Consider the following 56,591-nt stretch of genomic DNA (forward strand, 5'->3'; position numbering starts at 1 on the left):
AATATTTGATCCGCTTTAGAGAACTCGACCTTTTCTATTAAGCACGATCTTTTAGAGAAGTCCCGTTTCGTTACGTAACTTTTACGGCGGTCATATGGCTCTTTTCTTTCGCGTTGCAACCCCCTGCGATGTGCCGGCATTGGTGGCACTGGAACAGCACTGTTTCACCACCGACAGGCTGTCGCCACGCAGTTTTCAATGGATGATCAGCCGCGCCCACGCCGAGTTGCTGGTGGCCGAACAGGACGGGCAATTGCTCGGGTATGCGCTGGCGTTGTTTCATCGCGGCACCTCCCTGGCGCGGCTGTACTCCATCGCCATCGCCGAGCCTGCGCGCGGCCTGGGCCTGGGCAAGCAGTTGCTGAGCCGCATCGAGGCCTGCGCGGTGGAGCACGACTGTGCGTACCTGCGCCTGGAAGTACGCACCGACAACCCCGGCGCCCTCGCCCTGTATGAGCGCAACGGCTACCGGCGCTTTGCGTTGATCAACGATTACTACGAAGACCACGCCCCCGCCCTGCGCCTGGAAAAACGCATCGTCCAGCACCATGACGCACGTGTGCAGAATGTGCCGTATTACCAGCAAACCACCGACTTCACCTGTGGCGCCGCCTGCCTGCTGATGGCCATGGGCGCGTTGCTGCCGGAACGCGTCGCCGCACGCCGCGAAGAACTGCAGATCTGGCGTGAAGCGACCACCGTGTTCATGACCGCCGGCCATGGCGGTTGCAGCCCCCAAGGGCTGGCACTGGCCGCCTGGCGTCGGGGCTTTCGCGTGCGGATGCAGGTGAATGTGCGCGGGCCGTTGTTTCTCGACGGCGTGCGCGATCAGCATAAAAAGGACGTCATGCGTTTAGTGCATGACGCCTTCGAGGAAGAGCTGGCCGGCAGCACGGTCGAACAAGTACTCGGCGGCGCGCTGGATCTGCCCAGGGTACTGAGCGACGGCGGGCAGCCGCTGGTGCTGATCAGTAGCTATCGCCTGACCCGCTCCAAGTCGCCGCATTGGGTGATGGTCACCGACTGCGACGACGACTTCGTCTACCTGCACGACCCGGATGTGGACCACAGCCAGCACCGCCAGCCCCTGGACTGCCAGCACCTGCCGGTCAGCCACGCGGAGTTCGAGCGCATGTGCCGGTTCGGCAACAACAAACTGCGCGCGGCGGTGGTGCTGTTCAAGCCTCGGGCTTGATCGAGGCGGTGGCTTGCCGCTCACGCAGCAGCGGCAATACGCGACCGCGACCGCGTACCTTAGAAAGCCAGCTTATAGCCGATGGTCATCAGCATGATCGCCAGGCACGGACGCAGCACACCGTCCGGGACTTTGCCGGCCATGTGGCTGCCGATGTAGATCCCCGGCAGCGACCCCATCAGCAAAAAGCCCAGCAGGTGCCAATCCATATTGCCCATGCCGGCGTGACCCAGGCCCGCCACCAGAGTCAGGGGCACGGCGTGGGCGATCTCGGTGCCGACCAGGCGCCGCGTGGCGAGGAATGGGTAAAGGATAAATAATGCGACGGTGCCGAGGGCTCCGGCGCCGATCGAGGTCAGTGCCACCATGGCGCCGAGGACCGCCCCCGTGACCACCGTCAGCGCGTTCAAGTTACGCGGGTGCATGTGGTAATCGTCGCCAGCATGGCGCTGGGCGAAGGCCAACAGGCGATGCTTGAACAGAATGGCCAAGGCGGTCAGCAGCAGCACAACACCTAAGGCCTGTTTGATCACGGCGTTCATTGCGCTGGGGTCGGTGTGCAGGCTGGCGAGGAACCACAGGGTCAGCAGCACGGCGGGCACACTGCCCAGGGTGAGCCAGCCGGTGATCGTCCAGTCGATGTTCTTGTTCTTGCTATGTACCAGCACCCCACCGGACTTGGTGATCGCGGCGTACAACAAGTCGGTGCCCACCGCAGTGGCCGGGTTAATGCCGAACCACAGCAGGATCGGGGTCATCAATGAGCCCCCGCCGACACCGGTCATGCCGACGATAAAACCAACGATCAGGCCTGCAACTACGAAACCAACGTTACCCACATCCATCACAGCTACCCGCGGCCTTCTAAAATTCTGGCCGCAGGATAGCGATTTTTCTTATAACCACTTATATCAATATGATCTGACTTTATGCCTTTTACGTCAGTCGGTGGCAAACGTAGGCCTGGGTCTGATAGGGAAAGGCCACTGTATCGTGGCCTTTCAGCGCCGGGTGAGTGGCGATCAGGTTGCGTAATTGCGCGGTGACCTCGGCATTTTCAGCGGCGGGCAATGCCGCGATAAAGCTGACGGAGAGGACGCGATCCATGATCACTTCCTGCGGACTGCCGACATGGTTGTAGGGAAAACAAGTCATTTCGGGGGCGGAAAAATACTCACCGGTGAACGCCTCGCGCCATTTACCGCTGTGAAAGCGCGGTGTATCGCCCTCGTAAGGCGTGATGATCGCGGTGATCGCCGCCACCCAGTCCACCGATTCATCGCGCACATTCCACACCAGCCCCAGACGCCCGTCGGGCTTGAGCACGCGGTGGATTTCCGCGAGCGCGGCCTGGGTGGAGAACCAGTGAAAGGACTGGGCGCAGACCAGCGCATCGGCGCAGGCGGACGCCAGGGGAATGGATTCGGCGGTGCCGTTGACCAGGCGTACATCCGGCAACAGCTTGGCCAACTGCGCAGCCATCGCCTGCACGGGCTCGATGGCAATCAGGCTCGGCGCCAGGGCGTTCAGCAGGCGCGTGAATTTGCCGGTGCCGGCGCCCAGATCGATCACCGTCGACTGCGCGTCGATGCGCAGTACGTCAGCCAGCCAGCCCGTGAGTTGCCGTGGATAGTTCGGTCGGCCCTGGGCGTAAGTGACGGCCTGGGTCGAAAAGCCCTGTTGCGCAGACGTGTGAACACCGGACATTGCCAATCTCTCCTCGGGTAAAGCGGGGGCACAGTGTGCGCCTTCCCACCCGGTTTTTCTAATCAGTCACACTGGGCAACCACACACGAAACCGCGCGCCGCCGAGCGGTGAAGCCTGCGCGGTCAAGGTGCCGCCCTGGGCTTCGAGGGCGCGCCGGCTAATCGCCAAGCCCAGGCCAAACCCGCCGGTGGCGCGGTCGCGACTGCGGTCCAGGCGATAGAACGGCTCGAAGATGCGTTCGCGCTGGTCCAGCGGAATGCCGATGCCATCATCGTCCACGCAGATTTCACAGCCCTTGGGGCACACTTTGACCCCCACCTGGATGCGTTTGTCGCAGTAGCGCGTGGCATTGCGCAGCAAGTTTTGCAGGGCGCGGGCGGTCAGGCGCGGGTCGAGGCTGAAGCGCTCGACGCTGCAGTCGAGCACCACGTCGATGACAATCTCGGGGTTCTCCAGCTCGTCATCGACGCTGCCCAGCACGCTGTCGATAAACTCATCGAGCACCACCTCGACCCGCTCCGGCAGTTGCAAAGGGTTTTGCAGGCGGCTGTAGGAGAGCAGTTCCAGCACCAGCTCATCCAGCTCACGGATATGCGCCACCAGGCTTTGCAGGCGTTCGCGGCTGGCCTGGGGCAGGTCTTCGGACAGCGCCAGGGCCAGGCCGAAATCCAGGCGCGTCAGCGGAGTGCGCAGTTCGTGGGAGACCGCGTTGAGCAAGTCACGCTGCTGGTTCAATAGGTGTTCGATGTCGTCGGCCATGGTGTCGAACACCGTCGCCAGGCTGCCAATATTGGAACTCGGCGGAATGCGCGTGCGTTCGCAAAAATTACCCTTGCCCAACTGCGTGGCGGTGCTTTTCAGGCGCTCCAGGTCGCGCCAGTGCGGGCGCAGCCATACCAGCAGGCAGGCCAGCAGCGCGGCACCGATCAGTACGTTCATCGACCAGTACAGCAGGTTCATGTCCAGAGGGTCCGGCGGGATCGTCAGCTTGACCGCGAACTGCGGGTTGATCGGTGCACTGACCTCGGCCATCCACCCCCAGTCGCCCAGGCGGATAACCGGTTTGCCCTGCGCCAGCAGTTGCTCTTCTTCGGGGGTGTAACGGGCGTCCTGGTGCAGCAGCAGTTCAACCTTGAGCGGCGCGAAGTCGCGACCCAGTTGCTCGGTGACCTGCGACCAGCGCTCCACCGGCGCCCGCTGGTATTGCTTGACGATGAGTGTCTGCAGGCCCCGGGACTGTTCGATGTTGTAGTCCACATAGCGGTGCTCGAACACCTGGATCACCAGCGTGGGAATCAGGTAGATCGCCGCACTGTAGGTGACGATCGTGATCAGATAGAGACGCAGCAGCACACGAAACATGGTTCAGCATTCCCACTCGGATCGGCTGAACAAATAGCCTTTGCCCCACACCGTCTTGATCTTGCGCGCCTCGCCGGCGTGGTCGTCGAACTTGCGGCGCAACTTGGAGATGGCCACGTCCACCGAGCGGTCGGTGCCGTTGAACTCGATCCCGCGCAGGCGTTGCAGGATCTGGTCGCGGCTGAGCACTTCACCGGCATGCCGCGCGAGCACCACCAGCAGGTTGTATTCGCCGCTGGACAACTCCACCGCCTGCTCGCGCCAGGTCACGGTGCGTTCCGACAGGTCGATGCACAGGTTGCCGATGACGACCTGGTCGTTGGCCACCTGGGGTTCGGACAAGCTGCTGCGGCGCAACAGCGTGCGTACCCGGGCCAGCAGCACGCGGGGCTCGCAGGGTTTGGTGACGTAATCGTCGGCGCCCATTTCCAGGCCCAGCACCTGGTCGTGGCTGTCGTCGCGGGCAGTCAGCATCAGGATCGGCAGGCCCGCCGAGTCGGCACGCAGCAAGCGGCACACTTGCAGACCGTCGAGGCCGGGCAGCATCAGGTCGAGGATCACCAGGTCCGGCGGGTTGAGGCGCGCGCGTTCGCGGACATGGTCGCCCCGGCTGAGCACGCTGACGTGATAGCCATTGCGCTCCAGGTAGCTGGCAATCAGCTCGGAGAGTGCGGCGTCGTCTTCGACCAGGAGGATGTTGGGCATGGTGTTTCCAAATAATGCGGTTATGGGTCTTACACAAATCCCCTGTGGGTGGGAGCAAGCCCCTACCACATTTGATCTTCAGCGTTTGCAAGGTCGTGCAAGGATATACGCCCGCAGCCGAACATGGGCCGCGCCTTACATTTCTTCACAGACGACCTACACAGCTTCACAGCACCACGGCGCAGGTGCCATTAGGATGCGCCAGTCAATATTGGGATAAGAGCATGTCGAAGAATCTGTTTGCGCCGTTTTGCCTGCTGGCCCTGACACTTGCCCTGAGTGCGTGTGACCAGTCGTCCGCCGAGGCGCCGGAAATGCCCCTGGCCAACGTGCGCATCGAAACCCTTGCGGCCAAACCTCTGTCCATCAGCAGCGAACTCAGCGGGCGCATCGCCGCGCCGCGCATTGCCGAAGTGCGGGCGCGGGTCGCTGGCGTGGTGATGCAGCGGGTGTTCAAGGAAGGCCGTGACGTGAAACAGGGCGACGTGCTGTTTCGCATTGACCCGGCGCCGTTCAAGGCCGACCTGGACAGCGCCCTGGCCAACCTGAGCAAGGCCGAGGCCAATGCGTTCCAGGCGCGTCTGCAAGAACAGCGCTACAGCCAACTGGTCGAAGGCAACGCCATCAGCGGTCAGGACTACGACAACGCCCGCGCCGCCCTGCGTCAGACCAACGCCGAGGTCGCCGCGAACAAGGCCGCCGTCGAACGGGCCAGGCTGAACCTGGGCTACGCCACCGTCACCGCGCCGATTTCCGGGCGCATCGGGCGTGCACTGGTGACCGAAGGTGCACTGGTCGGCCAGAACGAGGCCACGCCGCTGGCGATCATCCAGCAACTGGACCCGATCCACGCCGACCTGACCCAGTCCACCCGTGAACTGAACGACCTGCGCCGCGCCTTCCGCGCCGGCAGCTTGAAGCAGGTCGGCCAGGACCAGGCCAAGGCCACGCTGATCCAGGACGACGGCAGCCTGTATCCGCTGCCGGGCAAATTGCTCTTCGCCGAGATCAGCGTCGACCCCGGCACCGGGCAAATCATCCTGCGCAGCGAGTTCCCCAACCCGGACCTCGACCTGCTGCCTGGCAGTTTTGTGCGCGTGCGCCTGGAACAGGCGGTCGACAAACAAGGTATCAGCGTGCCGCAACGCGCGATCACCCGTGACAGCGCCGGCATCCCGATGGTGCTGTTGTTGGACGCCGAACAGGTGGTGAGCCTGCAGCCGGTAGAACTGGGCGCGGTGATCGATGATCGCTGGGTCGTCAGCAGCGGCCTCAAGGCCGGTGACCGTATCGTCGTCGAGGGCGTGCAACACGCACGTCCCGGTGAAAAAGTCCTGGTGGATGACAGCCCGACGCCGCCCGCCCAGGCTTCCGGCCAATAAGGATCATTGACAATGCCGCAGTTCTTTATTGACCGCCCGATCTTCGCCTGGGTGGTCGCCCTGTTTATCCTGCTGGCCGGCGCCCTCGCGATCCCGCAGTTGCCAGTGGCGCAGTACCCCAACGTCGCGCCGCCGAAAGTCGAAATCTACGCGGTGTACCCCGGCGCCTCGGCGCAGACCCTGGATGAAAGCGTGGTCAGCCTGATCGAGCAGGAGCTCAACGGCGCCGATCACCTGCTGTATTTCGAATCCCAGAGCAGCCTCGGCTCGGCCACCATCACCGCGACCTTCCAGCCGGGCACGAACCCGGAAATGGCCCAGGTCGACGTGCAGAACCGCCTCAAGGCCGTGGAACCGCGCTTGCCCCAGGCGGTGACCCAGCAGGGTTTGCAGGTGGAGAAAGTCTCCGCCGGTTTCCTGCTGCTGGTGACCCTGACCTCCAGCGACGGCAAGCTCGATGACGTAGCGCTCAGCGACTACCTGGCGCGCAACGTGATGAACGAGCTCAAGCGCCTCGACGGGGTGGGCAAGGCCCAGCTGTATGGCGCCGAGCGGGCCATGCGCGTCTGGATCGACCCGCAGAAGCTGATCGGTTTCAACCTGACCCCGGCCGACGTGAATGCCGCGATCAGCGCGCAGAACGCCCAGGTGTCGGCCGGTAGCATCGGCGATTTGCCGGGTACCAAGACCCAGGAAATCACCGCGGCGATCCTGGTTAAGGGCCAGTTGTCGACCCCGGCGGAATTTGCCGACATCGTGCTCAAGGCCAACCCCGACGGCTCCACCGTGCGCATCGGCGATGTGGCGCGGGTGGAAATCGGCAGCCAGGAATACCAGTTTTCCACGCGCCTGAACGGCAAGCCGTCCACCGCCGTCAGCGTCCAGCTGGCGCCGGGCGCCAACGCGTTGAACACCGCGAACCTGGTGCGGGCGAAGATGGATGAGCTGTCGCGCTACTTCCCGGCCAATGTCGAATACAAGATCCCGTATGACACCTCGCCGTTCGTCAAAGTCTCGATCACCAAGGTGGCCTACACCTTGCTCGAGGCCATGGCGCTGGTGTTCGCGGTGATGTTCCTGTTCCTGCAGAACGTGCGCTACACGCTGATCCCAACCCTGGTGGTGCCGATTGCGTTGATGGGCACCTTCGCCACCATGCTGTTGCTGGGGTTCTCGATCAACGTGCTGACCATGTTCGGCATGGTGCTGGCCATCGGTATCCTGGTGGACGATGCGATCGTGGTGGTGGAGAACGTCGAGCGGATCATGGTCACTGAGGGCCTGTCGCCCAAAGAAGCCACACGCAAGGCCATGGGCCAGATCACCGGGGCCATCGTCGGCATTACGTTGGTGCTGGTCGCGGTGTTTCTGCCGATGGCGTTCATGCCGGGCTCGGTGGGGGTGATCTACCAGCAGTTTTCACTGTCGATGGCCACCTCGATCCTGTTCTCGGCGTTCCTTGCCCTGACCTTGACCCCGGCACTGTGCGCGACCCTGCTCAAGCCGATCGCCAAGGATGAGCACCACGCCAAGGGCGGGTTCTTCGGCGGGTTCAATCGGCGTTTTGAACGGTTCACCGATCGCTACGAAGGCTGGGTGGCATATGCCCTCAAGCGCAGCGGCCGTTACCTGGTGATCTACCTGGTGCTGCTGATCGGCCTGGGGTTGATGTTCAGTCGCCTGCCCTCCTCGTTCCTGCCGGTGGAAGACCAGGGTTACACCATCACCGATATCCAACTGCCGCCGGGCGCGAGCAAGAACCGCACGGTGCAGGTGGCCGAGCAGATCGAAGCGCACAACGCCGAGGAGCCTGGGGTCGGCGACACCACGATGATCATGGGCTTCAGCTTCTCCGGCTCCGGGCAGAACGCGGCGCTGGCGTTCACCACGCTCAAGGACTGGTCGCAACGCAGCAGCGAGGATTCGGCCGCCGCGATTGCCGACCGTGCCAACATCGCGTTCACCGAACTGAAGGACGCGATTGCCTATGCGATCCTGCCTCCGCCGGTGGACGGCCTCGGCACCAGCAGCGGTTTCGAGTTCCGTTTGCAGGACCGTGGCGGCGTCGGCCATGCGGTGTTGATGGCGGCGCGCACCGAACTGCTGGCCGCTGCGGAGAAAAGCCCGATCCTGGCCAACGTGCGGGAAAGCGCCCTGGCCGAGGCGCCGCAAGTGCAACTGCAGGTCGACCGCAAGCAGGCCAACGCGCTGGGCGTGTCCTTCGCCGACGTGGGCAATGTGCTGTCGTCGGCCATCGGTTCGGCCTACATCAACGACTTCCCCAACCAGGGCCGCATGCAGCGCGTGGTGGTGCAAGCCGAGGGCGATCAACGCAGCCAGGTCGCAGACCTGATGAAGATCAACGTGCGCAACAACGCCGGCAAGATGGTGCCGTTGTCCGCATTCGTGGAGGCCAAGTGGACCCAGGGTCCTTCGCAGTTGACCCGTTACAACGGCTACCCGGCCATCGCCATTTCCGGTGAAGCGGCACCGGGGCACAGCACGGGCGAGGCGATGGAAGAAATCCAGCGCCTGGTCAGCCAACTGCCGGCGGGCCTGGGCCAGGAATGGACCGGCCTGTCGTTGCAGGAACGCCTGTCCGGTGCCCAGGCACCGTTGCTGCTGGGCCTGTCGCTGTTGATCGTGTTCCTGTGCCTGGCCGCCCTGTATGAAAGCTGGTCGATCCCGACGTCGGTGCTGCTGGTGGTGCCGTTGGGCGTGCTCGGCGCGGTGTTGGCCGTGACCTTGCGCGGCATGCCTAATGATGTGTTCTTCAAGGTCGGGCTGATCACCATCATCGGCCTGTCGGCGAAGAACGCGATCCTGATCATCGAGTTCGCCAAGGACCTGTACGACCAGGGCGAAGACTTGCTCGACGCCACCGTGAAGGCCGCCCGGCTGCGCTTGCGGCCGATCATCATGACCTCGCTGGCGTTCATCCTCGGCGTGGTGCCCTTGGCGATTGCCACCGGTGCCAGTTCGGCGAGCCAGCAAGCGATTGGTACGGGCGTGATCGGCGGGATGATCACCGCAACGCTGGCGGTGCTGTTTGTGCCGGTGTTCTTTGTGGTCGTTATGAAGCGGGTGCGCAAGCGTCCATAACCCGCGCAAAAATGCGCTATGGTGCTCACCACCGCCCTTGTTGTGAGCACCCATGCCCTTCCTCGCCCGCACCCACCCTCGCCTCTCTTGCGCCGCCGTCCTGGGCCTTGCCGTTGGCATCCTGGTACCCGCCGATACACTTGCGAGCAAAGTCCTGATCGGCTGGAACGCCGGGGTCTGGACCTACTTGGTCCTGATGCTGTGGCTGACCATCCGCGCCAAGGCTGAGGACGTCAAACGCATCGCCGAGATCGAGGATGAAAACGCCGGCCTGGTGCTGTTCACGGTGTGCATTGCGGCCATCGCAAGCCTGGCCACGATCACCCTCGAACTGGTCGGCAGCAAGGACCTGAGCTCATCCGAACGCCTATTGCACTATGGCTTTACCGGCCTGACGATCATCGGTTCATGGTTGTTGATCGGGGTGATCTTCAGCGTTCACTACGCCCGGCTTTATTACACCTGGGCAGGCAAAGAGCCGGCGCTGCGCTTTGCCGAGGGGCTGTTGACCCCCAACTATTGGGACTTTTTGTATTTTTCCTTCACCATCGGCGTTGCCGTGCAAACCGCAGACGTAGGCGTTGCCACCCGTACCATGCGCAAGGTAGTGCTGGGGCAATCGCTGATCGGGTTTCTGTTCAACACGGCGATCCTCGGTTTCTCGATCAATATTGCGGCGGGACTGTTCAGTTGACGCGGCACAAACCATCTGGACGCCCATTACTGCGTCGGTGCTACATCGCTGTCCAAGGGTAAACAACCGATCATCTGGCTTTGTCCTACAACTTCTTGACGACTTTCGTACTTTAGTGGTTTCCTGAAACCGGTTTCAGTCATTCCAATAAAAATAGAAGGTCGATGACCGTGAACAGTTTCTCTGCCGCCCAGCGCAGCCGCGTGACCATGCTTGACGTCGCCCAGCGCGCCGGCGTGTCCAAAGCCAGCGTGTCGCGCTTTATCGGCGACGACCGCGCCCTGCTCTCCGACGCCATCGCCCTGCGCATCGAGCAGGCCATCGATCAACTCGGCTACCGCCCCAACCAGATGGCCCGTGGTTTGAAACGCGGCCGCACGCGCCTGATCGGCATGCTGGTGGCCGATATCCGCAACCCCTATTCCATTGCCGTGATGCACGGCGTCGAAACCGCCTGCCGCCAGCACGGCTACAGCCTGGTGGTGTGCAACACCGACCGCGATGACGAGCAGGAGCGCCAGCATCTGGCGGCGCTGCGCTCGTACAACATCGAAGGGCTGATCGTGAACACCCTCGGCCATCACCTTGAGCAATTGCTGGAGCTGCAACGGGAAATGCCTCTGGTGCTGGTGGACCGCAAGGTCGCGCCGCTGCACAGCGACCTGGTGGGGTTGGATAACCCGGCCGCGGTGCGCATGGCGGTGGAACACCTTGAGCAACAGGGCTACCGCGATGTGTTGCTGGTCAGCGAGGCCACCGACGGCACCAGCTCGCGCCTGGAGCGCCTTGACAGTTTCATGGCCGAAATTGCCCGCCGCCCGGCGTTGAGCGGCGCGGTGCTGGAATTGGATGACGCGCTGGAAAACCGCCTGCGCACCTTTCTCGCCAAACCCGGACCTAAAGCGTTGTTCTGCGCCAACGGCATCGCCGCCCTGGCCTGCACCCGCGCGCTCAAGGCCTTGGGCTGCAACCTGTTCAAGGACGTTGGCCTGATCGCCCTGGATGACCTCGACTGGTACCCGCTGGTGGGCAACGGCATCACCGCCCTCGCCCAGCCGACTCAGGCGATTGGCGCCAGCGCCTTCGACTGTCTGCTCAAGCGGCTGCGCGGTGACAGGGCGCCGACGCGCACCCTGGACTTCCTGCCCGAACTGATCATCCGAGGCTCCACAACCCCTTGTAGGAGCGAGCTTGCTCGCGAAAAACACCAACGATAACGCAGCGATCCTGGTTTAACGCGGCGCTCTCAGGTTTTTCGCGAGCAAGCTCGCTCCTACAGGAAAGTGTTTTTTTCAGAAAAAAATGAAACCGGTTTCAGAGGGACACAACAATGCATGAATACCCCGTCTCCATCAGCCTTTCCAGCTACGGCGCCGACCTCGTGCGCCAGCAGGGCCAATTGAGTTTTGTCGCGCTGCTGGCGGCTGCCGGTGCCCGGCGCATCGAGTGGCGCGAGGAACTGCTGACCATTGAGCAACCCGCACAACTGGCCCAAGCGGCTGCCGAACAGGGCCTGGAGTGCGTGTTCTCATCCCCGTTGGAGCTGTGGGTCGCCGGCCGCGCCCAGCCGAATGCCGAGCTCGCCGCCACCCTTGACCGCGCCCAGGCTTTTGGTGCGCGCTGGCTGAAAGTCTCCCTCGGTTACTTCACCGACACCAATGACCTGCACAGCCTGCACGCCCTGCTCAACCGCCACCCGGTCAAGTTGCTGGTGGAAAACGACCAGACCCTGCACGGCGGCCACATCGAACCGCTGCAGCGCTTCTTCAGCGAAGTCGAGCGCCTTGGCCTGCCGGTCAAGATGACCTTCGACATCGGCAACTGGCACTGGCAGGACCAGTCCGCCCTCACCGCCGCCCGCCTGCTCGGCCGACATGTCGACTACCTGCATTGCAAGGCCGTGGCCCGTCGCCCAGATGGCAAGCTGGTGGCACTGCCGCCCGGCGCCACCGACCTGCATTTGTGGGAACAACTGCTGGGCCACATGACTCAAGGTATTACCCGGGCGGTGGAATTCCCGTTGCAAGGCGATGACCTGGTCGACGTCACCGCCCAGCAGGTCGCCGCCCTCGCCCTGCTTGGCCAGCCCCGTGCGGAGAGCGCCCATGTCTGAGATCGATATCCTGTCGTTTGGTGAAACCATGGCGATGTTTGTCGCCGAACAGACCGGCGACCTGGCCCAGGTTGGCCACTTCCACAAACGCATCGCCGGGGCCGACAGCAATGTCGCCATTGGCCTGTCGCGCCTGGGCTTCAACGTCGCCTGGCTGAGCCGGGTGGGCAACGATTCCCTGGGCCGCTTTGTGCTCGACACACTCAAACAACAAGGGCTGGATTGCCGGCACGTGGCGGTCGACCCGCTGCATCCCACTGGTTTTCAGCTCAAGTCCCGCGAAGAAACCGGCGCTGATCCCCAGGTCGAGTACTTCCGCAAGGGCTCGGCGGCCAGCCACTTATCCACCGCGGCCATAAGCCCGGCGCTGCTGGGCGCCCGTCACCTGCACGCCACCGGCATTCCGCCGGCCTTGTCCGAGGCCACGCGTGAGTTGTCCTGCGAGCTGATGACGCAAATGCGCAAGGCAGGGCGCAGCGTGTCGTTCGATCCAAACCTGCGCCCGGCGCTGTGGGCCAGCCAGCCGCAGATGATCCGCGAGATCAACGCCCTCGCAGGCCTAGCCGATTGGGTCTTGCCAGGCTTGAGCGAAGGTCGACTGCTCACCGGTTTCGACGACCCGGCGGATATCGCCGCGTTTTACCTGGACCAGGGCGCCGAAGCCGTGGCCATCAAGCTCGGCCCGGAAGGCGCTTATTACCGCACCCAAATGGACCAGGGTTTTGTCGCCGCCGTGCGCGTGGACAAGGTGGTCGACACCGTAGGCGCCGGTGATGGCTTTGCTGTCGGCATGATCAGCGCGCTGCTGGAGAACCTCAGCTTCCGTGAGGCGGTACAACGCGGCAACTGGATCGGCAGCCGTGCCGTGCAGAGCCGCGGCGATATGGAAGGCTTACCCACGCGTGCGGAGTTACCGACCCGATCCGTTGCTTGACCCACTCCCTGTTGCCACAACTACAACAAGCTCAGGAGCTACCCCATGGATACCTTGAAACTCGCCACCCGCCGTTGGTGGTACATCATGCCCATCGTCTTTATCACCTACAGCCTGGCGTACCTGGACCGCGCCAACTACGGTTTCGCCGCCGCCAGCGGGATGGCTGAAGACCTGATGATCACACCGGGCATGTCGTCCCTGCTCGGCGCCCTGTTTTTCCTCGGCTACTTCTTCTTCCAAGTGCCGGGGGCGATCTACGCACAAAAACGCAGCGTGAAGAAGTTGATTTTCGTCAGCCTGATCCTCTGGGGCGGCCTGGCCACCCTGACGGGCGTGGTGTCCAACGCTTACATGCTGATCGCCATTCGCTTCATGCTCGGCGTGGTCGAAGCCGCGGTGATGCCGGCGATGCTGGTGTACCTGTGCCACTGGTTCACCCGTGCCGAACGCTCGCGGGCCAACACGTTCCTGATCCTCGGCAACCCGGTGACCATGCTGTGGATGTCGGTGGTGTCTGGCTATCTGGTGCAGCATTTCAGCTGGCGCTGGATGTTCATCGTCGAAGGCTTGCCAGCGGTGCTGTGGGCGTTTATCTGGTGGCGTCTGGCCGATGAGCGGCCCAAGGATGCCAAGTGGCTGAGCGACAGCGAAAAGCGCGCTCTGGAAACCGCCCTCGCCGCCGAACAGGTCGGGATCAAAGCGGTGAAGAACTACGCCGAAGCGTTCCGTTCGCCCAAGGTCATCATCCTCGCGCTGCAGTTCTTCTGCTGGAGCATCGGCGTGTACGGTTTTGTGCTGTGGTTGCCGTCGATCCTCAAGGCCGGGCTGCAGATGGACATGGTCGAGGCCGGCTGGTTGTCGGCGCTGCCGTACCTGGCGGCGGTGATCGGCATGCTGGTGGTGTCGTGGGGTTCGGACAAACTGCAAAAACGCAAGCGGTTTGTGTGGCCGCCGTTGCTGATCGCCTCCATCGCTTTCTATGCGTCCTACGTGCTCGGCGCCGAACACTTCTGGTGGTCCTACACGCTGCTGGTGATTGCCGGGGCGTGTATGTATGCGCCCTATGGGCCGTTTTTCGCGATTGTCCCGGAAATCCTGCCGGCCAACGTCGCCGGCGGCGCCATGGCATTGATCAACAGCATGGGCGCGCTCGGCTCGTTCGGCGGCTCGTACCTGGTGGGTTACCTCAATAGCAGCACCGGTTCACCTGGCGCCTCTTACCTGCTGATGAGCGGCGCGTTGATGTTCTCGGTGGTGCTGACGATGTTCCTCAAACCCGGCGCCAGCGACCGTGAGCGCGCGCCGTTGCATACCCTCGAATTAAAGGTGAAGACCGGATGAAAAAGTCTGTCGTGTTGTACAAAAAACTCTCCGCGCCGCTGATGGCTCGCCTGCATGCACACGCCGAGGTCACGCTGATCGACGCGCTTGATGCGCCCGGCCTGGCCAAGCTGCGCGACGCCCTCCCCGGCGCCCACGGTTTGCTCGGCGCGAGCCTGCGTCTGGACGCCACCCTGCTGGACCTGGCACCGCAGTTGGAGGCGGTGGCCAGCGTGTCCGTCGGCGTCGACAACTACGACGTCGAGTACTTGACCCAGCGCGGCATCCTGCTCAGCAACACACCCGATGTGCTGACCGAAACCACCGCCGACACCGGCTTCGCGCTGATCCTCGCCACCGCGCGCCGGGTGGTCGAACTGGCCGATATGGTACGTGCCGGCCAGTGGAACAAGAACATCGGCCCGGCGCATTTCGGCAGCGATGTGCATGGCAAGACCCTGGGCATCATCGGCATGGGCCGCATTGGTGAAGCGCTGGCCCAGCGCGGGCATTTTGGTTTTGGCATGCCGGTGCTCTACCACAGCCACTCGCCCAAGCCGCAGGTGGAAAAGCGGTTCGGCGCGCAGTACCGCAGCCTGAAAGACTTGCTGCAACAAGCGGATTTCGTCTGCCTGACACTGCCGCTCACCGCCGAAACCGAGAAGTTGATCGGCGCTGAAGAATTCGCGCTGATGGGGCCGCAGACGATCTTTATCAATATCTCACGCGGCAAAGTGGTGGATGAAGCCGCGCTGGTCGAAGCCTTGCAGCAACACACGATTCGCGCGGCGGGGCTGGATGTGTTCGAGCGCGAACCGCTGCCCCACGATTCGCCGTTGCTGCGGTTGAACAATGTGGTGGCAACGCCGCATATCGGCTCGGCGACCCATGAAACGCGCGAAGCGATGGCCGAGTGCGCGGTGGATAATCTGTTGGCGGCGCTAGCGGGTCAGAAGCCGAAAAACCTGGTGAATCCAGGCGCCTGGGCGCAATAGCTTCTGACACAACATAGCGCAAATGTGGGAGGGGCGGTGCGACGATTCGACTTGCTCCCGATGGCGGTGGGTCAGTCAACTCATCTACTGACTGATCCAGCGCCATCGGGAGCAAGTCGAATCGTCGCACCGCCCCTCCCACATTTGGATTGCATTGCAAAGTTGGTCAGATAACGAACCTGGCCACCATCGCATTCAAATCCACCGCCAGGCGCGACAGCTCATGGCTGGCCGCGCTGGTCTGGTTGGCGCCGGCCGCCGACTGGGTCGCCAGGTCGCGGATGTTGACCAGATTGCGGTCCACTTCACGCGACACCTGGGCCTGCTCCTCCGACGCGCTGGCGATCACCAGGTTGCGCTCGTTGATCAGGCTGATCGACTGGGTGATCTGCTCCAATGCCACGCCAGCCGCACGGGCCAGTTCCAGGGTGTTATGGGTCCGCTGGTTGCTCTGTTGCATCGATTGCACGGCTTCACCGGTGCCGTTCTGGATACCGGCGACCATTTTCTCGATTTCCTGGGTCGACTGCGCGGTGCGATGGGCCAACGCCCGCACCTCGTCCGCCACCACCGCGAAGCCGCGCCCGGCTTCACCGGCTCGGGCGGCTTCGATCGCAGCGTTGAGCGCCAGCAAGTTGGTCTGCTCGGCAATCGCCCGGATCACGTCGAGCACCTTGCCGATGTCCCGACCCTGGGTGGCCAGGCCTTCGATCAGCAGCGAGGTGTTTTGCACATCTTGGGTCATGGTCTGGATCGCGCCGACGGTCTCGACCACGCGGTCACGGCCTTCCCGGGCCGCTTGGTTGGACTGTGTGGAGGCTTCGGAGGTGGACACCGCGTTACGCGCCACCTCTTCCACGGCGGCGGTCATCTCATTGACGGCAGTGGCTGCCTGGTCGATTTCATTATTTTGTTGCTGCAGGCCTTTGGAGGCTTCTTCGGTGACTGCGCTCAACTCTTCCGCCGCCGAGGCCAATTGCGTGGCCGAACCGGCGATGTGCTGGATGGTCTGGCGCAGGTTGGTTTGCATGGTCGACAACGCGCTGATCAGCCGCGCCGGTTCATCCTTGCCATCATCTTCAATGACTTTGCTCAGGTTGCCGCTGGCAATGGTTTCCGCCACTTCCACAGCTTTGCGCAGCGGCGTGACGATGCTGCGGGTCAGCAACCAGGCCAACAGCACCGTGAGCAAGGCGGCGGCCACCGCAACGACGAGGATGCCGGTGATCGCGCTGTCGTAGCTCTGGCCTGCCTGGACGTTGGCTTGCTTGGCGCCGGCGGAGTTGATGGCGATCAGCTTGTTCAACTGCTCGCCCATCTGATCGGTGCCGTCCTTGATCCGCGTGTTGATCAAGGTACGCATCTCATCGACCTTGTCTTGCTTGGACAGGGCCAGCATCTCGGCCTGGGCCGTCAGGTAATTGTCCAAGGTGCCGACAAACGTCTTGTACAAGGCCGCTTCCTCAGGCACGGAGGGTAACGCCGCGTAACCGGCCTGTGCGGCTCTGACCTTGTCGATCAGTGCAGCGATGCGCGTTTGCGCCTCTTGCAAAGCGGTCGGTTCGCGGTTAACCAATACGCGAAACGACAAGATACGCATACGCAGCACGTTTTCCGTGAGAGTGCCCAAGTAGGTCACGCTGGGCAGTTGGTTGGTGCTCATGTCCACCGACGCCTGACGGATCAGCGTCATGCGATTGACTGCAAACACGCCCAATACAACCACCAGCAACGCAATGAATGCGAAGCCGAGAGAAGCTCGAGGAGCAATATTCAGATGACGAAGAGACATAGAGGTATTCTCAAGAAGGAGTGTCTGCGCGCATCCGTGCAGCGGAATGATCAGCTGGCGTCAACACGCGGCTCTGACCTTGGTCACCACTTGTTGTCATTGTTGGGTGGGCCTATAGACGATATCGGCAGGGCCAGCGGTTTGAGCAGGGCTTCCATAAATATTTTTTTACACTTCTGACGATCACCGGTTTCTGGCATCCTGCGCCTCCATTTTCTGACCCGAGCCCGCACTTTGTCTGACGCTCAAGCCCCGCGCCCGCGCTATAAATCCGATCTGATCTATGGACTGGAAGACCGCCCGCATTTCACTGCGGCGATGTTTGCTGCCTTGCAGCATGTGTTGGCGAGTTTCGTCGGCATCATCACCCCTACCCTGATTGTCGGCGGCGTGCTGGGTCTGGAAAGCGAAGTGCCGTACCTGGTGAGCATGGCATTGTTCGTGTCCGGGCTCGGCACCTTCGTGCAGGCGCGCACGTTCGGCCCGATCGGCTCGGGCCTGTTGTGCCTGCAAGGCACCAGTTTTTCGTTTATCAGCGTGATTCTCAGTGCCGGGTTCATGGTCAAGGCCCGGGGTGGCGGCACCGATGAGATTCTCTCGACGATCTTCGGCATCTGCTTTTTTGCGGCGTTTATCGAAGTAGTCTTCAGCCAGTTCATCGGCAAATTGCGCAAGCTGATCACCCCAGTGGTGACCGGCACCATCATTACCCTGATGGGGTTGTCGCTGATCAAGGTGGCAGTCACCGACATGGCCGGCGGCTTTGGCTCCAACGACCTTGGCGCCGCCAGCAATATGGGCCTGGCCGCGCTGGTGCTGCTGACCATTGTGGTACTTAACCGCTTCAGCAACCCGTTCCTGCGCCTGGGTTCGATCGTGATCGGCCTGACCCTGGGTTTCGTCGTGGCCTGGTGGCTGGGCCGCGTGGATATGGCGGCATTGCCCCACGTGCCGTTGATCAGCGTGCCGGTGCCGTTCAAGTATGGGTTCTCATTCGACTGGGTGGCGTTTATCCCGGTGGCGGTGATCTTCCTGATTTCGCCCCTGGAAGCCGCCGGTGACCTGACGGCCAATTCGATGATTTCCCAACAACCGGTCAAGGGCCCGCTGTACATCAAGCGCATCAAGTCCGGCCTGCTGGCCGACGGCCTCAACTCGGTGATGGCCGCCACCTTCAACAGCCTGCCGATGGTGACGTTTGCCCAGAACAACGGTGTGATCCAACTGACCGGCGTGGCCAGCCGCTATGTGGCGTACTTCATTGCCGGCCTGCTGGTGCTGCTGGGGCTGTTCCCGATGATCGGCGCAGTGCTGCAACTGATGCCCAAGCCGGTATTGGGCGGCGCGACCCTGATCATGTTCGGCACCGTCGCCGTGGCCGGGATCAAGATCCTCGCCGAAGCCGGCCTGCACCGACGCAACATGCTGATCGTGGCAATCTCCCTGGGCATGGGCCTGGGAGTCGCCGCCGTGCCGGAAGTGTTGCGCGACCTGCCCAAAGCGCTGCACAACATCTTCGAGTCGCCGATCACCGTGGGCGCGTTCTGTGCAATCCTGCTGAACATTTTCCTGCCGGAAGAGTTCTTAGAGCTGGAAGAAGATGAATTTGATCCGGAGTCCTCTACCCTCAAAGTGATGCAGGACCCGGACGTCACGTAATAGGAGCACCTTTGTATGCGCAAGCTCATGGTTCTATCGATACTGCTGCTGACCTTGAGCGCTTGCGCCCTGTTCCCCAACCGCGACCCGGTCAATATCAACGTGGTGGGCATCGAACCGCCGCAAAGCCAGGACCTGGAAGTGCGCTTCGCGGTGAAACTGCGGGTGCAGAACCCCAATGAAACGGCGATCGACTACAACGGCGTGGCCCTGGACCTGGAGGTCAATGGTCGGCCGCTGGCGTCGGGGGTGAGTGATCAGCACGGAAGCATCCCACGCTTTTCCGAGGCCATTCTGACCGTGCCGGTCAGCGTTTCAGCATTTTCCGTGTTGCGGCAAACCCTCGGCCTGAGCCAGACCCAGAGTTTGAACAACCTGCCCTACGTCCTGCGCGGAAAATTGGCCGGTGGACTGTTCGGCACCCTGCGCTTTGTGGATCGTGGGACGCTGGATCTGCCGAACACCGCTACTTGGTAAACCTCAGGCCATATGATCAGTCGGTCATGAAACGCACGCCCGGTTTGGCCCGCTCATCCACGCTCAACTCGAAAATATCCGGCCGGGCGTAATGCCCCACCACGTCATAGTCATACCGTGCGCGCACCAGATCGTCGGTATTGATCTGCGCGCTCAAGAGCCCGGCTTCGCCCAGCAGCGGCCCGGCCAGGATGTCGCCCATGGGACCGACAATCACACTGCCACCCGCAATCAACGGGCGGTCTGAAGGCCAGTTGGCCACCTCAACGCCCAGCGCCGCGGGCGACGCCTGAACCTGGCACGCACTGATCACAAAACAGCGACCCTCGTGGGCAATGTGGCGCATGCTCACCTGCCACATCTCGCGTTCATCCACCGTGGGCGCACACCACACCTGCACACCCTTGGCGTACATCGCCGTGCGCAGCAGGGGCATCATGTTTTCCCAGCACACCGCGCCGCCGATGCGCCCGACCGCCGCGTCGACCACCGGCAATGTGGAGCCATCACCCTTGCCCCAGATCAGCCGTTCAGTGCCGGTGGGCATCAGCTTGCGGTGCTTGGCCACCAGGCCGTCCGCCGGCTCGAAATACAGCATGGTGCAATACAACGTGCTGCCACTGCGCTCGATCACACCCAGGACCAGGCTGGCACCGGTGCGCGCCGACAAACCCGCCAGCGCCTCGGTTTCGGCGCCAGGCACATCGATGGCGTTGGCAAAATACCGTGCAAAGGCTTCGCGGCCTTCGGGCAGGCGATAACCGAGCTGCGTGCCGAAGCCTTCGCCTTTGGGGTAACCACCCAGCAGCGCCTCGGGCATCACTACCAATTGCGCACCGCTGCGCCGGATCGGGTCTTCATAGGCCAGGATTTGCGCCAGGGTATCGGCCTTGCCGCCGGGCAAGGAACCGATTTGCAAAGCCGCCACAGTAGAAACAGGCATCAGGAGCACTCCGAACAATGAGGGGTTGCCCATTCTCCGGCCAGCTTGGATCATGAATAAAGCCCACCTCAGTGCTGAATGATATGAGCCATATAAATATCGCCCAGGTCGACCTGAACCTGCTGAAAACCTTTGAAGCCCTGCACGATGAATCCAGCGCCAGTCGCGCGGCGTTGCGCCTGGGCGTGACCCAATCAGCGATCAGCGCGGGCCTGCGGCGTTTGCGCGAAGTGTATGGCGACCAACTGTTCGTGCGTACCGGCCGCGGCCTGGCGCCGACCTTGCGGGCCAATCAGTTGAAGCCGGTGATCAGTGAGGCGCTGGACCGCTGCCGGCAGAGCCTGGCAATGACCCATCCGGACACCCAGCACTATCAGGGACGGTCCGTGGTGCTGGGCTTATCCGACGATTTCGAGATTGCCTACGGCCGCCGCCTGATGGAGGAAATTGCCCGGCGCATGCCGAAATTGCGCGTAATTTTCCGTCAGACCCACAGCCAGATCGTCGCCACCGCCCTGCTCGACCGCAGCCTCGACCTGGCGATTACCGCCGGCGGTTTTGCCGAACGTCGCTTGAGCCGGCAAGTGCTGGGGGAAGGTGATTACCGCTGCCTGGTCGACCCGCACAGCCTGGCGCCAGGCCAGCAAGGTATCGATCTGCAAGCGTTCGTTGCACGCGAGCACGTGCTGGTGTCATCCGGCGGGTTTATCGGGATTACCGATGAAGGGCTGGCGGCACAGGGGCTGAGCCGCCAGGTGTGCGCGTCCACCAGCCACTTCGCGGCGCTGCCGTTTCTGCTCAAGGGCAGCCAGGCGGTGGCGACCATTCCCGGGCACGCCGCCGAAGCCATCGCATGGATGACAGGCCTGCAGGTGCTGCCTTGCCCGTTGGCGCTGCCGCGCTACCCGGTGGAACTGGGCTGGCGTACCCAGGCTCAACTTGATCCGATAGTGCTGAAAGTACGCGAAGCGATTGTCGCCAGTTTTACTTCGCCGCTGCCATCAGCTTGTTGACTTCGCTGCGCACCATATTGGAGAACTCCGGCGGCGACATGCCGTCGAGTTCCGCGCGGACCCATTCGGCCCACTTGCCCTTGCGCTTAGCGCGCTCGCCGAACAGGCGCGCGGCTTCGCCCTTGGCCTTGCCCAGGTTGCTTTGCCACAGGTCATAGAGACGGGACTTTTCATCTTCCAGCTCGGCGCGTTCGGCGAGGGTCTTGTTGGCGAGATTGAAGCTCATGTTGAATTTCCTGCTGCACAAATTGGTGACATCTTACACTGTAGGTCTACGTTTCCTGATTCGGATTTCGCATGCCACAGCGGCTGGCAAAAAAACTGCAACTTTTGCTGCCACCCGGCACTCCATTGTTCACTGTCACATTTACCTGCAAGGAGTCACCCAATGGCCCGTAAATCTGCCGCCCAAGTCGTCGAAGATCAAATCAAGGATCAAGCGTTCAGCGAACTGACTGCACTGATCGAAGAGTCAGACAAACTGCTCAAAAGCAGCGCGTCCCTGGTGGGCGAAGAAGGTGAAACCTTGCGCGAGCAGGTCGCGATCAAGCTCAAGCAAGCCCTCGATTCGGTGTCCCATGTGCGCGAGCGCAGCAAGCCGGTGGTGGATGCCACCGAAACCTACATCGGTGGTCACCCGTGGCAGACCGTGGCGATTTCCGCAGGCTTTGGCCTGGTGGTCGGCCTGCTGCTCGGTCGTCGCAACTAATACTGTGCACCTTGCGTAGCCGCTGCCGCGCCCTGGCGAGGCAGCGGCTACGTGGTTTTTCAGACGGCCCACTCACGCAACTGATTCAATGCGTGCGCATCCACTTCAATGCCTGCCTCCAACGACTTCGCCCGCGTGCGATGACGTCGATCCCCCGGCAACCGCCGCAACCCTGCCGCGTGCATCTGCCGCACCAGTTCCTGGCTGCGCTCGGCGAAGTTTTGCCCGGCGGTTTTGCTCGGGTCGATCAGAATCAACAGTTGGCCGGTCCATGGCGTGCGCGCCCCCGGGTGATCGGCCCAGTTGAACTCAAACGAGAAGTTGCCGCCGGTCAAGGCTGCGGCCAGTAACTCGACCATCATCGACAGCGCCGAGCCTTTGTGCCCGCCGAACGGCAACAAAGCACCGCCTTCGAGGATGGCCTTGGGGTCCTGGGTCGGCTGGCCCAGGCTGTCCACGCCCATGCCCGGCGGCAGACGTTCGCCCTTGCGCGCGGCGATCTGCACATCGCCATGGGCGATGGCGCTGGTGGCCAGGTCGAAGACAATGGGCGCGCCGTCCGCGCGTGGTGCGGCAAACGCGATCGGGTTGGTGCCAAACAACGGGCGATCGGCGCCATGGGGCACCACGCAGGTCATGCTGTTGACCACACTCAGCGCCACCAAGCCTTGCTCGGCGAAGGGTTCGACATCCGGCCACAACGCGGCGAAGTGATGGGAATTGTGAATCGCCAACAGCGCAATACCGGCGCTGCGGGCCTTGTCCACCAGCAACGCACGGGCCGCCGCCAGCGCCGGTTGGGCAAAGCCGTTCGCGGCATCGACACGCACGAAGCCGGAAGCGACATCCGTGACCACCGGCGTAGCCTTGCCGTCGACCCAGCCGCTGTCCAGCGTGCTGACATAACCGGGAATCCGAAAGATGCCATGGCTATGAGCGCCGTCGCGCTCGGCGCTGGCGCAATTGTGCGCGAGGACCTGCGCCACTTCCGGCGACGTGCCGTGCTTCATAAACACCGCGTGCAGCAACCCCACCAGCTCGTTGAAACCGATGAACGCTGAAGAACTATCCACTATCGGGGACTGGGCAGACATCTGTAGCTCCGATTTTGTAATTGGAAGAGACAACAAGAATCCAGACCAACGATTAAACAACGCCTCCCGTGCCTGCTGTCAACGGGCGCTTGAGCTATCTGCTGCCTGACGCGCTTCGCCGCCCATTACCGTGGGCCGCGACTCCGTCACAGAGCTGTTTTAGGCGTGCCCAACGAGAATAACGCGCAATTGATATGCAATAGCCATGATCGCTGTTCTCGCCATCTGCCTCCGGAGGTTAGAATGTGGGAAATCAGGATGAATTAATGACCGAAAAGTCTGTTTCAGAAGCCGAATATGACGCCATCACCGATGCTGCTGCGCATTGGTGTATGCGCCTGCATGCGAGTGATTGCACGGCGGACGAACGACTGGCCTTTCAACGCTGGCACGATGCTCACCCGCTGCATGCTTTCGAGTACGCAGCGATGCTGGAAATCTGGGACGTTGCCGATCACTTGCCACGCCACGCCCCGGCCCCCGTTGTAGTGCCGCTCAAACCGCGTAGCCGGTTGCGTACTTATGCCGTGGCAGCCGCGGTGTGCCTGGCTGCCCTGCCCCTGGCGGCGTTCACCGGTTGGGAAGCGGGGTGGTTGCCAAGTGCCTATGAACGGTTCGAAGCCCGCAATGGTTTGCGCCAAGTCACGCTGGGCGACGGCAGCCAGCTAGAGCTCAACCTGGGCACCGAACTGGTCTACGCCAATTACAAGGACCAGCGCCAGGTCACGCTGAGCAAGGGCGAGGCGTTTTTCAAGGTCAGCCATGACAGCGCCCATCCATTTGTCGTCAGGGCCGGTGACGGACAGGTGCGCGTGACCGGCACCCAATTCAACGTATGGAAATACGAAGATCAGGTGCGTGTGATGTTGCTCGAAGGCTCGGTGCAGATTTCCAGCGACCCGGCACACAGCAGCGTGCCGCTGACCCAGGGCATGCAAGCCAGCTATCAACAGGGCGATACCACCCCGCGTGTGCGCTCGATCAACCCCGACGACAGCGCCCTCGCCTGGCGCCAGGGTAAATTGGTCCTGGATAACCTGGCCCTGGCCGATGCTTTACCACTGATCAACCGTTACCTGAACAAGCCCGTGATGCTGGCCGATACCGGCACCGGGACGATCCGTATCGGCGGCATCTACAACATCAGCGAGGTCAACAACCTCGTGCCCTCCTTGCCCAAGGTTTTGCCGGTCTACCTGACCCAGAACCAGGATGGCAATCCCGTCCTCAACTCCATTCCACGTAAAGCGCCCAAGGGCTGAGCCTGTTGCCGGCATCAGTGGGCTTGCTTGCGTCTGCTGTGTCCATTTTTGAAACACCTCCCTGTCCTGAACGTCCCGGCCTGCGCGGGTTCATCGTTTTGTCACACGCAGTGTTACATCACTGATACAACCTCCCGAACTCCACGCCTGCGGGCCAGGTATATCGCGAATTGCCGGCCGGCGTCGGCAGGCTGTATCAGCGCTGAAACAGCGTGGCCATCACTTAGCCTGCTAAGTTTCATAACTATTTGATTAAAAACAATAAATTTAAAGCGGCACGCCTCCTGCTCTATTCCTTACAGCCCTGTTTAGTGTCAGCGCTACGAATAAGGAATTTTGCCGTGGACACACATAATCCAGGCTCACTGAGCCTCCTGCTGATCAGCTGTGTACTGAGTACCGGCGTGAGCCTTCCAGTGCTCGCGGCAGGCGATGGTGTGATCGTCGTTCAACGTCAGGTCCAACCTTATACGATAGGCCGCACACGCGGCACCGACCCCTACCCCACCACCGTCAATGCCAATCCATCGGCAGCCATCTACCGCGCCTCCAACGGTGAACTCAGCGACAACGACTTCGCCGGTGTGAGCAGTGGCGTCAGCATCACTCGCAGCATCATGCCCAATGGCGACCTGGCCGGTTTGACCAATATCAATGCCGGCGGCATCGGCCTGGGCGCCGGCAGCGCAGCCGGCCATAGCGGCGGCGGTGTCGCCGGCACGGTCAACGGCGCGGTAGCCAGCGGCCTCGCCCCGCTGAACAATCTCGGCGGCATGATCGGAGGAGCGATGAAATGAACGCTTCCTGGATGCTCCTCGCCGTACTCAGCTGCACGGCGGCAATGGCCGACAGCAGTAATAACGCAACTATCGATAACTCGGCCAAGCAATACAGCGGCGTCGTGACGCTCAACCAGGCCGCAGGCGACCAGCAACAACTGAGCAACAACGTCGCGATCGCGGTGGGCCACAACGCCCAGGCGAACATTGCCGTCACGCAAAAAATCAGCGGCGCTGCCGCAGACCGCGCCATGGATGCCACAGCGGCGATCCACGGCACCTCCTTCAGCAATGGCAACGGTGTACTGAGTGTCAACCAGTCGGCCGGGGCCCAGAACCAGATGATCAATGCCGTGCGAATCAGCGTTAACGCTGGCCCGCAGAGCATCGACGACAGTGTCATGTCGCAACAGAACGTTGCGCTTGCAACAAACTCAGGGTTGACCCCTACCACTGGCAGCCGCCAGGTCGTTACCAGCGACCAGGCCTTCACCGGCAGCCGTGGAGTGGTACAGGTCAGCCAGAGCGCCGGGGTGGGGAACCGAGTGGCTAACACCCTGAATGTACGACTCAACTGATGGAGCTGAGTCGCTAGCTACACCGTACCAACACTTAACCAACTAATTAGAAGCAAGGAGATACACCATGAAACCTACAATGGCTCTTAAACCACTGGCTTTCGCTCTCGCTGCTCTCATGGCTGTTGCTGCTCAAGCGGGTGAGACTTATCACCATCCAAAACCGCCAACCGTCGCTGCCGCAGCCGCCAATGACGGTCAAAGCAACCATGGCAACGTGGTGATCAATGACAAAACCAAAAACAACGCGTCGGCCAACAATTCCTACAACCACAGCAGTGGCGTAGCCAACGGCAACGTTCTCAGTGGTGAAAACAACCAAGGCAAAAACGACGTAGTCGTCCAGTCTGCCGATGCTGATTTCGTGTTCGCCTCCGTGAACTCCGCACAATCGAACACCGGTAACCTGGTGATCAACAGCGGCACCAAAAACAATGCCTCCCTCAACGATAGCGGTAACAACGCTTCGGGCATCATTCAGTTGAACGCCGCAGCAGGCACTTCCAACCAAGCCAGCAACAGCACTGTCATTCAGTCGAACAAAGACGGCTCTGGCGGCCTCGCAACCGTCAATGGCGTGCAGGAAGTATCCAGCAACCTGACCCTCAACGTCAGCAGCGGCCACAGCTGGAGCGCCAAACCCGTTGTCAACAACGCCAGCGTGAACAACTCGATGAACTACAGCTCTGGGGTATCGAACTCCAACGTTCTGTCGGGCAGCAACAACCAAGGTCAGAACAACGTAGTGGTCCAATCCACCACTCGCTTCTGATCCAGATCGGGCCTTGGCAACAAGGCCCTTTTTATTTCCAGTGTCCAACAGGTCATACGATCATGCGCCTTGTTGCCTTCTTCCTGCTGCTAGCACTCACCGGCCCGACTTGGGCGGGGCAAATGGCCGTGGTCATGCCCGGCGGTGGGTTGATCTACAAAAAGGTCGAGAGCATCCGCGAGCGTAAGTTCGCCAACCTGGTGGAACAGAAGACCGATTTCAGCTGTGGGGCCGCTGCACTGGCGACCATCCTGCGCCAAGCCTATTGGATGGACGTGGATGAAGACCACGTCATCAAGGGCATGCTGGTCAACGCCGACCAGGACCTGGTGCGCACCCAGGGCTTCTCCATGCTCGACATGAAGCGCTACCTGGAAAGCATCCACATGCGCGCCAAGGGCTACCGGATCACCCCAGAAGTGCTGATCACCGTAAAAGTGCCGGTCGTCGTATTGCTCGATATTCGCGGCTACAAGCACTTCGTGGTATTGCAGCGCGCCGACAAGGACTGGGTGTATATCGGCGATCCTGTGCTGGGTCACAAGCGCTACGCCAAGGACGATTTCATCAAGGGCTGGAACGGCATCGTATTCGCCGTACTGGGTGAAGGCTACGACAAGGCCAACGCCTTGCTCGACCCGCCCACGCCGCTGACCGCCAAAAACCAAGTGAACGGCTTCAGCCCGGTCCGCGACAGTGAATTGATGGACTTCGGTTTTATCCAGAGCGACTTCTTCTAGAAGCGCAATAAGGAGTAGGAAGCTCCAGGAGCAAGCGATGAACACTCTCCGTTGGCTGACAGTCATGTGCCTGGCAGCCTCAGCACCTGCTTATGCTTCGTCGGCGTTCAAGCCGATCGAACTCAAGGATTCGGAAATGTCCGAGCTGCGCGGCCGCTATGTGATGCCGGGGCGGATTGTCAGCTTTGGCCTTGTGATGAGCAGCACTTGGACTAACGCCGCCGGTGCAACCGTAACCGGCACCGCCAACATGCAAGTCAACGCCTCCACCGTCACCCCGCAGTTTTACGTGCAAATTACCGGTAACGATGGCAGCGGCGCGACCCAGCAGCCTACCGGCACGGGCACTGTCGTCGGCGGCGCCGGCCTCGGCACGGGCCAAGGCGTGGTTCAAAGCGTCCGCGCAGCAGGTGATGGCAACACAGCCAACAACGGCGTCGACATCAACGTCGACAAAAGCGGCCTGGCGCCGGCCAACTATGTGCAGTCAGGCCAGGCGCTAATGGCCGGCCAGTCGATTACCGGCAGCACCGCCGCCGGCCAGGTCACGGTGAGCGCCAAAAACGGCGGCGTGCAGATGGCGCTGCTGGCCAACAACAACCAAGGCAACGTCGTGCAGCAAATTGGTGGCGGTAACGTCCTGCAAGGTACGGTTATTCAAGGGAACAGCAACTTCGTGAACAACTTGACCCAACTCAATGTGGTCCTGGGAAACAATGGCCTGAACAACATCACGCAGAACCTCAACCTGGATCAACTTAAAGGCCTCCGCCCTTCCGGTTATTGAACTACGCTGAGCCACGACACTTACGCATTAAGAATGGGACGGCTTATTTCATGCATCGATCGTTATCGTTACGTGCCGTGGTTTGTTTGAGTACGCTCCTGCCGGCGTCCGCGCTATACGCCGCACCGGACACCGATATCGAAACCTTGAAACAGGAACTTCTGGAGCTCAAGCAACGTTATGAAGTGCAGCAAAAAGCACTGGCAGTACTGGAGCAACGCGTTCGACAAGTAGAAGACCAACCCGCAACACCCACCCCTAGACGCTTGGTCAAGTCGCCTGCCGACTTGAGAAAAGGCGGCACCACCGTGGCAGGCAACACGCCAGGGGTGGGCGCGGCGGCGGCATCGGGCGGTGCAGCCGGCGGCAGTTCCTACGGGCAAAGCCTGAAGGATGACTCGGCGCCCGCACAAAGTGTGAGCAACTTGTACAACGAGGCCAGTGGCTTTTTTGGCAATGGCAAGTTCAGCTTTGAAACCGGCGTCACCTATGCCCGCTATGACGCACGCCAGTTATCCCTTAACGGCTTTCTGGCGCTGGACTCGATCTTCCTCGGCAATATCAACTTGGACCGGATCAAGTCGGACAGTTGGACCGTGGATCTGACCGGACGCTACAACTTGGACAACCGTTGGCAGTTCGATGTGAACGTGCCGGTGGTGTATCGCGAGTCGACGTACCAGTCCGGCGGTGCCGGCGGCAGCGCCAATACCACATCGGAAGGCTCGGTTACCCGGGACCCGACTATCGGCGATGTGAACTTCGGCATTGCGTATAAATTCCTCGACGAGAGTGCCAGCCTGCCGGATGCAGTGGTGTCGTTACGGGTCAAGGCGCCTACCGGCCAAGATCCTTATGGCATCAAGCTGATCGAATCGCCCACCAACTCTAACCTCGCCGTGCCGGAAAGCCTGCCGACAGGTAACGGCGTGTGGTCGGTGACGCCGGGCATCTCCCTGGTCAAGACCTTCGACCCGGCGGTGCTGTTCGGTTCGCTGTCCTACACCCATAACTTCGAGGATTCGTTCAGCGACATCAGCCCCAACGTCAACCAGACAGTACCCGGCAAGGTTAGCCTGGGCGACAGCTTCCAGTTAGGTGCCGGTGTCGCCTTCGCCCTCAACGAGAAAATGAGTATGTCGTTCTCGGTGTCCGACCTCGTGCAACGCAAGAGCAAGGTCAAGCAGAGCGGCTCGGATTGGCAATCGGTGGTCTCCAGCGATGCCAACGCCGGTTATTTCAACGTGGGCATGACCATCGCAGCGTCGGATAACCTGACGATCGTGCCGAACCTGGCCATTGGCATGACGGCTGATGCGCCGAACTTCACCTTCAGTCTGAAATTCCCGTACTACTTCTAAACCGCACTCAAGGAAAAGCCCCGCAACGATAAGGGTCGTTGCGGGGCTTTTCGGTTTACCCGCCCTAGCGGATCTGGTGTTTGTGCAATAACCGGTAGAACGTCGGCCGGGAAATCCCCAGCACACGCGCCGCGACACTCAGGTTGTCGCTGTGCCGGTTGAGCACATCGCACAGCGCCTGGCGTTCGGCGCGGTGTTTGTAGTCTTCCAGTGTAGCCATCGGCGACGAAATTGCCTGCTGACCTTGCAAACCCAGATCAACGGCTTCGATTTGCCGCCCTTCGGCCAGTACCAGGCCCCGACGTACACGGTTGGCCAGCTCGCGCACATTGCCCGGCCAAGGGTGCTGCCCCATTGCCACCAGCGCGTCTTCGCTGAAACTGCGCGGACGGCGCCCGGTTTCCTGGCTGTAGAAGCGCGCAAAGTGGTTGGCCAGCATGGCGACGTCGCCGTGGCGCTCGCGTAACGGCGCAGTGACCACTTGCAGTACATTCAAACGGTAATACAAGTCTTCACGAAACGTACCCTTTGCCACGGCGGCTTCCAGGTCGACGTGAGTCGCCGCCAGCACCCGCACATCCACCGGGATGGGCTGGCTGCCGCCGACACGCTCGATCTGTTTTTCCTGCAGGAATCGCAGCAGGTTGGCCTGCAGCTCCATCGGCAAATCGCCGATCTCATCAAGAAACAAAGTGCCACCGTTGGCCGCCTCGATCCGCCCGACCTTGCGCTGATGGGCGCCAGTAAATGCGCCCTTTTCGTGGCCAAACAGTTCGGATTGGATCAGGTGTTCGGGGATCGCGCCGCAGTTGATCGCGACAAACGGCTTGGCATGGCGCTGGGATTGGCGGTGCAGGGTTTTGGCCACCAGCTCTTTGCCGGTGCCGCTGTCGCCACGGATCAGCACCGGGGACTCGGTGGGTGCCAACTTGGACAACAACTTGCGCAGCTCGCGGATCGGTCGGCTGTCGCCCAGCAGCTCATGTTCGGGCTCGTCCACTGCGGTATAGCCCTTGCCCCGCAGCCTTGCCATGCCAAAGGCGCGGCCAAGGGTGACCTGCACCCGGGACACATCAAACGGCAAGGTATGGAAGTCAAAAAACCATTCGCAGACAAAATCCCCGACGTTCTGCAGCCGCAACACATCCTGGGTGAGCACCGCGATCCACTCAGTGCCGCTGCGGCTAATCAGCTCCTTGACGGCTTCGGGCCGCTCCAGGTGATACGGCTGCAAACGCAGCAAACCCACATCGCAGGATCGATCACCCACGGCCGCCAACGTACAGCTGTCCACTTGCCATCCCGCCGCACACAAGCCGGGCGACAGCTCATGGCAGTCATCACAGGGGTCGACCACGAGCAAGCGGCGTTGCGCAGGTGTACCAATCATGACTATTCCTTGGCGCCAGAATTGCTAAAGTTATTTATAAACAAAGGTTTGTGATGCTTGTACGTTACAGTATCAAAATCTTGACAGTTGCCTTGTATCGTTTTGCTATATGTTTTGGCAAAAAGCCACTCAAGCGTCAGCTCCGACAAAAAAAGCCGTTCCCGATGAGTGCCGTATTCGGCTTTCAAAACAGCCGCTTACATGACGCTAATCACGGAAAGTTGAAATTTGTTGCTCTAACATGTGACCCGTACCCCGCCATCGCGCATCAGTACAAGTAACTCGCCGCACGGTCAGCCCAACCGACGGCACTCACTTGATTGGGCATTTAGAGAGAAGACCTACATGAACGCCCCGCTCCGCATCAACGAAGCTCTTTTGATCGCAGACCGTGCTTTCCGGCCCTTCCAGTGCGTGGCCTGGCATGATGGCAACGGCGCCCTCAGCCTGAGCGTCATCGACCGCACCAATACCCGTATCGGCACTAAGCAGCTGTCATCGAGTACCTACACCGACCCGGCGCAACTAGAAGACTTGTTATTGCAGGCGCGCGCCGAGCTCGATAAAGATGGCCACCAGCTGCAGTCTTGGGCCATGCCGAAGTAATTCGAAACTGCAACTGGCGAGCACTGCGCTGTAAACGGCAGGGCTCGCCACTTCAGTATTAAAACGCCGATGCTCTAACTTGGCGTATCGAACACTTTGTGTGGCACCTTGAGAATAAACCGCTCGATCGCTTGCGCCGCACCGTCCTCAAGATTGCTGCCGGTGACGACATCGGCTTGGCGCTTGACGGCCTCTTCAGCCTGCCCCATGGCAATCGACAACCCGGCCACATGAAACATCGCCGGGTCGTTGCCACCATCGCCGATAACCGCCGTCTGTGCCAAAGGCACCCCGAGGTGCGCGGCCAAGGTTTTCAAGGCCTCGCCTTTGTTGGCCATCATGGCGGTTACATCCAGGTAGATCGGTTGCGAACGCGATACTTGGGCCAAGCCCTGCACCTTGGGCTGTAATTGCGATTCCAGCTCCACCAGCAATTGCGTGTTGCGACTGGCGGCGACGATCTTGTCGACCCGATCCAGGTAAGGTTCGAAACTCTCCACCACCAGCGGCCCATACCCCAGGCCAGCGGTTTCAACCGCCACCATCGGCCCAGGCGGGTCGCGCCGCAGCCATTCGCCGTCGGCAAACAGCCAGACTTCCACGTCCGGCTCCCCGGAAAACAGCGCCAATGTCACCAGCGCCGCCTCCGCCGGCAGGCGGTGCGCCACCAGCACAGTTCCGTCAGGGTTGACCAGCGTGCCTCCATTGAAGCCCGCCACCGGCACGTCGATGCCAAACGCTTGGATCATCTTCAACATGGCCTTGGGCGGACGCCCACTGGCAAGGCTGAACAACACGCCCGCTTCACGCAAAGCGCGAACCGTTGAAAGGGTGCGCCGGGTCGGGGTGTGATCCGGACGCAATAAAGTGCCGTCCATATCACTCAATACAAACCGGATGGGATGATTCGTTGCATCACTCATCCGAGCGAGTGCCAGGCGCGGCCATCGCGGGCCAGCAACGCATCAGCCGCTGCAGGGCCATCTTCACCGGCCTTGTAGGCCTGAATCCCGTCATCTTCCTTCCACGCATCGAGAAACGGCTGCACCGCACGCCAGCCGTTTTCGATGTTGTCGGCGCGCTGGAAAAGGGTCTGATCGCCGGTCATGCAATCGTAGATCAAGGTTTCGTAACCCGTCGACGGCTGCATTTCGAAGAAGTCTTCGTAGGCAAACCCCAACTCAATGTTAGCCATGTCCAAGGTCGGCCCAGGCCTTTTCGCCAGCAGGTCAAACCACATGCCTTCGTTGGGCTGGATCTGGATCTTAAGGAAAGTGGGCTTGAGTTCACTCACCTCAGTGTCGCGGAACTGCGCATAGGGCGCTGGCTTGAAGCAGATCACGATCTCGGTATCGCGAATGCTCATGCGCTTGCCAGTGCGCAGGTAGAACGGCACACCCACCCAGCGCCAGTTGTCGATCATCACTTTCAGGGCGACGAACGTCTCGGTGCTGCTGTCGGGCGCGACGTTGGCTTCTTCGCGGTAGCCGGGCACCTGCTTGCCGCCAATCTCACCGGCGGCGTACTGCCCACGCACCGAATTAGCCCGCGCATCCGCTGCGGACCAGGGGCGCACGGCACCGATCACCTTGGCCTTTTCACCCCGCACTGCGTCGGCGCCAAACGCCGCCGGCGGCTCCATGGCGACCATCGCCAGCAGTTGGAACAGGTGGTTGGGCACCATGTCGCGCAGGGTGCCGGTTTTTTCGAAGAAATTACCCCGGGTTTCCACGCCGACGGTTTCGGCGGCGGTGATTTGTACGTGGTCGATGTAATGGTTGTTCCAGAACGCTTCGAACAGCACGTTGGAGAAACGGCTGATCAGGATGTTCTGTACCGTTTCCTTGCCCAGGTAATGATCGATGCGATAGATCTGCTTCTCGCTCATCACCTTGAGCAAGCAGGCGTTCAAGGCTTCGGCGGTGGCCAGATCGGAACCGAACGGCTTTTCGATCACCACGCGGCGGAAGTGATCGTCGGTTTCCGTCAACAGACCGGCACTGCCCAGGCGCTGCACCACTTCACTGAAGAAACGCGGTGCGGTGGCCAGGTAGAACACCGCATTGCCGGTGCCGCTGTCGGTGATTTTCTTGGCAATATCCGCGTAGGTGCCGTCGTCGAGGAAATCACCCTCGACGTAGCTGATACCGTTGGCCAACTGCGCCCACAGCTGTGGGTCCAGTGCGTTGTCGGCATTGCCCTTGACCTTGCTCGCGGCTTCGGTGCGAATGAAGTCCTCGAGTTTTTTGGCAAAGTCGGCATCGCTGATGGCGTTGTGATCAACGCCGACAATGCGCAGGCCGTTGCCCAGCAGCCCGTCACGACTCAGGTTGTACAAGGCCGGCATGAGCAGGCGCTTGACCAGGTCGCCATGGGCGCCAAACAGAAACAGCGTGGTGGGAGGAGCGGGTTCGGTCTTGGGTTTCTTGCCGTTATCGGTCATTTTTTGGAAGTCTCCACGTGACCACCGAAGCCAAAGCGCATGGCAGAGAGCATTTTGTCACCGTAGGTGCTCTGCTGGCGCGAGCGGAAACGCGCAAACAAAGACGTGGACAACACCGGCACCGGCACGGCTTGTTCCATGGCGGCTTCGATGGTCCAGCGGCCTTCACCGCTGTCGGCAACCGAGCCGGAATAGCCGTCGAGTTTCGGGTCGGTGGCCAAGGCGTCGGCGGTCAGGTCCAGCAGCCAGGACGACACCACGCTGCCACGGCGCCAGACTTCGGCGATATCGGCAACATTCAGGTCAAAGCGCTGGTCTTCGGCCAGGTTTTCCGAGTTTTTGGTCTTGAGGATGTCAAAGCCTTCGGCAAACGCCTGCATCATCCCGTACTCGATGCCGTTGTGAATCATCTTTACGAAGTGCCCGGAACCCGCAGGGCCCGCATGAATGTAACCGTGCTCGGCGCGGGGGTCAGCGGCGGCGGAGCGGTCCTTGGTACGCGGGATGGTACCCAGGCCCGGCGCCAGGCTGGCGAAGATCGGGTCGAGGCGCTGCACGGTCTCGGTGTCGCCACCGATCATCATGCAGTAGCCACGCTCCAGGCCCCAGACACCGCCCGAGGTGCCGACGTCGACGTAGTGCAGGCCTTTTTCCGACAGGGCCTTGGCGCGACGCACGTCGTCCTTGTAGTTGGTGTTGCCGCCGTCGATGATCACGTCACCGTCGTCCAACAGCTCGCTCAACTCATTGATGGTGTTTTCGGTGGGGTCACCTGCCGGCAGCATCACCCACACGGCGCGAGGCTTTTGCAGCCCGGCGACCAGCGCCTTCAAATCGGCGACGCCGGTGGCGCCCTCTTCGCTCAGGCCTTTGACAAATGCTTCGTTACGGTCGTAAACAACGGTGGTATGCCCATTGAGCATCAGGCGCCGCGCAATATTACCGCCCATGCGGCCTAGTCCAATAATCCCCAGTTGCATGTGCTGATGCTCCTAACTACTAAAAAATGTGTGGCATAGTTTATAGCGCAACGAGGCTAATGAGGGTTAGTCCAGCGCAGATCGGCGTAGTTTCATGACAAAAAAGTAGCCAGCATTTCACCATCACCCCCGCAAAAGTCACACGACCACTAAAAATATAAAAGTTCCATTGATACTGAAAAGAATTCAGAATTGCCTCCGACTGATGCCGAGAACCTTGAATCATGCGTTCTGGCACCGCGATCTACCGGCTATTTGCGAGGTAAGCAATGAGCACAGCACAGATGACCCGCCCGCCACAGACCCTCTACGTCAGCATCCGTCGTGACGAGTTGCGCCAATTGAAGGCCGAACGCGACCAACTGCAACAGGAAGTCTTGCGCCTGCGCTCACACCTGCAAGGCCAGCTGGATAAGCCTTCCAGCCCACAGCCCGCCCTCTGCTGAACGGCTTTGTGAGGCAATCCCTACAAAAAACTCACAAAGTTTTCACACGCCCATCACGATACTCGCGCCCGAAGGGCCGCCTCACACAAGGGCGGCCTCTGCTGCGTGCGTTCCTGCGCGTCAGCTGAAAAATTATTGGGTTGGAGCGCTGGATGGCGATGTTCAAACGCAGCACTACGTCTGCGAAAGGTTTTGATTGGGCCGGCTTGGGTTGGCTGTTCCTGTTTTTCTGGTACTTCTCGGGTATTACCCAACTGCTGATTCAACTGACCGGCACTTCCGGTTTCAGTGGCTTTCGCCAAGCCTTCTTCATGAGTGCACTGTGGTTGGCGCCGATGTTGTTATTCCCACACCGTACACGCCTGCTGGCCGCCCTGATCGGTGTAGTGCTGTGGGCTTGCTCCATGGCCAGCCTGGGTTATTTCTTCATTTATCAGCAGGAATTCTCCCAGAGCGTCATCTTCATCATGTTCGAGTCGAACATTTCTGAAGCGGGCGAATACGCCACCCAATATTTCGCCTGGTGGATCGTGCTGGCTTTCATTGCGCACACCGCCTTCGCCATCTTCCTGTGGACGCGCTTGCGCCCGGTTTACCTGCCTCGCGGCCAGTCGATAGTGGCAGCGGTAGCCATTGTGCTGGCCGTCGTCGGCTACCCGCTGGTCAAGCAGATCGCCACGAGCGGAACCATGGAACAGGCCATCGACCGCTTCGAATCCCGCATCGAGCCGGCCGTGCCATGGCAAATGATCGTCGCCTACCGCCGCTACACCGAGCAACTGGACAACATGCAAGGCATGCTGACCAGCGCCAGCCAGATCCCACCGTTGAAAAACCTTAAGGACAGCATGGCCGGCCAGCCTTCGACCCTGGTGTTGGTGATCGGCGAGTCCACCAACCGTCAGCGCATGAGCCTCTATGGCTACCCGCGCAGTACTACGCCGGAACTGGACAAACTGCGTGACCAACTGGCGGTGTTCGATAACGTCATTACCCCTCGCCCCTACACGATTGAAGCGCTGCAACAGGTCCTGACCTTCGCCGACGAAGAGAACCCGGACCTCTACCTCAAGACGCCGTCGATTGTCAGCATGATGAAGCAGGCCGGCTACAAAACCTTCTGGATCACCAACCAGCAGACCATGACCAAGCGCAACACCATGCTCACGACCTTTTCCGAACAGGCCGACGAGCAGGTCTACCTGAACAACAACCGCAACCAGAACGCCCGCCAATACGACGGTGACGTGCTGGCGCCGTTCGCCAAGGCCCTGGCCGACACTGCCGAGCGCAAGCTCATCGTGGTCCACCTGCTGGGCACGCACATGAGCTACCAGTACCGCTATCCGCCAACCTTCGAGAAGTTCACCGATCGCCAGGGCGTTCCGGACGCTATCAGCGATGCTCAGTTGCCGGTCTACAACAGCTACGACAACGCGGTGCTGTACAACGACTTCGTGGTATCGAGCCTGATCAAGGACTACGCCAAGACCGACCCCAACGGTTTCCTGCTGTACCTGTCGGACCACGGTGAAGACGTGTTCGACTCCGCAGGCCGCAGCACCCTGGGCCGTAACGAAGGCAAGCCGACGGCGCCGATGTACACCATCCCATTCATGGCCTACGCCTCACCTAAATGGCGCGAAAGCCACGACTGGAAATTTGCCGGTGACCTGCAACGGCCCTACAGCAGCTCACAGCTGATCCACACCTGGGCTGACTTGGCCGGTCTAAGTTTCGATGGGCTGGACCACAGCAAAAGCCTGGTCAGCGACAGCTTCAAACCGCGCCCGTTGCTGATCGGCAACCCCTACGAGTCCCAGCAGAAAGCCCTGATCGACTTCAGCCTGATCAAACCGAAGACCGCCGAGACTGCCGACGTGGTGATCAAGTAAACAGGCTTCGTAACAGAAAGATAACAATTATTCTCGTTTAAACCTAAAGTTCCACGCCTCCTTTCGTCTTTGAGCCAAGGTCTTTTCTTACTGAGAAGGCCGCAAAGACGACAAGGAGTCTTCCGCGATGTTCGCGCCCCTTACCCGTTCCATGACCTTTACCCTCAGCCTGTTCAGCCTGGTGCTGAGCCCTGACCTGCGGGCTGAAACCGACCCCGAACAGATACCGCCTCCCGCGCTGGAGCTAGGCAGCACCAACATCACCGCCGAAGGCTTGGGTGCCAATACCGAGCACACCGGGGCCTACACCACCAGCTCGATGAGCACCGCCACCCGGCTGAACCTGTCGATCAAGGAAACCCCTCAATCCATTTCGGTGGTCACCCGCCAGCAGATGGACGATTTCAATCTCAATACCCTGACCGACGCCTTGCGCCAGACCACCGGCGTGACGGTTCAGCATTTGGATTCGGACCGGGCCAGTTACTCCTCCAGGGGTTATTCGATCAATAACTTCCAAGTGGATGGCATGCTCAATACGTTCGGGCGCATGAAGTCCGACTCGGACACCATCATCTACGACCGTATCGAAGTAGTACGCGGCGCCACCGGCCTGACCACCGGTGCCGGCGATCCCTCGGCCACCGTCAACATGATCCGCAAACGCCCGACCGCTCAGTGGCAAGCCAAGACCGGCGTCAGCGGCGCCAGCCATGACAACTACTACAGCTACCTGGATGTGGGCGGCCCACTGGCCTTTGACGGCCGGCTGCGCGGGCGCACAGTGATGGCTTACCGTGACAGCCAATCCTTTCGCGACAACTACGCGCTGCAACGGGAAGTGGGCTACGGCATTCTGGAAGCCGACCTGACGGACGACACCGTGGTAGCCGTAGGCTTCGACTACCAGAACAAACACGTGCAAGGCACTTCCTGGGGCACCTTGCCCTACTGGAACAGCGACGGCAGCAAGGCCAATCTTTCGCGCTCGGCCAACCTCGCGGCCGACTGGAGTTCCTGGCCACTGAAGGACAAGACCACCTTAGCCTCCATCGACCACAAGCTGTCGACGGACTGGCGCCTGAAAGCCGCATACACCCATCGGCAAAGCGATACCGACGGCAAGGTATATTACGGCGGCGCCGGTTTTCCGAATGCCGATGGCAGCGGCATGACGGCCTGGACCAACCAGATGGTCGGCACCTCGAAAATGGATGCGGTGGACTTTAACCTGGCGGGCGCCTATTCGCTGTTGGGGCGCGAACATGAGTTGATGGTGGGTTACGGCGAATCCGAGCAGCGCGACACGTCCCCCTTCCAACGTTTTGTAACACCCCAAGGCTACGAAACCATCGAAGACTGGAAGCACATGGGCGGCATCGGCAAATTCGCCGACCGCACCACCGGCCTCAAGGGTGAACACAGCAGCAAAAAACAGAAGGCCGGCTACCTCGCCACGCGCTTGAGCTTGACCGAGAAGTTGCACGCAGTACTGGGCAGCCGATATGGCAGTTGGGAAATCGAAAGCGTCTCTCCCAAATACAACCTCGATAACCAGTTGACCGCCTCAACCAAATCCAGCCAGACCCACACGGATATGTGGACACCTTACGCAGGCGTGCTCTACGACCTGACGCCGGAATACACGGTGTACGCCAGCTACACCGATATCTTCAACCCCCAGGACGAGCGGGACGCCAGCAAAAAATATCTCGAACCGGTGGTCGGCAGTAACTATGAAATCGGCCTCAAGGGCAGCCTGCTCAATGAGCGTTTGAACCTGTCCACAGCGTATTTCTGGAGCACCCAGGATAACGTCGCCGAACTCGACAATGCGGCCCCGCCAGACCCGGTCACCCGCGAGCAGTTCTACAAATCCGGCGGCAAAGGCAACAAGGTGCAAGGCTTTGAAGTGGAGGTATCGGGCGAAATCATGCCGGACTGGAACCTCACGGCGGGCTACACCTACACCCATTCGCTCAACGGGGATAAGCAGCGCAACAACACCGACCAGCCGATGAACATGCTGAAGATGTCGACGGCCTATCGCCTGCCGGGGGCGTGGCGCGGGTTGACGGTGGGCGGCGCAGTCAATTGGCAGAGCGACTTCTACGACTTCGCCGAGCGGCCGATCGGCGGTCGGGACCAGGATGGCTACCTGCTCACCGACTCCACCAAGATCACCCAGCAGGCCTACACCGTGGTCAACCTGATGTCGCGCTACCAGTTCGACGAACATGTTTCGGCTTCGGTTAACGTCAACAACCTGTTCGATAAAAAATATTATGAACGCGTCGGCTTTTATAATGGCGTGTACTGGGGGGACCCTCGCTCGATAACCTTGGCACTGGACTGGAAACTCTAACCACCCTCACCCAAAGTTAACGATATTGTTAACTTTCGGTGCTTCCCACGTTAATACCCGCTTAATAAGTTGCCCGCACAATCGCCCCATGACTCCGATCAGGGACCGAACGGACACCGATCACACTGACTGGGAACACCTTGATGAAACTCTCGACTTTGATGCTTGCTGGCCTGATAACCCTGACCTCTGCGGCCGCTTTCGCAGAAGACGGATCGGAGCGCTCGAAAGAGTTCTACAACAACTTCACCTTCGTGCAGCAAAAAACTCACGGCACCAATGAACAAACAGCGTCCGCCGACGGCAAGACATTAAAGCGCGATACTGTTGATCAATCAAGTGCAGAGCCACAACCAAAAAGTTAATTTAAGCGTTACTTAATTCACATTACCCTGTGCCATTTTGCTCCGTTGGCAAAGTTTAACTTGGCGCCATTGAATGGCGCCTTTTTGGCCTGTGACTTATTACAACGGCTTATTCCAAAACAACATACGCCCATGGGCCGGATCAAATACCGAGTCGTCAAAACCGTACTTGCGGTACGCCGATTGCGCCACAGCATTGCCCTCGAGCACTTCCAAGGTGATCTTGCAGCAGCCACGCTGACGGGCGATCTCCTCGACCTTCTGCAGCATTTTCTGGCTCAGCCCCAGGCCCCGAAACTGATTCATCACGGCCACATCGTGGACATTGACCAGCGGGCGGCAGGCGAAGGTGGAAAACCCTTCAAAGCAATTGACCAACCCCGCAGGCTCGCCTCCCACGAATGCCAAGACACTGAACGCATGCGGGCGCTTGGCCAGTTCAGCCGGCAGTTGTTGCAGCAGATCGGCTGGCAGGCTGTGGCCGCCACCCATAGGGTCTTCAGCGTAATGATTGAGCACCAGGGCGATGGCCTCGGCATGCACAGGATTGGTGTAGCTGGCTTGCAGCACCAGGATGTCAGGGGTATCCATTTCCTTCCTCGATAACGACAAACAAGGGAATCAGCTCCCTCTGAGGAGGACGATTGTAAGCGTGGAGCAGGCGCTAGATGAAGGAGATTAGCGACAAAAAGCTGCCGGAAAGCGCGAAGGTTATCCGCATCGAAAGCCGCTATAGGCCTTGCACGAGGCTTTTTCCTACACCCCAAAGCGCTGCAATTGCATCTCCTGCAAGCGGCTCAAGGTTCGCCGGAAAGGGAATTCCAGATAGCCTTCGGTATAGAGACTTTCCAACGGCACTTTAGCCTCGATGAACAGTGGCACCTTGCGGTCGTAGCATTCATCCACCAGGGCGATAAAGCGCCGCACGCTGTCATCGTGTACTGACAACTCGGGCAACTCGCGATCACCGGCCGCCACCCGCTGGACACCGTCCTCGGTGCCTCGGGCGATGCGCCCCGGACGCTTTTGCGCACTCAGGTTGGGGACCTCACCCAGCAGGATCGCCTTGAAACGATCACACAGCAGCATGAAATCCATCGCCGCCAAAGGTTGCTCGCACAGGTCGGCATACCGGCACCACAGCACCGTGTCGCTGGCCTGCACCGCCACAATGCAGCGATGACCGACACTGACCTCCCCGTGGCGCACCGCTTGGCCCTCGCTCAATTGGTTGAACACCGCGGCCAGTGCATCCGGTTGATCGACCCAATAGCGTTGCACGCCGACGCCCGGGTGCAAGCGATGGTCTTCGCCACCGTCTACGGCAACCACTTGCAGGTGCTGCTTGATCGCCGCAATGCCCGGCAGGAAGCGCTCGCGATTGAAGCCGCCGGCATAGAGCTGCTCGGGCGGTTGATTGGACGTGCAGACCATCACCACGCCTTCTTCGAACATCACCTGGAACAAGCGGCCGAGGATGATTGCGTCACCGATGTCATTGACGAACAACTCGTCAAAGCACAGCACGCGCACCTCTTGGGCCAACTCACGGGCCAACGCTTGCAACGGGTCATGGGTGCCGGTGAGCTGGAACGAACGCTGGTGTACCCAGCCCATGAAGTGATGAAAATGCTGGCGCCGCGCGGGCACGCGCAGGCTAAGGTAGAACTGGTCCATCAAGCAGGTTTTGCCCCGGCCCACCGGCCCCCAGAGGTAAACCCCGAGGATCGGCGAACGCCCCTGATGCAAGGCCTGGTGGCAGGCTTGCAGGGCATCCACCGCGCGGCGCTGGGCATCGTCGGCGACGAAGCCTAACTGGGCAGTGGCGTATTGATAAGCAGCGAGAGGCGAGTCGAAAGTCATGCGCGCCATTATGACTTACAAGGAGATATCCAGCCGTGAAATCTTGCCCTGTTCATTCAAGCGAAAGGTATAGCGCAGCTCCAGCGGGCTACCGGGGAAGTTACCGGAAACCACATTGTTGACCAATACCTTGCCGGTACGATGCTGCACGTTAAGTACTTCGACCCGGGACTGATAACGCTGCGCGGTGTCTTCCATCCAACGTGCGATGGCAGCGGTGCCGACCTGGTGCGCACCTTCATCGAACACGTTGGCGTCGTCGGCAAAACAGTGGGCAACAGCCGAGGTGTCGCGGGCATTGGTTGCCGCAATATAGGCCGCGATGGCCGGGGCCAGTTCAGCGAGGGACATGTCACAACTCCTTTGTGGTGATTTATGACGCGATGCTAAACCAGGGCTGTGTCAGTTTTTGTCAGGAGTAAACGGCGAGGATTGCTGCTGCTCCATCAACTTGCGCCAGGCCCGCAGCCAGTCACTGCGGCGCCCCGGATAACGCTCGCCCCGAGCCTCGGCGGCCGCCACGCGGTCGGTGCGAAAGGTGCGATACGCGCCCCGCAGTTCGCACCAGGCCACGATCACCCGCACCTCATTGAGAAAGCCCAGCGCCAGGGGCCAAATCAGCCGTTGGCTCTGAGTCTGGCTTGCATCGGCGTAATCGACATGCAATTTGGCCTGATTGCGAATGGCTTCGCGAAACACATTGAGCGGTACGCGGTTTTCCGGGTAGCCGAACCCTGGCGGGCCAGGTAGCAGCGTCGGGTTGCGCAACGCTTCCTGGGCGGCAGGGTCCAGCACGTCGGCAATTTTCGCCAAGGCATTGGCCGCGGCATGGCTCAAGACGTCGTCGCCACGCTGATCCACATAGCGCAGGCCGAGCACGATGGCTTCGGTTTCCTCGGCGTTGAGCATCAATGGCGGCAGAAACAGCCCGCTGCGCAGCACATACCCTACCCCGGCCTCGCCAAAAATCGGCGCCCCCAACGCGGTCAATTCGGCGATGTCGCGATACAGCGTGCGCTCGGACACCTCCAACTGTGCCGCCAGCACGGCAGCGGTCACCGGACGCTTCTTGCCCCGCAGGGCCTGGAGCAACGTCAGTAAACGAGTGGTACGCGACACATTGAGCCCACCGGAAAAGGAAAGTGGCCAGCTTATCAGAGCACCCTGTCAGAAAATGTCAGCAGCAGCTCGGCCACCCACTATCCGGGGCGAAAAAAAACGGCCTACCGGCCGTTTTTTAATTGCGTGGTTTACGCAAGGCTCTTGCTGACTACCTCAAACACATCGCTCGACAGTTCACCGCAGGCACGAATGCGCTCCAGCTCCGCCTTCATCAGCGCCTGCCGCGCGCTGTCGTATTTGCGCCAGCGGGTCAATGGCGCCAACTGGCGCGAGGCGATCTGCGGGTTGAAGCCGTTCAACTGAATCACCAGGTCCGCCAGGAAGCGATAGCCCGAACCGTCCGCGGCGTGGAAGTTGATCAGGTTCTGCCCGGCAAACGCGCCCACTAGCGCGCGTACTTTGTTCGGGTTCTTGATAGTGAACGCCGGATGTTCCATCAACGCCTTGACCCGCGCCAGCCCGCCCGGCAACACGCTGCCGGCCTGCACGCTGAACCACTGGTCCATGACCAGCGGGTTGTCCTTGAAGGTTTCGGCAAACGTCGCCAGGGCCTTGGCTTTTTCCGCCTCGAACGGCGAATTCACCAACACCGCCAATGCAGTCAGGCGTTCGGTCATGTTGTCGCTGGTATCGAACTGGTCCAACGTCGCCGCCAGCACTTGCGGCTTGCCGCTGAGCATCAGGTACGACAGCGCAATGTTCTGCAAGGCACGCAGGGCAAAGTGCTCGGCAGCCGCCACATACGGGGTTTGCTTGGACAGTTCGCGGTTGGCCTGGTAACGCAGCCACAAGCCTTCAAACAGGTGGTCGGCCAGTTGTTTGCGGGCAAACTCGCGAGCGGTGTGAATGGCGTCGACATCGGCCACTTCACTGATTTCCGTCAGGTAGGCTTCACCTGGCAGCGAGAGCATTTCCGCGACCATCGCCTGGTCCAGGCTTTCATCGCTCAATACCGTGCGCAATGCGTCGATCAGGCGCTGATCCAGCTTCAGCGGCTGACCCGCTTGATACTGGCCAATCAGCTCCTGCAACACCTGCACCGACAGTTGCTGGCCGGCATCCCAGCGATTGAAGCCGTCGCTGTCGTGCTGCATCAGGAACATCAGCTGATCACGGGTGTATGGGAAGCTCAGTTTCACCGGCGCCGAGAAACCGCGCAGCAGCGAAGGCAGCGGTTGTTCAGCGATATCGACGAAGGTGAAGGTCTGCTCGGCCTCGGTCACCGAAATCACGCGGGACGTGCTGGCAGCGCTTGCCTCACCGGCCAGGCGCAACGCAATAGCGGCACCCTTGGCGTCCAGCAGACCCAATGCCACTGGCATCACGAACGGCAGCTTTTCCACCTTGTCCGGCGTTTCCGGGCAGCTCTGGCGGAAAGTCAGGCTGTAGGTTTTGGCCGCCGCATCGTAGGACTCGCTCACCGCCAAGCGTGGCGTACCGGCCTGGCTGTACCAACGCTTGAACTGGCTGAGGTCGGCGCCGTTGGCGTCTTCCATGGCCTTGATGAAGTCGTCGCAGGTCACGGCCTGACCGTCATGGCGTTCGAAATAGAGGTCGCTACCTTTGCGGAAGCCTTCGGCGCCGAGCAACGTGTGGATCATACCGACCACTTCCGAGCCCTTTTCGTACACCGTCAGGGTGTAGAAGTTGGAAATCTCGATAAAGCTATCCGGGCGCACGGCGTGGGCCATGGGACCGGCGTCTTCGGCGAACTGGTGAGTGCGCAGGTAGGCCACATCCTGGATGCGTTTTACCGTGGCCGAGTTCATGTCCGCAGAGAAGCCCGAGTCGCGGAACACGGTGAAGCCTTCCTTGAGCGACAGTTGGAACCAGTCGCGACAGGTCACGCGGTTGCCCGACCAGTTGTGGAAGTACTCATGGGCGACGATCGCCTCGACCCGCTGGTGTGCGGCGTCGGTGGCGGTTTCGGCGCGGGCCAGCACGGCGCTGGAGTTGAAGATATTGAGGCCCTTGTTCTCCATGGCGCCCATGTTGAAGTCGTTGACGGCGACGATCATGAAGATGTCGAGGTCGTACTCCCGGCCGTAGGTCTCTTCATCCCAGCGCATGGATTTTTTCAAACTGATCATGGCGTGCTGGCACTTGTCGATATTTTCCGGCTCGACATAGATACGCAGCGCCACGGTACGGCGGGTCATGGTGGTGAAGCTGTCTTCGACACACCACAAATCACCGGCCACCAGCGCGAACAGGTACGCCGGCTTCTTGAACGGGTCTTCCCAGGTGGCCCAGTGACGGCCGTCTTCGCCAGGACCGCTGGCAATCGGGTTGCCGTTGGACAGCAGCACCGGGTAGCTGTGTTGCTCGGCGATCACGGTGGTGGTGAAGGTACTCATCACGTCCGGACGGTCGAGGTAGTAAGTGATCTTGCGGAACCCTTCGGCCTCGCACTGGGTGCAAAACATGCTGCCGGACTTGTACAAGCCTTCGAGGGCGGTGTTGGTTTCCGGGTGGATCTTGACGGTGGTGTCGAGGGTGAAGGCCTCACTCGTGGGCTGCACGGTCAGGTGGCTGTCGGTCAACTGATAGTCGGCGTCCGTCAATTCCTGGTCAGCCAGGTTCACGCTCAACAGTTCGAGCTGCTGGCCGTCCAGCACCAACGGCGGCAAGCCGGCGCCACGCTCGGGGTTGCGGCGCATCACCAACTGCGCGTGGACCAGGCTGTGGTCCTCGAACAACTCGAAGGTCAGGTGCGTCTCGTCGATCAGGTAGTCCGGCGCCTGATAGTCCTTCAGGTAAATCATCTTCGGTTGTTCGGTGCGCATGGATGGCATCCTTTTACTGATGCACGGCGAGCTGGTAGGCCGTGTACTTACGAATATTGATGACGCCGGTGTCGAAGATCAGGTATTGGCCCTTGATCCCCAACAGCGTGCCTTCGGCAATCGGGTTCTTGTCCAGGTTGAAACTGACGATCTTGGTCGGGTATTGCTCAATCGGGTAACGGATTTCGATCGGTTCAATGTCGGCAACCGTTTGGATGGCTTGCAGGCCAAAGCGTTCCTGCAAACTCACCAGGCCGTCGGCGCAAGACGCGAACAGCTCATCGCGCACCTGCTTGAGGTCGACCGATTGCGCATCGCCCTTGAGCAAGGCACGCCAGTTGGTTTTGTCGGCCACCTGGCTGCGGAACAGGTCTTCGACGAAACCGGACTGCTGGCGCGTGGACACACGCACGATCGGCAGCGCCTGGCTGGCGCCCTGGTCCAGCCAACGCGTGGGCAATTGGGTGGCGCGGGTGATGCCGACCTTGACGCCCGACGAATTGGCCAGGTAGACCACATGGTCGGTCATGCAGAACTGCTCGCCCCACGCCGGATCACGGCAGGTGCCGGCGGCGTAATGACAACGCTCGGGGCTCATGATGCACAGGTCGCACTGGGCCAGTTTGGTCATGCACGGGTAGCAATAACCCTGGCTGAAGCTGGTCTTGGTCTTGCGGCCGCAATGGCTGCAATGGATCGCACCGAGGTATTCCAGGCGCACATGGGTGCCGATCAACGGGTTGACCGGCACCTCGGTATCGCCCAGACGAAACGCGTATTGAACAGTCGGCTCACCGAGTTGCGCCGACATTTTGCTGACTGCACCGCGACCAATTTCAATCAATGGATCGCATCCGACTTAAACAGGATGTTCGGCACGGTGGTCGACTTAGACTGGCATTCCTGCGGGCCCATATAACCGGTGCGCTGGTCTTCCGGCACGTTCTGGATTTCCCATGCGATCATCGCTTGCAACGACAGCTCACGCTGTTCGGCGGTGAGCTTGCGGCCGTCGGACCATTTGCCGATTTCGACGGCGAGCTTGAGGCTCTCGTAGATGTCCGGGGTGATGTTTTCGATCATTTCAGCAAAAGAGGACATTCAGGCTCTTCCTTAACGAATAGTGGATTTGCGACGACTGTACAAACCGCCCAACAAGCCGGTCAGGCAACCGATGGCCAGGCCGCCGACATGGGCGGCGTTGGCGATTTCGCCGAAACCGATCATCGAGACCAGCCCCGACAGGCACAGCACCAGCCACACCAGCATCATCACCAGTACCCCACGGGGCAGGCGATAGGCCGGGTTGGGCGAGAGGAGTTGATAGATCCAGCAGTGTCCCAGCAGCCCATACAACACGCCGGACAAGCCACCAAACAGGCCCGGGCCGCCATAGGTGTATTGAGCGAAGTTGGAGGCCAGGCTGAACAACAGCGTCAGGCCCAGCAGGTTGATACTGCCCTGGCGCGCTTCAATGCGTCGTCCCAGCTCCCAGTACCACATGCCATTCATGGCCAGGTGCAGGATGCCGAAGTGGATCAGCATCGGCGTGACCAGCCGCCACCACTGGCCCGAGGCCAATGTATCGGCCAGCGGCGTGAACTGGATGTACTCACCCATCACCCGGAACGGCAGGAAGGTCAGCCAGGCCATGGCTTGCAGGTTTTCACCGAGCAAGGTCACCGCGCCGACGATCAGGCTCGCCAGCAGCACCAGCGCCGTCACCGGGCTATGGCGCACTTGCTGAACAACCCCCGGGCGCGTGACCGGTGCCTGCTCGGGAATATCCAGTTGCTGGTCCGGATCGCCGGCCGGAAAACGTTGATACAAGACGCGCACGTCGTCGCTGATGGTCTCGGGCACCCACAACACCTGCTCGCCCGCTTCTTCACTGACGCGATGGGGCACCTGCATGCGTTGCAGCAGTTTGACGAAACCGCCCAGGTCGACGCTCAGCGGCAAGCGTAATACGGGCACGGCACTCATGTAATCACCTCGGGGCGCTCAACGTCGACCCATACGAATTTATGCGGATCGAGGCGGGTTTCCTGATCCAGTCGATACGCCACCAGCTTGCCGTACAGCACCGCGCTGTAGTCCAGGCAGGCCAGGTTCGGACGGATCGGCGCCGGTTTGCCGCTGCGCCAGTAATGTCCGACGAACAGCACAGGCTCGTCGACGCCGTAGCGCAACAGGGAATTCTTTTCAGAAGACGACAACGGTGTCCGCGCCACCGGCTCCGGCAATGCATCGGGCTGGAACACGATGTCGCCGTAGGTTTTCGGGTCTTCCTCCCAGAACTTGGTGCGAAAGAACGAACGCGTCAGGCCATCGCCGCCGGTCAGGGTCAAACCGTCCGGCAGACGCATGTCGGTGCCGCGCAGCAGGCGGTCGAAGGCGTTGCAGGCGAAACTGCCCGGCACCGCGGCGGCCTGCAGGAAATGCTGATCGATACAGCCATCCGGAAAGGTCGCGCGCAGCGGCTGGATGAACCCGTCATCCCAGCACGCATGCACCACGCGGAAACGTCCGGCGTCGACAAACAGTGGCATGTCATAAAACCAGCCAAGGAAGTCGTGCCAGTCGCCCGGGTGATGCTCGAATTGGGTCAGGGTCTCGTGAATCAACCGCTCGTGCCGTGGCGTGTGTTCGCGCACGAACTGCTTGCCGCTGCCCGGCGGCGCGGGCGTGGCCCAGCCCAGGGCATTGAACTCGTGGTTGCCCATGATGCATAACGCCTGCCCGGCCTCGGCCATGTCATGGACGATGTGCAGCGCCTCGCGAATCCGCGGGCCACGGTCGATGATGTCGCCGAGGAACACCGCCATGCGCGACGGATGACACCAGGTGCCAGCGTGCTTGTGGTAGCCCAACTGGTCGAGCAAGTGCTCAAGCGTATGGGCGCAACCGTGCACATCGCCAATCAGGTCGTAGCTACGCGCGGGATCGAGCATCAGTCGCCTCCACCCCCCAAGCGGCTGCCCCAGCCCAACTTGGTGCGGCACACTTCATAGTAGTTGTGGTCCAGCGGATGGATCAGCCGCAGCTTCTGCGCCTTTTTGCTCACGGTGATGGTGTCGCCGGGGGCGCAGGTGAAGTGGTTCTGCCCGTCACAGGAGACTTGCGGGTAAATCTGCATGTCTTTGGAAACCACGATTTTCAGCTCACTGTTGCCGTCGACCACGATAGGCCTGCTGGACAACATATGGGGGTACATCGGCACAATCACAATGGCATCAAGCTTGGGGTGCATGATCGGTCCACCCGCCGACAGCGCATAGGCGGTAGAGCCGGTGGGCGTGGCGACGATCAGGCCATCGGCCTTTTGGCTGCACACGAACTGGCCGTCGATATACAACTCGAATTCGATCATCCGCGTGGATTTGCCGGGGTGCAGCACCACATCGTTGAGGGCATCGCCCTGGCCAATGGCTTCGCCGTGGCGACGCACTTCGGCCTGCAGCAGGAACCGGTTCTCCACCAGGTAATGGCCGTCGAGCACCTTGGCCACTTCAACTTCCAGCTCATCGGGACGAATATCGGTCAGGAACCCCAGGCTGCCACGGTTAATCCCCAGCACCGGCACGTTATGCCGCGCCAGCGCCCGTGCGGCGCCGAGCAGGCTGCCGTCGCCGCCGACCACAATCACCATGTCACACACTTCACCGAGCATCTTGCGCGACGAGGTTTGCAGGCCATGGCCCGGGAGGATTTCGGCGATGGTGTCTTCGAGGATCACATGCAGGTGGCGCTCGAGCAGAAACTTTTTCAGCCGGCGGACGGTGTCCAGCACCTGGGTACTGCCCAGGCGACCGATAATGCCGATATTGCGAAATTGCTCCATGGGGCTCCTGCGGGATTGGGGGTGTGGCAAAAAAGAACGATTATGGGCGAAAGGCCCCGTCAGGCAAAATCCTTTGTCGCTGTGAAGCCTTGATGACAACGCTTCTCAGCCACCCGACCTTGCGTAAAAGGCTATGCTCGGACCATGACCGTCTTCCCCGACTTGCACAACCTGCCCCGCCAACTGCGCCATCCCGAGGTGCGCGACTTGGCGTGGGTGATGCTCGCCCCGCCCATGCTCGCGCAAACGCCGTGGCCGCAACGCCATCCGCTGGCCGGCAGCGACTGGGTACAGGCGCCCGACCGTCTCGAACACTGGCTGCGGCACTTGGACCAGGACAGCAGCCCCCTGCAGCATTGGCTGAACCTGGCAAGCACCCGGCGCCTGGGCCTTTACTACGAACGCCTGTGGCAGTTCGCGGTGCAGCATGCGCCGGGCGTGGAACTGTTGGCCGCTAATCTGCCGATCCGCCGCGCCGGGCATACCCTGGGTGAACTGGACATGCTGCTGCGCGACGGCGATGGCGTGCATCACTTGGAGCTGGCGATCAAACTCTACCTCGGCCCGCAGGACGGCAACGGCCAGGACACCGCACGGTGGCTGGGGCCGGGTTGTCATGATCGGCTGGATCGCAAGCTGGCGCACCTGGCCCAGCATCAATTGCCGATTTCGGCACGCCCGGAGAGCCACGAGGCGTTGGCGGCGCTGGGCATCGAGCAGTTCGATGCGCACTTGTGGCTCGGCGGCTATTTGCTCTATCCCTGGCCTGGCCAGGCTGAACCGCCCCACGGCGCTCACCCAGAGCATTTACGTGGACGCTGGCTGCATCAGCGTGATTGGCGCGACTTTGTCAGCGTCAGTGCACCCGGTCGCTGGCAGCCCTTGCCCCGGCATGCGTGGCTGGCGCCGGCGCATTACCTGGCAGAAGCGGTGTGGAGCGAAGAACAGATGCAAGGATGGCTGGCGGACCTGGCGCCAATGGCTCCGGCTCAGTTGCTGGTGCGGCTGGTTCAGAACGGCGAGGATTGGGAGGAAGCTGAGCGGCTGTTTCTGGTGGCGGATCTTTGGCCGAATGTGCCGGGCGCTTCCTGACCGGCAAGGAGCCGCCTCACCGACTCCATGGCTCAGCCCTCATTGAGGAATATCTGTTGCGGCAACGCGAAGCTGCGCAGTTTGAGCAACGCCAACGGCCCCGCATCCAATTCGGTGCGCAGGTGCCACGTCAGGTTCAAGCCGTCAGGCGCCTTGAGCGCCAGGCGGTAGCGGCTGTCACCGTCGTCCAACGGCGTGACCTGGGCTTTTTCCAGCAAACGGATCAGGCCCCAGGTGCCGGGGTAGTCGCCAAATAACCGCTCGCCGGCGTGCACGCTGGTCCAGCTGAGGCTCACGCCGGGATAGTCGCTGCGGCCCGGCCAGTTGAAACGCTGCCAGCTTTCTTTCTGGTTGAAGTACTGGTGCCGGTCGCCGTTGAGGATGAAGGTGGTTTGCACCACATCGCGCACGGGTTTGCCTTGCAGTTCAAAGCTCAGTCCCATGCCGCCGTCGGTGTAGAGCACATCGGCCAGGTCGCTCAGTTGATTGATGGCGCTCAGAAACTGCGGGTTGAAGCGCAGGCCCTGGCTGTGGCGTGGATCGGCTACCCAACGGCTGCCGTCCTTGCGCAGCACGCCGCTCAATTGCTGCTGTAGAAACTGTGCGATACGCCCGGAATCCGCGCGGATCATTTGCCCCAACATCGGCAACGAGGCGTCGCTGGTGGTGGCCGCAAAGGGATAGCGGCTGGCGAAAGCAGCGTTCCAATGGCTGACGATCGAGCGCTGCCACTGGCTATTGAGACCGGCAGCGGACGGTTGCAAGACGCGTTGCCAGGCCTGTTCCAATGGCTGCACGAACAGCGTCTGCGCCGCCCCGCCCCACTCCGCGCCCAGGCTCGCAGCCAGCAGGCTGCCGTAGGATTGGGTGTCGGTGAGGTCGATGCTGCGGCCTTGAAAGACGGTTTGCGCCAGAGCCTGGGTCATTTCCAGGGGGTCAGGCGCGGTGCTGATCTGCTGCAATTTCAATCGCACCCGTGTCACGCGGGTGAGGAAGGCCTGGAGACTGAGGCCGTCATTGTTGTTCTTGTCCAGCAGCGCCAATAACGGGCCGAAGGTGGCGTCCAATGGGCCCTTGGATGCGTGGACCAACGGCTCGATCGCCGGGGCCTTATCCTGCCCGATCAGCTTTTGCGCGGACTGTATCAACGAGTCGGCCAGGGCCTGGTTGCGAGTGCCGGCCTGCCCTTGATAGGCCAGCGTGTTCATCAGGGCAATCAGCGGCGATTGGCGTACATCGCTCATCAGCGTCAATTGGTCGATTGACTCATCGAGGCTCGCGGCCTGCTGCCAGCGCAGGCTGTTGAACAGATCCAGCCAGGCGCTGGCGTAGTCCTGGAAGTAGCGCTCAGTGAGCCGTTCGCGGAGCTGGTCCGGGCTCAGGTGGGTGTCGATATCGACGGGTTTGTCGCTGAGCACCCAGTCGATTTCCTCGCGGCGCGCCTCGGCGATCGCATCGATGGCTTGGCGCACCTGGCCCTCCCAGGCCTGACGGGTGAACACGCCGGGCACGCTGGCGTCGGTGGTGAACAGGGCCTGGGCGTCGGTGTCGCCGACCAGTTGGTGCAGGCTCAAGGCCGGGTAGTGATTGGCGGCGTCATCGAGCAGTTGTTGGTACAGGTTGGCCTCGGCATTGCGTTGGCCCAATTGACCGAGCAGGATTTGCCTGACTTGTGCGACCAGCTGCGCGTCGGTGTCGATACGCCACGCCGGGTTTTCAGCCAGGTGCTCGGCGTAGAACTGCCACAGATTGGGCGACAGGGTTTGCCAGAGGCCTGGTGCTATCCCTGCGCGGAAGGGCTCCACGTTGCTCAGGGTTTTGACCAGAAGATTGGCGTCGGCTTTGTCCGGACGCGTCATCATCAGGTAGGCCTTGAGCTGGTCGTAGGCATCGCGGGCGCGTTCGGCGCGCTCGGGATTGTCCGGCGCCAGCTTGACCAGCGCGGTGAGCTGCTGGCGTAAAGCGGCGGCGGCCGGATCACGGATCAGGCGGTTGTTGGCTTCGACGTAACGTGGCCACACCGTTTCAAGCAGCGCTGGGGTTTGATTCAGGCCGAAGCGCTGGTACCACGGAGCGCCGTGTTCGGCGCGGTAATCCAGGCGTGCCAGTTCGCGCATCAGATCGTTGAGTGCGCTGATTTGCTCATCGCTACTGCCCGACTGCTGCAATGCCGCCAACGAACTTTGCACCTGGGCGATTTGCGCACGGTTGCTGACAAACGACAGCAACAATCCGGCGCCCCATAACGTCGCCAAACCCAGCACCAGCGCATAGCCAACACGCGGCACGCTCCAGCCCAGCCGGCGGCCACTGGCGTTATCGCCGAGTACGCCGTGCCACACCGAGGCAACCGACCACTCCTGTTGTTGATCATGCGGCGAGCGCTGTACCGGCAGGCTGAACCACACCCCACGCAACGGCACACCCTGAGCAAAATCGCTGCCCAGAGGCGCCAGCGTATGACGCCAGCGGGCGATGCCCTCGCCCTGTAAATCCCGGGACAGGCGCAGCAGAAAATCATGCTTCATCACACCGTTCATCTGCGCCAAGCCCTCGCGCCGCAAAGGCTCCAGCAAGCGCGTCAGCGCGGTTTCCAATCCCGCCGCCGTGAACCGCTCGGGCAACCGGCAACCCACCGGCTGCGCCTTGCGAGTGTCCTGCGCCCATGTACTGTCGCAGACCTGCCAGAGGTATAACGGCAACTGCCAGTGCAGGTCACGGGCAAGGCGCTGCACCTGGCGTACACCTTTGCCCATCGCGGCATCGTCGGCGGCCTGGGTTGTGTTCAACGCCCAAACCACCCCGTCCAGCGCACGCCTGCGGCTCAGCCCACTCCAGTGCTTAGGGAATGATTGATCCAGCGCGGCCTGGGCACTGCCACCCCACAGCAGGACCGTGCCTTGGCCTTCGAGCCATTGCTGATTAGCCAGAGTGGGGGCGATGGCTTCGATTTCGGTGGGTTCGCCGATGACGAGAAGCAGGCGGGTTTTGCGGCGCCAGAAAATACCGTGGTGGTCACGTAAATGCGCGCGCATCTCTGATACATGAACAATCGGTTGGCGAGGCGAAACCATCTGTGAGTCTGCCGGGGGATAGACCTTATCCGCCCGCCCCTGCTCGCGGTGGTTTTGTCGTTTGAGATGCGCTAATAACCGTGGTGCCAGAAAGCCCACCATTGCAATGGTGATAATCAGCAGAAAAACCAACAGCTTGTGGTAATTCTCAGCTAGCCCGATCTGATCGCCATAACGCCAGATCACCCAGCCCAGCACGGCTACCAGCGTAATGATCCACACTGCTGCCCCCGCGCGGCGCCATGAATTACTCCAAACGTTCATGCCAACTCTCCCGTGGTAATAGTGCTCATCCAGTGCTGCGATTCTTCTCGTGCCAATACCAACAAAGGCTCGCGCTGATGCCGGGATATTTCCACACCCAGCGCAGTTACTAGCCAATGACCGAGCGGGCCCGATAGCCCGCACAGACGTTCCTGAGTCCACTGCCACTCCGCCTTGAGCGAAGCACCATGGGCGCCTGCTACTGCAAGCATTTTTCCGGTCAGTGGCTGCCAGTCGGCGGCGTCGACCAACATGCCGGTTGCCCGGCAAGCGCTCACTTGGGTTTGCAGAAACAACAGTAATTCGCTGTCCAGCGCGTCGATATCCAATGGCATTGGCCGCAACAAACCAGCCGTGATCGGTAGCTCCAAGACGATTGCCAGGCTGTCCGGGCATAGCAGCAAGGCGGCAAGCCCGTCGGAGTACGAGTCATCACCGTGCACCTGGAGCACCAAAATCAACTCAATGGCTGCGATGGCGGCCTTCAACGATTCATCGATCCACCGGTACGACAATTCGCTAGCCAAGGTGAGCGCTATGGGTAGCGGTCGGCTCATCGTGATGGTCCAGGTCTGCTGCCAGGCATCGCGCAAGGCTTCATATTCGCAGGGATCGACATCGCTCAGCAGGGTGACGCGCAGTTCCTGCCCCGTCGGTAACGCATGCAGCGCCGGCACCAATGCCTGAATCAACATCTGCAATCCGGCTTGAGCACGCTCCGAGCCTACAGGCAAAGCCGCAATACGCCGTGCTTGCCCTGTGCGGGGAGGTAAATCAAAGGAACCCTGAGTTAATACACTCGCAGACACCTGATCAGGCAGCAGCACGCAACTGGCAGACACTGCCAGGTAGCGCTGCGCCCAACCCTGCCAGGAACGCTGCGCACTTTGCGCCTCCTCCTCCAGAAACTGGCAATGGCTCAACGCAGTCCCATAGGCATGGGCACGCGCAGCGAACGCCAGGATCCAGACCACCAATGGCGAAGCGGACAATGCCCAAATGTTGAGCGTATTCAGTAACGGCATCCGTTCGGAGGCATGCAGCAAAAACAGCAGCACGCAGACCAGCACCGCCATGAGTGCAGCCAATAGCCAACGACCCAGCACCGGCGGTTTTGGAGCGTCCACCACATGAGGTGCCTGACGATCCCAGCCCATGACTAACCCACCCCACAATCGGGAGCGCTGGAAATCACCTGGCAATCGCACTCACAGCGGCAGCCGTTGACCACCATCGCCCGATCACCCTCAGACCAGTCCGGGCAGCCATCAACAATCTTGTTGACGCCATGCCCCGGCAGCGGGCAACGAACTTTGTCTCCGACCAGTGCTACTCGCTTGCCATTTACGATCATCGTGGATGAGGCCGATATCACTTCTCCACCGTGAGTGGTTTTATCACCCAATAAAAAAAATCCTTGTGACATATATAAAATTTTCCAAAACTCGCCCATTGAAAAACAGGCTTCCATAAAAATGATCAAAATATTCGTTAGAGGATTGATTTCGACCAATAAAAATTAGTTCGCCCCAAAAACGCACTACCTTTTAGCTGGCCAGCGCCCAATCGCTACGTAAACTTTCGCGGACAATTCAGCTCGCCGTTGTCAGCCTCTAATGCACTCACAAGAGTCAACGTGTCGAAAACAAAAGAAAAAGGTAAATCGATAATAGCTAACGGAATAATCAGTCCATTACTCCCTTTGATCAGTGTCCAATCAGTCGCTGCATGAAAATCCAGCTGAACGCCTTGATAAGGGCAAGTCGGGCCATTCATAACTGCCGCCCCTATTGCCGCACAGCCCGAATGCAGTCCGGCAACAAGCCCTAAAAACCCGAACTTTAAGCGCTTCGCACAACCACTTCCCTGACTAACCCTCACAATGTTTTTAAAGCGAGAATGGCCAGCACACGCAATTAAATTCAAATAAACCATCGCAAACACCCAATATAAATACATGACTAAGTTTTATCTAAGGCTCACGTTAGCCGACATCAGGGATAAAACATTAAGCGTTAATCGTAAGGCCTGAACAGAAGGAAACATGCGATTCATCGAGCCTTCTCCGCAGTCAGGCGAATGGATTGCAGTTTCTTGAAGCTTGGGTCACGACCATCAGCCACCACGCTGCCATCGGGGTAGATATAGCGGGTATAACCCTCGCCCTGCACCTTTGGCTCCACCGAATACAATGCATAGTTGGCATGCAGCAGCGGTTCGAAAGTCACCCTCCTAGCGTCGGAGGCCCGATAATACAAATAGATTTCACCCTCACCGAATAGCCACGCGCGCGTTTCATGTCGACCAATGAATTGCTCGTTAACCAAAGGGTAATAGTCTTTACTGATCAGCACGTCACCGTTGACTTCTATCGTTGGCTGAAAAGCAGAACGTTGTTGTGGCAGATGCTTATCGAACATCACGATCACCCCGCCCCCAGGGCCCGCTTTAACATTCTCGCCAAAGTGCGTTGTATTGGCGTAGGTGACGCCAAAAGTCACATTACTCAGTTGCCACTGGCATCGGCTACCGCCATTGATGGGCAACTTGGCCTCATATAGGCCGCTCTGCCCCTGC

The 56,591-nt window shown here is 60.7% G+C and carries 53 protein-coding genes (1 of these 53 only partly in view); 26 read left to right on the forward strand and 27 right to left on the reverse strand.

Going from position 1 to position 56,591, the window contains the following annotated elements:
* Positions 1-94: 94 nt before the first annotated feature.
* Complete coding sequence (locus ACP7CJ_RS25095) at positions 95-1,195, forward strand: peptidase C39 family protein (protein WP_426102531.1); 1,101 nt, start codon at positions 95-97, stop codon at positions 1,193-1,195.
* 59 nt (positions 1,196-1,254) lie between these two features.
* On the opposite strand, the gene ACP7CJ_RS25100 is transcribed toward ACP7CJ_RS25095, so the two are convergent.
* The 4 genes from ACP7CJ_RS25100 to ACP7CJ_RS25115 form a co-directional block, all read right to left on the reverse strand.
* Positions 1,255-2,040 (reverse strand): sulfite exporter TauE/SafE family protein, encoded by a 786-nt coding sequence (locus tag ACP7CJ_RS25100; protein WP_247408364.1) that lies wholly within the window; start codon positions 2,038-2,040, stop codon positions 1,255-1,257.
* 91 nt (positions 2,041-2,131) lie between these two features.
* Complete coding sequence (locus tag ACP7CJ_RS25105; RefSeq protein WP_426102533.1) at positions 2,132-2,902, reverse strand: class I SAM-dependent methyltransferase; 771 nt, start codon at positions 2,900-2,902, stop codon at positions 2,132-2,134.
* 58 nt (positions 2,903-2,960) lie between these two features.
* The gene (locus tag ACP7CJ_RS25110; RefSeq protein WP_426102535.1) at positions 2,961-4,265 is read right to left on the reverse strand and encodes an ATP-binding protein; all 1,305 of its coding nucleotides are present in this window, start codon (positions 4,263-4,265) and stop codon (positions 2,961-2,963) included.
* 3 nt (positions 4,266-4,268) lie between these two features.
* Positions 4,269-4,970: a response regulator transcription factor gene (locus ACP7CJ_RS25115; RefSeq protein WP_276193264.1), complete on the reverse strand. Its 702-nt coding sequence runs from the start codon at positions 4,968-4,970 to the stop codon at positions 4,269-4,271.
* A gap of 224 nt (positions 4,971-5,194) precedes the next feature.
* Between ACP7CJ_RS25115 and ACP7CJ_RS25120 the strand changes: the two genes are divergently transcribed.
* From ACP7CJ_RS25120 to ACP7CJ_RS25155, 8 genes are all read left to right on the forward strand, one after another.
* Positions 5,195-6,352: an efflux RND transporter periplasmic adaptor subunit gene (locus tag ACP7CJ_RS25120; protein WP_276193266.1), complete on the forward strand. Its 1,158-nt coding sequence runs from the start codon at positions 5,195-5,197 to the stop codon at positions 6,350-6,352.
* A 12-nt stretch (positions 6,353-6,364) separates the two neighbouring features.
* The gene (locus ACP7CJ_RS25125; RefSeq protein WP_426102537.1) at positions 6,365-9,454 is read left to right on the forward strand and encodes a multidrug efflux RND transporter permease subunit; all 3,090 of its coding nucleotides are present in this window, start codon (positions 6,365-6,367) and stop codon (positions 9,452-9,454) included.
* Positions 9,455-9,506: 52 nt separating this feature from the next.
* On the forward strand, positions 9,507-10,148 hold the full coding sequence (locus ACP7CJ_RS25130) for a DUF1345 domain-containing protein (protein ID WP_276193268.1): 642 nt from the start codon (positions 9,507-9,509) through the stop codon (positions 10,146-10,148).
* A 170-nt stretch (positions 10,149-10,318) separates the two neighbouring features.
* Entirely contained in the window at positions 10,319-11,365 is a 1,047-nt protein-coding gene (locus ACP7CJ_RS25135) for a LacI family DNA-binding transcriptional regulator (protein WP_426102539.1), read from the forward strand.
* A gap of 113 nt (positions 11,366-11,478) precedes the next feature.
* Positions 11,479-12,261, forward strand: coding sequence for a sugar phosphate isomerase/epimerase family protein (locus ACP7CJ_RS25140; protein WP_426102541.1), 783 nt, complete (start codon positions 11,479-11,481; stop codon positions 12,259-12,261).
* The gene (locus tag ACP7CJ_RS25145; protein WP_426102543.1) at positions 12,254-13,195 is read left to right on the forward strand and encodes a sugar kinase; all 942 of its coding nucleotides are present in this window, start codon (positions 12,254-12,256) and stop codon (positions 13,193-13,195) included. The genes ACP7CJ_RS25140 and ACP7CJ_RS25145 overlap by 8 nt, the downstream gene beginning before the upstream one ends.
* Before the next feature lie 45 nt (positions 13,196-13,240).
* Complete coding sequence (locus tag ACP7CJ_RS25150) at positions 13,241-14,539, forward strand: MFS transporter (RefSeq protein ID WP_276193272.1); 1,299 nt, start codon at positions 13,241-13,243, stop codon at positions 14,537-14,539.
* Positions 14,536-15,513: a 2-hydroxyacid dehydrogenase gene (locus ACP7CJ_RS25155; protein ID WP_426102545.1), complete on the forward strand. Its 978-nt coding sequence runs from the start codon at positions 14,536-14,538 to the stop codon at positions 15,511-15,513. The genes ACP7CJ_RS25150 and ACP7CJ_RS25155 overlap by 4 nt, the downstream gene beginning before the upstream one ends.
* A 166-nt stretch (positions 15,514-15,679) precedes the next feature.
* On the opposite strand, the gene ACP7CJ_RS25160 is transcribed toward ACP7CJ_RS25155, so the two are convergent.
* On the reverse strand, positions 15,680-17,305 hold the full coding sequence (locus ACP7CJ_RS25160; RefSeq protein ID WP_276193274.1) for a methyl-accepting chemotaxis protein: 1,626 nt from the start codon (positions 17,303-17,305) through the stop codon (positions 15,680-15,682).
* Between the two features lie 234 nt (positions 17,306-17,539).
* Between ACP7CJ_RS25160 and ACP7CJ_RS25165 the strand changes: the two genes are divergently transcribed.
* Positions 17,540-18,964 carry a nucleobase:cation symporter-2 family protein gene (locus ACP7CJ_RS25165; protein ID WP_276193275.1) on the forward strand — a complete coding sequence of 475 codons (1,425 nt, stop codon included), beginning with the start codon at positions 17,540-17,542 and terminating at the stop codon, positions 18,962-18,964.
* Between the two features lie 15 nt (positions 18,965-18,979).
* Complete coding sequence (locus ACP7CJ_RS25170; protein ID WP_426102547.1) at positions 18,980-19,441, forward strand: LEA type 2 family protein; 462 nt, start codon at positions 18,980-18,982, stop codon at positions 19,439-19,441.
* A gap of 16 nt (positions 19,442-19,457) precedes the next feature.
* Here ACP7CJ_RS25170 and ACP7CJ_RS25175 read toward each other — a convergent pair whose 3' ends face one another.
* On the reverse strand, positions 19,458-20,384 hold the full coding sequence (locus tag ACP7CJ_RS25175; RefSeq protein WP_276193277.1) for a carbon-nitrogen hydrolase family protein: 927 nt from the start codon (positions 20,382-20,384) through the stop codon (positions 19,458-19,460).
* Positions 20,385-20,476: 92 nt separating this feature from the next.
* Here ACP7CJ_RS25175 and ACP7CJ_RS25180 point away from each other — a divergent pair, with 92 nt between their 5' ends.
* A complete protein-coding gene (locus tag ACP7CJ_RS25180; RefSeq protein ID WP_426102579.1) occupies positions 20,477-21,397 on the forward strand; it encodes a LysR substrate-binding domain-containing protein in 921 nt (306 codons plus the stop codon).
* On the opposite strand, the gene ACP7CJ_RS25185 is transcribed toward ACP7CJ_RS25180, so the two are convergent.
* Positions 21,369-21,623, reverse strand: coding sequence for a hypothetical protein (locus ACP7CJ_RS25185; RefSeq protein WP_017848398.1), 255 nt, complete (start codon positions 21,621-21,623; stop codon positions 21,369-21,371). The genes ACP7CJ_RS25180 and ACP7CJ_RS25185 overlap by 29 nt on opposite strands.
* Before the next feature lie 162 nt (positions 21,624-21,785).
* Between ACP7CJ_RS25185 and ACP7CJ_RS25190 the strand changes: the two genes are divergently transcribed.
* A complete protein-coding gene (locus ACP7CJ_RS25190) occupies positions 21,786-22,106 on the forward strand; it encodes a DUF883 family protein (RefSeq protein WP_253395303.1) in 321 nt (106 codons plus the stop codon).
* 59 nt (positions 22,107-22,165) lie between these two features.
* Here ACP7CJ_RS25190 and ACP7CJ_RS25195 read toward each other — a convergent pair whose 3' ends face one another.
* A complete protein-coding gene (locus tag ACP7CJ_RS25195) occupies positions 22,166-23,200 on the reverse strand; it encodes an Ldh family oxidoreductase (RefSeq protein ID WP_276193280.1) in 1,035 nt (344 codons plus the stop codon).
* A 266-nt stretch (positions 23,201-23,466) separates the two neighbouring features.
* Between ACP7CJ_RS25195 and ACP7CJ_RS25200 the strand changes: the two genes are divergently transcribed.
* The 7 genes from ACP7CJ_RS25200 (at position 23,467) to ACP7CJ_RS25230 (ending at position 29,479) form a co-directional block, all read left to right on the forward strand.
* Entirely contained in the window at positions 23,467-24,462 is a 996-nt protein-coding gene (locus ACP7CJ_RS25200; RefSeq protein WP_276193281.1) for a FecR family protein, read from the forward strand.
* A gap of 341 nt (positions 24,463-24,803) precedes the next feature.
* Positions 24,804-25,259 (forward strand): hypothetical protein, encoded by a 456-nt coding sequence (locus ACP7CJ_RS25205; protein ID WP_276193283.1) that lies wholly within the window; start codon positions 24,804-24,806, stop codon positions 25,257-25,259.
* Positions 25,256-25,819, forward strand: coding sequence for an adhesin (locus ACP7CJ_RS25210; RefSeq protein WP_276193285.1), 564 nt, complete (start codon positions 25,256-25,258; stop codon positions 25,817-25,819). The genes ACP7CJ_RS25205 and ACP7CJ_RS25210 overlap by 4 nt, the downstream gene beginning before the upstream one ends.
* Positions 25,820-25,886: 67 nt before the next feature.
* The gene (locus ACP7CJ_RS25215; RefSeq protein WP_276193287.1) at positions 25,887-26,591 is read left to right on the forward strand and encodes a heme utilization protein; all 705 of its coding nucleotides are present in this window, start codon (positions 25,887-25,889) and stop codon (positions 26,589-26,591) included.
* 62 nt (positions 26,592-26,653) lie between these two features.
* A complete protein-coding gene (locus tag ACP7CJ_RS25220; RefSeq protein ID WP_276193288.1) occupies positions 26,654-27,331 on the forward strand; it encodes a C39 family peptidase in 678 nt (225 codons plus the stop codon).
* A gap of 37 nt (positions 27,332-27,368) precedes the next feature.
* A complete protein-coding gene (locus tag ACP7CJ_RS25225) occupies positions 27,369-28,118 on the forward strand; it encodes a hypothetical protein (protein WP_276193289.1) in 750 nt (249 codons plus the stop codon).
* A gap of 50 nt (positions 28,119-28,168) precedes the next feature.
* Positions 28,169-29,479: a hypothetical protein gene (locus tag ACP7CJ_RS25230; RefSeq protein WP_276193290.1), complete on the forward strand. Its 1,311-nt coding sequence runs from the start codon at positions 28,169-28,171 to the stop codon at positions 29,477-29,479.
* Positions 29,480-29,543: 64 nt separating this feature from the next.
* On the opposite strand, the gene ACP7CJ_RS25235 is transcribed toward ACP7CJ_RS25230, so the two are convergent.
* Positions 29,544-30,869, reverse strand: coding sequence for a sigma-54 dependent transcriptional regulator (locus ACP7CJ_RS25235; protein ID WP_276193291.1), 1,326 nt, complete (start codon positions 30,867-30,869; stop codon positions 29,544-29,546).
* 345 nt (positions 30,870-31,214) lie between these two features.
* Here ACP7CJ_RS25235 and ACP7CJ_RS25240 point away from each other — a divergent pair, with 345 nt between their 5' ends.
* Complete coding sequence (locus ACP7CJ_RS25240; RefSeq protein ID WP_253395286.1) at positions 31,215-31,475, forward strand: hypothetical protein; 261 nt, start codon at positions 31,215-31,217, stop codon at positions 31,473-31,475.
* Positions 31,476-31,549: 74 nt separating this feature from the next.
* Here ACP7CJ_RS25240 and ACP7CJ_RS25245 read toward each other — a convergent pair whose 3' ends face one another.
* From ACP7CJ_RS25245 to gnd, 3 genes are read right to left on the reverse strand one after another with little or no spacing between them, the layout of a single operon-like run.
* Positions 31,550-32,398, reverse strand: coding sequence for an HAD family hydrolase (locus ACP7CJ_RS25245; RefSeq protein ID WP_426102549.1), 849 nt, complete (start codon positions 32,396-32,398; stop codon positions 31,550-31,552).
* Positions 32,395-33,918 (reverse strand): glucose-6-phosphate dehydrogenase, encoded by a 1,524-nt coding sequence (gene zwf, locus ACP7CJ_RS25250; protein WP_276193293.1) that lies wholly within the window; start codon positions 33,916-33,918, stop codon positions 32,395-32,397. Before zwf ends, ACP7CJ_RS25245 begins: the two co-directional genes overlap by 4 nt.
* A complete protein-coding gene (gene gnd, locus ACP7CJ_RS25255) occupies positions 33,915-34,898 on the reverse strand; it encodes a phosphogluconate dehydrogenase (NAD(+)-dependent, decarboxylating) (protein WP_276193294.1) in 984 nt (327 codons plus the stop codon). Before gnd ends, zwf begins: the two co-directional genes overlap by 4 nt.
* Positions 34,899-35,167: 269 nt before the next feature.
* Between gnd and ACP7CJ_RS25260 the strand changes: the two genes are divergently transcribed.
* The 4 genes from ACP7CJ_RS25260 (at position 35,168) to ACP7CJ_RS25275 (ending at position 39,969) form a co-directional block, all read left to right on the forward strand.
* Positions 35,168-35,344, forward strand: coding sequence for a DUF6026 family protein (locus tag ACP7CJ_RS25260; RefSeq protein WP_276193295.1), 177 nt, complete (start codon positions 35,168-35,170; stop codon positions 35,342-35,344).
* Positions 35,345-35,496: 152 nt separating this feature from the next.
* Positions 35,497-37,239, forward strand: a complete 1,743-nt coding sequence (locus ACP7CJ_RS25265; protein ID WP_426102551.1) for a phosphoethanolamine transferase CptA — start codon at positions 35,497-35,499, stop codon at positions 37,237-37,239.
* A 127-nt stretch (positions 37,240-37,366) separates the two neighbouring features.
* Complete coding sequence (locus ACP7CJ_RS25270; protein ID WP_426102553.1) at positions 37,367-39,604, forward strand: TonB-dependent siderophore receptor; 2,238 nt, start codon at positions 37,367-37,369, stop codon at positions 39,602-39,604.
* Positions 39,605-39,747: 143 nt separating this feature from the next.
* A complete protein-coding gene (locus ACP7CJ_RS25275; protein ID WP_426102555.1) occupies positions 39,748-39,969 on the forward strand; it encodes a hypothetical protein in 222 nt (73 codons plus the stop codon).
* Between the two features lie 99 nt (positions 39,970-40,068).
* Here the strand turns inward: ACP7CJ_RS25275 and ACP7CJ_RS25280 are convergent, their stop codons facing one another.
* The 10 genes from ACP7CJ_RS25280 to ACP7CJ_RS25325 form a co-directional block, all read right to left on the reverse strand.
* Entirely contained in the window at positions 40,069-40,560 is a 492-nt protein-coding gene (locus ACP7CJ_RS25280) for a GNAT family N-acetyltransferase (protein ID WP_276193300.1), read from the reverse strand.
* A gap of 165 nt (positions 40,561-40,725) precedes the next feature.
* Complete coding sequence (gene zapE / locus ACP7CJ_RS25285; protein ID WP_426102557.1) at positions 40,726-41,832, reverse strand: cell division protein ZapE; 1,107 nt, start codon at positions 41,830-41,832, stop codon at positions 40,726-40,728.
* Between the two features lie 15 nt (positions 41,833-41,847).
* Complete coding sequence (locus ACP7CJ_RS25290; RefSeq protein ID WP_276193301.1) at positions 41,848-42,183, reverse strand: nuclear transport factor 2 family protein; 336 nt, start codon at positions 42,181-42,183, stop codon at positions 41,848-41,850.
* A 51-nt stretch (positions 42,184-42,234) separates the two neighbouring features.
* Complete coding sequence (locus ACP7CJ_RS25295) at positions 42,235-42,951, reverse strand: helix-turn-helix transcriptional regulator (RefSeq protein ID WP_247395734.1); 717 nt, start codon at positions 42,949-42,951, stop codon at positions 42,235-42,237.
* Positions 42,952-43,082: 131 nt separating this feature from the next.
* Positions 43,083-45,740 (reverse strand): aminopeptidase N, encoded by a 2,658-nt coding sequence (gene pepN / locus ACP7CJ_RS25300; RefSeq protein ID WP_426102559.1) that lies wholly within the window; start codon positions 45,738-45,740, stop codon positions 43,083-43,085.
* 13 nt (positions 45,741-45,753) lie between these two features.
* Entirely contained in the window at positions 45,754-46,584 is an 831-nt protein-coding gene (locus ACP7CJ_RS25305) for a DUF2797 domain-containing protein (protein WP_276193304.1), read from the reverse strand.
* On the reverse strand, positions 46,581-46,841 hold the full coding sequence (locus ACP7CJ_RS25310; protein ID WP_247395729.1) for a YeaC family protein: 261 nt from the start codon (positions 46,839-46,841) through the stop codon (positions 46,581-46,583). Before ACP7CJ_RS25310 ends, ACP7CJ_RS25305 begins: the two co-directional genes overlap by 4 nt.
* 12 nt (positions 46,842-46,853) lie before the next feature.
* Positions 46,854-47,726, reverse strand: a complete 873-nt coding sequence (locus ACP7CJ_RS25315) for a rhomboid family intramembrane serine protease (protein ID WP_426102561.1) — start codon at positions 47,724-47,726, stop codon at positions 46,854-46,856.
* On the reverse strand, positions 47,723-48,694 hold the full coding sequence (locus ACP7CJ_RS25320) for a metallophosphoesterase (RefSeq protein WP_247395727.1): 972 nt from the start codon (positions 48,692-48,694) through the stop codon (positions 47,723-47,725). Before ACP7CJ_RS25320 ends, ACP7CJ_RS25315 begins: the two co-directional genes overlap by 4 nt.
* Positions 48,694-49,584, reverse strand: coding sequence for an NAD(+) kinase (locus ACP7CJ_RS25325; RefSeq protein ID WP_003217892.1), 891 nt, complete (start codon positions 49,582-49,584; stop codon positions 48,694-48,696). The genes ACP7CJ_RS25320 and ACP7CJ_RS25325 overlap by 1 nt, the downstream gene beginning before the upstream one ends.
* A 144-nt stretch (positions 49,585-49,728) precedes the next feature.
* On the opposite strand from ACP7CJ_RS25325, the gene ACP7CJ_RS25330 reads away from it, so the two are divergent.
* Positions 49,729-50,676: a DUF1853 family protein gene (locus ACP7CJ_RS25330; protein WP_426102563.1), complete on the forward strand. Its 948-nt coding sequence runs from the start codon at positions 49,729-49,731 to the stop codon at positions 50,674-50,676.
* 32 nt (positions 50,677-50,708) lie between these two features.
* On the opposite strand, the gene ACP7CJ_RS25335 is transcribed toward ACP7CJ_RS25330, so the two are convergent.
* The 5 genes from ACP7CJ_RS25335 to ACP7CJ_RS25355 all read right to left on the reverse strand — a co-directional run.
* Positions 50,709-53,750: an ImcF-related family protein gene (locus tag ACP7CJ_RS25335; protein WP_426102581.1), complete on the reverse strand. Its 3,042-nt coding sequence runs from the start codon at positions 53,748-53,750 to the stop codon at positions 50,709-50,711.
* A gap of 260 nt (positions 53,751-54,010) precedes the next feature.
* Positions 54,011-55,171, reverse strand: a complete 1,161-nt coding sequence (locus ACP7CJ_RS25340) for a hypothetical protein (protein ID WP_426102565.1) — start codon at positions 55,169-55,171, stop codon at positions 54,011-54,013.
* Positions 55,172-55,173: 2 nt separating this feature from the next.
* A complete protein-coding gene (locus ACP7CJ_RS25345; protein ID WP_426102567.1) occupies positions 55,174-55,527 on the reverse strand; it encodes a PAAR domain-containing protein in 354 nt (117 codons plus the stop codon).
* Between the two features lie 56 nt (positions 55,528-55,583).
* The gene (locus ACP7CJ_RS25350; RefSeq protein ID WP_426102569.1) at positions 55,584-55,949 is read right to left on the reverse strand and encodes a YceK/YidQ family lipoprotein; all 366 of its coding nucleotides are present in this window, start codon (positions 55,947-55,949) and stop codon (positions 55,584-55,586) included.
* A gap of 116 nt (positions 55,950-56,065) precedes the next feature.
* Positions 56,066-56,591, reverse strand: partial view of a hypothetical protein gene (locus tag ACP7CJ_RS25355; RefSeq protein WP_276193313.1) — the 3' portion only. It continues 257 nt past the right edge of the window; only the last 526 of its 783 coding nucleotides appear in the window; its start codon lies beyond the right edge, outside the window; the stop codon is at positions 56,066-56,068.

It is taken from the genome of Pseudomonas sp. PSPC3-2 (assembly GCF_049897085.1).
Lineage (GTDB): Bacteria > Pseudomonadota > Gammaproteobacteria > Pseudomonadales > Pseudomonadaceae > Aquipseudomonas > Aquipseudomonas paraveronii.

Bases quoted from the DNA above. Each gene is read 5' to 3' on its own strand.
- ACP7CJ_RS25230 (WP_276193290.1), top strand. From the start codon at position 28,169: ATGCATCGATCGTTATCGTTACGTGCCGTGGTTTGTTTGAGTACGCTC.
- gnd (WP_276193294.1), bottom strand. From the start codon at position 34,898: ATGCAACTGGGGATTATTGGACTAGGCCGCATGGGCGGTAATATTGCG.
- ACP7CJ_RS25235 (WP_276193291.1), bottom strand. From the start codon at position 30,869: ATGATTGGTACACCTGCGCAACGCCGCTTGCTCGTGGTCGACCCCTGT.
- ACP7CJ_RS25100 (WP_247408364.1), bottom strand. From the start codon at position 2,040: ATGGATGTGGGTAACGTTGGTTTCGTAGTTGCAGGCCTGATCGTTGGT.
- ACP7CJ_RS25170 (WP_426102547.1), top strand. From the start codon at position 18,980: ATGCGCAAGCTCATGGTTCTATCGATACTGCTGCTGACCTTGAGCGCT.
- ACP7CJ_RS25160 (WP_276193274.1), bottom strand. From the start codon at position 17,305: ATGTCTCTTCGTCATCTGAATATTGCTCCTCGAGCTTCTCTCGGCTTC.
- ACP7CJ_RS25340 (WP_426102565.1), bottom strand. From the start codon at position 55,171: ATGGGCTGGGATCGTCAGGCACCTCATGTGGTGGACGCTCCAAAACCG.
- ACP7CJ_RS25105 (WP_426102533.1), bottom strand. From the start codon at position 2,902: ATGTCCGGTGTTCACACGTCTGCGCAACAGGGCTTTTCGACCCAGGCC.
- ACP7CJ_RS25260 (WP_276193295.1), top strand. From the start codon at position 35,168: ATGAGCACAGCACAGATGACCCGCCCGCCACAGACCCTCTACGTCAGC.
- ACP7CJ_RS25225 (WP_276193289.1), top strand. From the start codon at position 27,369: ATGAACACTCTCCGTTGGCTGACAGTCATGTGCCTGGCAGCCTCAGCA.
- ACP7CJ_RS25310 (WP_247395729.1), bottom strand. From the start codon at position 46,841: ATGTCCTCTTTTGCTGAAATGATCGAAAACATCACCCCGGACATCTAC.
- ACP7CJ_RS25190 (WP_253395303.1), top strand. From the start codon at position 21,786: ATGGCCCGTAAATCTGCCGCCCAAGTCGTCGAAGATCAAATCAAGGAT.
- ACP7CJ_RS25270 (WP_426102553.1), top strand. From the start codon at position 37,367: ATGTTCGCGCCCCTTACCCGTTCCATGACCTTTACCCTCAGCCTGTTC.
- ACP7CJ_RS25145 (WP_426102543.1), top strand. From the start codon at position 12,254: ATGTCTGAGATCGATATCCTGTCGTTTGGTGAAACCATGGCGATGTTT.
- ACP7CJ_RS25115 (WP_276193264.1), bottom strand. From the start codon at position 4,970: ATGCCCAACATCCTCCTGGTCGAAGACGACGCCGCACTCTCCGAGCTG.
- ACP7CJ_RS25195 (WP_276193280.1), bottom strand. From the start codon at position 23,200: ATGTCTGCCCAGTCCCCGATAGTGGATAGTTCTTCAGCGTTCATCGGT.
- ACP7CJ_RS25215 (WP_276193287.1), top strand. From the start codon at position 25,887: ATGAAACCTACAATGGCTCTTAAACCACTGGCTTTCGCTCTCGCTGCT.
- ACP7CJ_RS25110 (WP_426102535.1), bottom strand. From the start codon at position 4,265: ATGTTTCGTGTGCTGCTGCGTCTCTATCTGATCACGATCGTCACCTAC.
- ACP7CJ_RS25185 (WP_017848398.1), bottom strand. From the start codon at position 21,623: ATGAGCTTCAATCTCGCCAACAAGACCCTCGCCGAACGCGCCGAGCTG.
- ACP7CJ_RS25175 (WP_276193277.1), bottom strand. From the start codon at position 20,384: ATGCCTGTTTCTACTGTGGCGGCTTTGCAAATCGGTTCCTTGCCCGGC.
- ACP7CJ_RS25155 (WP_426102545.1), top strand. From the start codon at position 14,536: ATGAAAAAGTCTGTCGTGTTGTACAAAAAACTCTCCGCGCCGCTGATG.
- ACP7CJ_RS25140 (WP_426102541.1), top strand. From the start codon at position 11,479: ATGCATGAATACCCCGTCTCCATCAGCCTTTCCAGCTACGGCGCCGAC.
- ACP7CJ_RS25275 (WP_426102555.1), top strand. From the start codon at position 39,748: ATGAAACTCTCGACTTTGATGCTTGCTGGCCTGATAACCCTGACCTCT.
- ACP7CJ_RS25330 (WP_426102563.1), top strand. From the start codon at position 49,729: ATGACCGTCTTCCCCGACTTGCACAACCTGCCCCGCCAACTGCGCCAT.
- zapE (WP_426102557.1), bottom strand. From the start codon at position 41,832: ATGACTTTCGACTCGCCTCTCGCTGCTTATCAATACGCCACTGCCCAG.
- ACP7CJ_RS25095 (WP_426102531.1), top strand. From the start codon at position 95: ATGGCTCTTTTCTTTCGCGTTGCAACCCCCTGCGATGTGCCGGCATTG.
- ACP7CJ_RS25150 (WP_276193272.1), top strand. From the start codon at position 13,241: ATGGATACCTTGAAACTCGCCACCCGCCGTTGGTGGTACATCATGCCC.
- ACP7CJ_RS25265 (WP_426102551.1), top strand. From the start codon at position 35,497: ATGGCGATGTTCAAACGCAGCACTACGTCTGCGAAAGGTTTTGATTGG.
- ACP7CJ_RS25315 (WP_426102561.1), bottom strand. From the start codon at position 47,726: ATGAGTGCCGTGCCCGTATTACGCTTGCCGCTGAGCGTCGACCTGGGC.
- ACP7CJ_RS25350 (WP_426102569.1), bottom strand. From the start codon at position 55,949: ATGGTTTATTTGAATTTAATTGCGTGTGCTGGCCATTCTCGCTTTAAA.
- ACP7CJ_RS25290 (WP_276193301.1), bottom strand. From the start codon at position 42,183: ATGTCCCTCGCTGAACTGGCCCCGGCCATCGCGGCCTATATTGCGGCA.
- ACP7CJ_RS25210 (WP_276193285.1), top strand. From the start codon at position 25,256: ATGAACGCTTCCTGGATGCTCCTCGCCGTACTCAGCTGCACGGCGGCA.
- ACP7CJ_RS25320 (WP_247395727.1), bottom strand. From the start codon at position 48,694: ATGCTCGATCCCGCGCGTAGCTACGACCTGATTGGCGATGTGCACGGT.
- ACP7CJ_RS25325 (WP_003217892.1), bottom strand. From the start codon at position 49,584: ATGGAGCAATTTCGCAATATCGGCATTATCGGTCGCCTGGGCAGTACC.
- ACP7CJ_RS25130 (WP_276193268.1), top strand. From the start codon at position 9,507: ATGCCCTTCCTCGCCCGCACCCACCCTCGCCTCTCTTGCGCCGCCGTC.
- ACP7CJ_RS25245 (WP_426102549.1), bottom strand. From the start codon at position 32,398: ATGAGTGATGCAACGAATCATCCCATCCGGTTTGTATTGAGTGATATG.
- ACP7CJ_RS25125 (WP_426102537.1), top strand. From the start codon at position 6,365: ATGCCGCAGTTCTTTATTGACCGCCCGATCTTCGCCTGGGTGGTCGCC.
- zwf (WP_276193293.1), bottom strand. From the start codon at position 33,918: ATGACCGATAACGGCAAGAAACCCAAGACCGAACCCGCTCCTCCCACC.
- ACP7CJ_RS25240 (WP_253395286.1), top strand. From the start codon at position 31,215: ATGAACGCCCCGCTCCGCATCAACGAAGCTCTTTTGATCGCAGACCGT.
- pepN (WP_426102559.1), bottom strand. From the start codon at position 45,740: ATGCGCACCGAACAACCGAAGATGATTTACCTGAAGGACTATCAGGCG.
- ACP7CJ_RS25200 (WP_276193281.1), top strand. From the start codon at position 23,467: ATGACCGAAAAGTCTGTTTCAGAAGCCGAATATGACGCCATCACCGAT.
- ACP7CJ_RS25220 (WP_276193288.1), top strand. From the start codon at position 26,654: ATGCGCCTTGTTGCCTTCTTCCTGCTGCTAGCACTCACCGGCCCGACT.
- ACP7CJ_RS25280 (WP_276193300.1), bottom strand. From the start codon at position 40,560: ATGGATACCCCTGACATCCTGGTGCTGCAAGCCAGCTACACCAATCCT.
- ACP7CJ_RS25335 (WP_426102581.1), bottom strand. From the start codon at position 53,750: ATGGTTTCGCCTCGCCAACCGATTGTTCATGTATCAGAGATGCGCGCG.
- ACP7CJ_RS25120 (WP_276193266.1), top strand. From the start codon at position 5,195: ATGTCGAAGAATCTGTTTGCGCCGTTTTGCCTGCTGGCCCTGACACTT.